Below are 57671 nucleotides of genomic sequence, written 5' to 3' on the forward strand. Positions count from 1 at the left end.
GGGATGCCATTGGCGATAAAAATATCCTGCTCAGAGTCGGCATTAAAATCGGCGAAAAGAGCACTCCAACTCCAGTCTGTTGCCGCGATACCACTCAGGAGGGCTGTTTCCTGAAAGCCGTGTCCGGGGCGGTTGACATGCAACATATTTCTTGTAAACTGATAGTGATAACCGTATTGCCTGACCCTCATATTCTGGATCTGTATATCGTCATCGCCTTCAGAGGACTTAAGAACCGTTTCGTCTTCCGGGAGCATATCCAGGGAGAGGATATCGGGCCATCCATCGTGATTGATATCGGCCACATCATTTCCCATTGAAAATCTCGTGGTATGCCCGAAGTACTTCTTAAGGTTTTCGGTAAAAGTCCCGTCCCCATTGTTGAGGTAATAGTAATCATCTTCATGAAAATCATTTCCCACATAGATATCGGGATAACCATCCTGATTGAAATCGCTGATTGTGACTCCAAGTCCATAGCCATTGATACCTCCAAATATTCCGGCTTCCTCGCTTACTTCAACAAAAGTATTTCCGTCATTCCGCAGTAATTTATCTCCGGTTTGAAAATCCCTTTTATACCTCAGATCGGCTTTGCCGAAGGATTCCTGGGTATGTACAGCATGGTTCAGCAGATAAATATCCAGATCCCCGTCGAGGTCGTAGTCCAGAAAGGCCGCATTAGAACTAAAAGTGTCAAAATCGAGATCGTACTCTGCTGCACTTTCGGTAAAAGTAAGGTCGCCATTATTGATATAAAGTTCATTATAACCGTTAAAACCATTTATACCCACTACAGCGCAGACATATATATCCAGTAAGCCGTCCCCGTTTACATCACCCATAACAGCCCCTGTATTCCAGCTGCTGTTTCCACCTATACCGGCATTGTCTGAAATATCCTCAAAAGTAAGATCACCCTTGTTGAGGTATAATTTGTTTTTTACCTGGTTGCCGGAAAAAAAGATGTCAGGAAGGTCATCTCCATTGACGTCCCCGATAGCAACCCCGCCACCATTATAGAAATACAGATAATCAAGAATATTTAAGTCGTCTGTCTCAGTGAGGCTATTGTTAAAAGAAATACCTGTATCTCCTTCCTGAGGATTTTTAAAAAGATCACCCCCATTTCGGTTACACCCGAACATGATTACTACCAGACTGTAAAGAACTGCTTTTTTAATCATTGAGGCTGTAAATCTTGGGTTTAGTGTCATTCAATGCTGCAATTACAAAAGCACGGCCATTGCGATCTTTAAATTGTTTGATATGTTTGATTTCATCCCTGATAAAGAATCCACTTTTGTTGTATTCTTCCCACTTGAAATCCAGCTCTTTGTTTCCCAGGAGAACGTTGCCGTAATTAGCATCAAGACGCGAAAACTGCGGTTTAAACTCAAAATTATTTCCTCCCATGATAAGGTCGAGGTAACCGTCATTATTTACATCTGCACATGAGATGCCACAAACGCATGACAACTGCACCCTGGAGGGTAAGGTTTTAATTTTAAACTTGCCATTTCCTTCGTTGATGGCAATGACAGACTCTGAGGTTCCGGATTTTTTCATAATCGAATTCTCAAAAACCGATTTTGGCCATAATTCACCTATGGTTTTACGGGCGTATTCTGATGCCTTCAGATTCTGTTTTTTAAGGGATACGATCTGGTTGGTAAGCTCTTTTTTCTGATGCAGCGGATAGTCTTTCCCATTTTCGCTTAAGGTGACGATCTGCTCTATGGTTCCATTCCCATCAAAATCATTGATCCACATCTTCATCGGGCTCTCTGATGTAGGTTTATAATGCAGGTTGGCTCCCTGATTTCCAAGGACAAGATCCTGATCCCCGTCATTATCCAGGTCAGCGGCTTCCACCACATTCCAAAGGCCGTCGAGACTATCGAGGGAAGAGGCCATTTTGGCCAGTCGCCTCCCAGAATTCCGGAAAATTCTCGGCGTCCCCCATTCTGAAACGGTCACGAGATCTTTACGGGAATCCCCATCCATATCCGCCCAAATGGCATTTGTGACCATACCGGCATCTTTGAGGTCATAGGCCAGACGTTCTGTGGCATCTTTGAACTCAGCATTACCGAGATTTTCAAGGAATAGATGATCAGGGTCAACTCCATAGGTGCCTACCACACTTCGTGAGCCGATAAAAACATCCATATCCCCATCCTCGTCGAAATCAAAAGGAGCAATAGTGGAGATATTCTTAAAGGTGGAAGGTAATAGTTGTTCCGACTTACTAAATCTTCCTTTCCCGTCGTTCAGGTATAACCTTGCCCGATATGTCCGTTCATCTCCAACCTGATTTCCTCCGGCACCTACCATAAGGTCCATATCTCCGTCTCCGTCTGCATCAAAAATAGCCGCAGCGGTATCTTCATAAGAGCGGTCTTCAATGAAAACGCTTTGCCTCATAGGTCGGATATTTCCATTACCCGTATGTTCATAAAGCACAGCTTCCTGTCCGGCAGCCCCCCCGAGAAAGACATCTTCATTGCCGTCACCATTGATATCTCCAATGGCCAGGGCAGGTCCTTCCTGAGAAAGCAGTTTGTATATCAGTCCCTCATAGTCGAAATCATTGTAGTTATTTTCTTCGTGAGCCAGTAAGTTTGAGTTTTCCACCTCTTTTAACAGAGGTTTGATGGCATCCGGCTTAGCGGGCGTATATACTTCCCGGGCCTCGGAATAGCTGAGATTTAAAGTCTGGTCTGCCTCGAGGTTTTCCATTTTCTGGGTTTTGTCATCGGGCCAGATCACTCTGAGCGAGTCAACGGAGGTGGATGTCCCAAGACCAATGGTCATCTCATAGTCCATTGAGGATTGAAACCCTCTTGAAGGGATCAGTTCCTGGTATACCACATTGTTGTCATAGTAGAGATTTACGGCCGTACCGACTGCAAATTTATTTTTCTCAGGACCTTCAAACCTGAGTTTGAGATAGTGATTCTCTGTTAAGCTATTCGTCTGGTTTTCGTAAATAAAGGAAACCATATTTACATTGTTAATAACCAGGTCGAGGTCTCCATCGTTGTCGAGGTCTCCGTAAGCCGCTCCATTCGACATGGTTGGTAATTCGAAGCCCCATTCCTTGTTGGCATTGGCAAAGGTGAGATCCTTATTGTTCCTGTACGCGTAATTAGGCTGTGGCCTGATCGGCATCTTATTGATGATTGAATCGATAGACTCTTTCTTTCCTGTCAGGGCCATTTTCTGGATGATCTCATTTGCAAAGAAATCTACAAAATCGAGATCTGTAAGGTCGTGATTGATACCATTTGTGATAAAGATATCCCTGAAGCCATCGTTATCCATGTCGAATATGAGTCCGGCCCAACTCCAGTCCGTGGCGTCTACCCCACTGAAATAGGCAATCTCGGAAAAAGAACCATTGCCATTATTGAGTTGCAGTGTGTTCTGAATGTATTGCTGGTAAAAGTCTTTGTCCTGTTTGAGCCTGAAGACATCATAGCCGTCAAACTCCATTACTGATTTAACCCGCTCATCGGCTTCAGGAAGCATATCGGTAATAAAGATTTCGGCATGGCCATCATTATTGATATCGGCCATATCAATTCCCATTGCCGAGAGGGACAGATGGGAGGTCCAGTCTTTGATCTCTTCGGAAAATGTGCCGTCCTGATTATTGATATATAGATAATCGCGTTCGTAAAAATCGTTAGAGACATAGATATCGGGATAGAGGTCCTTGTTGATATCTGTGATCATCACCCCGAGTCCAAAACCGATCAGACTACCATAAATACCGGCAGCTTCACTCACATCCACAAACTTCCCATTGTCGTTGCGGAGGAGCATATCACCAACTCCTTTAAATATATCGGGAACACCTTCCCAGTCCTGAGCCCTCACTTCCCGTTGTCCGGCGTATCCAAGGCTGCTTACAGGGATATTACTGTTGTTGAGGATATAGGCATCAAGATCCCCGTCTTTATCGTAATCAAAAAAGGAGGCGTGGGTAGAGAATCCTGTTTTTGCCAGATTGTATTCGGCTGCCTTTTCCGTAAAGGTAAGATCTCCGTTGTTGATATAGAGGTCATTATCGTGATTATTGCCCTCCATATTTCCGGCATTACTGACATAAATGTCGAGCAATCCATCCTGATTGATATCCACCATAACTACTCCGGTAGACCAGGGTTTACTTCCCTGTACACCAGCTTTTAAAGTGATATCTTCAAATTTAAGGTCACCTTTGTTGAGATAGAGCTTGTTCTCCACCATATTCCCGGTCAGGTAGATATCCGGAAGGCCATCGTTATTGACATCCCCTATTGCTACCCCTCCGCCGTTGTAGAAATTCCTGTATTTGAAGATGTTGAAGTTCTTTTGATTTTCTACTTTATTTACAAAATCAACACCGCTTTCTTCGGGAGAAAGTAAGTTGAAAAGTGTTGGCTTAGTTTCGGTTTCAGCCATTTGATCTTTTTTTTCGGAGGTACAACTCATCAATAGAAGTGTACAGCAAAGAAAATATGGCAGAATTGATCTTAGTGCTCTCATTGGATTTATTCCTTGTATTTAAACATAAGCGGGAGGCCATTATTGATCCCGACTATTATAAAGTCCTGTTCCTTAATTCTGATTCGCTCAATTGCTCTCGCAGGACCTGAAATATTGATCATGGGGGATTGGATCCAATTGAAATTCCCCTTTTTATCATTTAGCAAAATTATGCCATGTGATGCATCCAACCTACCCAATTGAGTACTTATTTCATAGGTATTCCCCACGAGTAACAGATCCTGAAAATCATCTCCGTCAAAGTCGTCAACAAATATGTCTTGTGTAATGGTGGCCTGTGCTATACGAGGAATTTCTCGAGAGGTAAAGTTCCCTTTGCCATCATTCACAAGGTAGATGCTCCTAAGCTCATATAGTTGCTTTTTATCAGCTTTATCCAGGGAGGATTTCGAAAACAAATCCTCCAGATCTGCTCTGGCGAAACTTTTATACGACAGAAATTCCTTGTTCAGAAAAGGCATCTGCTTCACCAACTCGTCTTTTGAGGCAAAAGGGGTTTCTTTTCCTCCTTCAAAGTAGGTTACAAGGGGATCAGTGGTGCCGTTCTCATCAAAATCGGCCCTGTAAAGGGTGATCGGGAACTCCTTGCTCGCTTTTAATCTACTGTTTAAACCCCAGTTTCCAGCGATGAGGTCGAGATCTCCATCCTGGTCAAAATCTGCTGTATCAAGAGTATTCCACCAACCGTTGGTACTTTCCAGACCATTGTTTTCCATCAGCCTGAGTACTCCATCGACACTTTTTAAAACATTTATGGGCGCCCAGTATCCGGAAACGATCAGATCTTCTTCTCCGTCTTTGTCAATATCGGCCCATAAAAAGTCTTTTACACTTGGCAATTGAATAAATTCCCTGTAGGCATCAGAAGTATCTGCTTTAAAATTTCCTTTCCCGTCATTTAAATAGACATATTGCCTGCTGGAAGAGCCAAATTCTAACGGTAACTGATCAGAAGCAATTAGTACGTCCAAATCCCCGTCATTCTGCAGATCCCATACCTTAACCTTGGAAGCATTTATCTCCAGGCCAGAAAACTGAAGTGAATCTTTTACAAACCGGCCTTTCTGATTGATATATAGCCTGGGTTGAAGTCTTTTACCTTCCCTGAACTCATTTCCACCGCTCACAACCAGGAGATCGGGCCATGAATCGCCATTGGCATCGAACACAACGTGGGAAACGTCCTCGTTCATCTCATCAATTTTAAAAAGATCTTGCTGTGAGGAAATCAAACTGCCGTCTTCCTGCTGAATGAATAGCCGGGAGGCCTGCGCTTTGGCCCCGCTAATAAACAAGTCCTCCAGTCCATCCTTGTTTATATCAGCCACAGTTATTTCCGGACCCTCATTGGTATTGGCAAATGGAACCATGGGATCCCGGTCAAATTCAAGAGTGGCAGGTTCTTTGTGTCTGAAGGGTATTACGGATTGGGAAGCTGTTAAACGTAACTCCCGGGCATCTTTTCGATTGAGGACTCTTACAGAATCGTTTGCTTCGATTTCACTTAGGGAGATTCTTGTGTTGATGGCAGGGGAGGGTAGTACCTGACTCATACCATTGGGCCAAATAACCTTTACGGAATCAATTTTATTGACATCCCCTAAACCAAAATGAAGTTCAGGCGGAACCGCTGACAAAAATCCTCTGGAGACGAACTGTTCCTGCAATTGTTTGGAGCCACCGGCATAAACCATTACTCTTGCACCAACACCAAAGGTGTTTTTCGGCCCACCCCGAAGCGATATTTTAAGGAAGTTGGTGTTCAGATTCCCTGAACTCAGATTATTAAGTATCAGGGCTTCTTCGTCTACGTTATTAACGACAACATCGAGATCTCCGTCATTGTCCAGATCGGCGTAAACTGCCCCATTTGAAAAAGAAGGTGATTTCTCATACCAGGAAGTAGTAACATCTTCAAAAGTAAGATGTCCTGTATTTTTCATAAAATAGTTAGGAGTTTTTTTCTGGGGTATTTCTTCGATAAAGGCCATGTCTTCGAGAGACATTCCCGTGGCTAATCGCTTTTGTATGGCTTCATTAGAAATAAAATTGATAAAGTCCATGTCATTTGTGGCCCTTTTTATGCCATTGGAAATAAAAGCATCTTTATGACCGTCATTGTCATAGTCGGCCAGCAGAACACTCCAGGACCATTCTGTTGCCGAAATTCCGGCAAGTTGTCCTATTTCGCTAAACGACTCATTTCCAAGATTGAGATGCAGTGTATTTTGCATATACTGAGGCGCATATCCATTTTTTAAATAGTATTGATAGGACGGAAACGGATATTCAAGTCCGGAAGTCTTATAGGTTTCCAGATCTTCGGGCAGCATATCGAGGGAAATGATATCTGTTAATCCGTCATTATTGATATCGGCGAGATCATTGCCCATTGAAAAGTGTGTGGTATGTCCTATGGCCCTTTCGTCCTCCGAAATGATTTCTTTAAAAGTTCCATCTTTTTGATTGATATAGAGATAGTCGTTCTCAAAGAAATCGTTGCCGATATAGATATCGGGATATCCATCTTCATTCAGGTCACTAATGCCTATTCCCAATCCATAACCTATTCTTCCCTGGTAAATCCCCGCTTTTTCTGAGATATCGTGAAAAAAGCCATTGTCATTTCTGAATAGTCGGTCACCGGAGGTTGGATCGGATTGTAATCGTTGGGAACCTTTTCCATAAGTCATATTCGGATGTACGGAATGATTGAGGAGGAACATATCAAGATCTCCGTCAAGGTCATAGTCGAGAAAGGCAGCCTGAGTAGAAAATCCACTAAAGTCGAGGCCATATGACGCGGCATCTTCCTTAAAAGTAGGAATACCGTCTTTGTTGGCCCCCTGGTTGACAAACAGCAAGTTCTTTCCCCGGATTTTTCTAAAATTCCCCACCTTACAGACATAAATATCCAGCAAACCATCATTGTTGATATCGACGTGAGTTACTCCCGTTGTCCAGTTTCCCAAATTGTCAATTCCAGCAGCTTCGGTAATGTCAAGGAAGTTGAAATTACCCTGATTTAGATAGAGTCGATCTGCCTCCTGGTTGGAAGTAAAATAGAGATCTATGAGCTTGTCGTTATTGAAATCAGCAGCCGCTACTCCGGCCCCGTTAAAGAAATACAGATAGTTGAGGATATTGAGTTCAGGAGTTTCCGTAAGGGTATTGCTAAATTGAATACCAGTCCGGGATGCACTCAGTTTTTCGAAACGTTTATTATGGGATTTCTGGCATCCGGAGAAAACAATCGAAAGCAATACTGTATACCTTAAAATCCGTTTCATCATGCTTTAGAAAGAGGGATGCAAGATACTCAATCCGGCACGAAGTTGGAAATATGCTGTGTCCTACTTGGCCTTTAGACATCAAATGAATTGGCCTTGATCTGAATATTGAGCTATTCAGGGAGTCGTTTGCAAATAAACTAATATATTTAGACGAACAAACTAACTAACTTCCTGTAAGCATGATTGGTATCATCTCTTTTATAGGCTTCACATCTCTGGTAGCCATAATCTCGTATTTTGCAACCCGAACCACCGATGAAACATCTTCCGACGGCTATTTTCTCGGGGGACGTAGTTTAACTGCCGGGGTCATTGCAGGTTCACTTCTCCTGACCAATTTATCAACAGAGCAGATTGTCGGCCTTAACGGTAGTGCTTATAAGGATGGGTTGTCTGTGATGGCCTGGGAAACCCTAGCGGCTATTGCCATAGTGGTAACTGCGGTTTTTCTTTTGCCGAGATACTTGAAAGGCGGACTCACAACAGTGCCTCAATTTCTGGCCAAACGATTTGATGTAACCACTAAGACGATTACTTCCGGACTTTTCCTTACAGGCTATGTGGTGGTTCTACTTCCAGTGATCCTTTATTCCGGTTCTGTAGCCATCAGCGGGATGTTCAATGTGCCTGAACTCTTAAATGTTTCGGATAAAACAGCCCTTGTAGTCTGTATATGGGGAATAGGGATCATTGGGTCGATCTATGCCGTATTCGGGGGATTAAAAGCCGTTGCTGTTTCGGATAGTATCAACGCAATTGGATTGATAGTAGGGGGTATTCTGATTCCGATTTTCGGACTGATGGCTATAGGGGATGGGAGTGTATATAACGGTTTGGAAGCTCTTATGGCCACCAATCCTGAACGCTTCGATTCAACAGGAGAACCCGGACAGGAAGTTCCATTCTCCACCATATTTACCGGGATGATGCTGGTGCAGCTCTTTTACTGGGGCACAAATCAGCAGATCATACAAAGGGCATTGGCAGCCAAGAACCTGGCAGAAGGACAGAAAGGCTTGTTGCTGGCTTCTTTTTTAAAGATACTGGGACCACTGATTTTGGTTTTGCCGGGAATGATTGCCTACCACTATTTTGAAGGCGGATTGGCATCGAGCGACCTGGCATATCCGGAACTGGTTCGCGCAGTTTTACCCAAACCCCTGATTGGATTTTTTGCTGCTGTACTTTTTGGAGCCATTTTAAGTTCCTTCAACAGTGTACTCAACAGTTCTGTCACCTTATTTGGGATTGATATTTACAAACAACACATCAATAAAGAAGCTCCGGAAAAAACGGTAGTTAAGTATGGGAAAATTTTCGGGGTGTGTCTTGCATTGGCGGCAATGTTTATAGCTCCGATGATTGCCAACGCCGGAAGTTTATTTAACTACCTGCAGGAAATCAATGGGATTTACAGCATTCCTATATTGACGATCATCGTTATTGGTTACCTCACCAAGAGGGTTCCAGCCATAGCGGCTAAAATTGGAATTATTTCAGGATCGGTACTTTACATTATTTCCCAGTTCTGGTTACAGCCGAAATTTGTAGCGTCTGCCCTGGAAACCGCGAAGGCAAATGGTGTGACGGATCCGGCTGAATTAGCCCTTGTTGAAGCAGATGCCTACCCACATTATTTACACGTGATGGCCATATTGTTTATCGCCAACATTGCGATCATGTTGCTGATAGGTAAATTTAAACCGCGGGCCACGCCTTATGTACAGCAATATACCGAACAGGTGGAGATCACTCCTTTTAAATACGTCAGGCAAATGGGTTTGATTATCGTGGCAATAGTGATTGGAATTTATATTTATTTCGCAAAATAGGCCTCCATCAGGTGGAATGATTAAAGATATTGATTAAGGATGTTTTCCAGCATCTCCTGTTTGCCGCTGCGAAGTGGAGGTTCCCCGGATTGATTAGCTATCTGATAGAGATTTTCCAGGCTTAGATTTCCAGATTCGAAAGCTTTACCATCTCCTGAATCAAATGAACCGTATCGCTCTCGAAGGAAGGACTTATAGGAAGAGTTTGTCAAAACGCGATCTGCAGCGATCAGGGCTTTAGCAAAAGTATCCACACCTCCAATATGTGCGTGGAAGATGTCATCCATATCCGTGGAATTCCTTCTGATCTTAGCATCAAAATTGATGCCTCCACCTTGTAAGCCACCTTCCATCAGGAAGATGAGCATGGCTTCGGTAATTTCATAGAGGTTGTTAGGGAATTGATCTGTATCCCAGCCATTCTGGTAGTCTCCTCTGTTAGCATCCAGGCTTCCCAGCATGTTGTGCGATGCAGCAACGGCCATTTCGTGTTGCATAGTATGATTAGCCAGAGTAGCGTGGTTGAATTCTAAGTTCAGTTTAAAATCGTCCTGCAGATCATAGTGATTTAAAAACCCAATCACTGTAGCGGCATCAAAATCGTACTGATGTTTCATAGGCTCCATGGGTTTTGGTTCAACAAAGAAATTCCCTTTAAATCCCTGCTTCCGGGCATAGTCGCGTGCCATTCCTAGGAATCTTCCCATATGGTCTTGTTCGCGTTTCAGATCTGTGTTTAATAGTGACATATAGCCTTCCCGTCCACCCCAAAAGACATAGTTCTCCCCTCCTAGTTCCCCCGTTATATCCAGAGCCAGTTTAATTTGTGCCCCGGCTCTGGCCACGACCCTGAAATCAGGATTTGTAGCTGCCCCATTCATATACCTGGGGTGAGAGAAACAATTGGCGGTTCCCCAGAGTACCTTAACATTGGATGCTTTTTGTTTCGCCTTCAAGTAGGATGTTATTTTTCCCAGTCTTTTTTCTGATTCCGCAAGGCTATCTCCTTCCTGAATAAGGTCATAATCGTGAAAACAATAATAGTCGAACCCCAATTTGGTGATAAATTCAAAAGCGGCATCTGCTTTGGCCTTTGCTGCCTCAACAGGGTCCGGGGGTAAGTCCCATGGAAAGGATTGTGTACCGGCTCCAAAGGGATCGGCCCCCTGGCCACAAAAGGAATGCCAGTAGGCTACAGCAAATTTAAAATGATCTTTCATCAGCTTTCCGGCAACCACTTGTTCCGGGTTGTAGTACTTATATGCCAAGGGGTTATCTGATTCGGGCCCCTCATACTGAATTGGCTGAATTCCTTTAAAAAATTCCTGATCTCCGAGTAGTGCCATAATGCTATTGATTTAATTGTGAGTCCAGTTTCTCTTTCCACTGCTGATAGGCCTGAGAAATTGGTTTATTGTCTTTTTTTGGAGTATAAGTTTCAACAAGGTCATTTTTCATAACGGTTTTGCTAAAAGCCTTAAATCCGTATTGGTGTATTATACAAGCTCTGGCTGCACCAACAGCTCCAGTAGTGTTGTATATTTCTATTGGATGCCCTATCAGGTTACACATGGTTTGGGCAAAGACAGCCGATTTAAAGAGATTGTCATTTCCGGCCCTGGCTACTTTGGGCTTCAGTCCTTCCGAAATCAGTATATCGATGCCATACATGAGAGAAAAGGCAATCCCTTCGAGAGTTGCTCGGCAAAGGTGGGCAGTAGAATGCCGATTTAAGTCGAGATGTAAGATAGAAGCCCCGGGATTTTTGTTGTAGAGGATTCGTTCGGCTCCATTGCCAAAAGGATAAACCAATAAGCCATCAGATCCTGCATTAATCTCATTGGCCAGATCATTCATTTCATCATAGGAATTGATTTTCAGGTGTTCTTTTAACCACCTGTATTGAATTCCTGCACCATTAATACACAACAGCTTTCCAAGGGAAGGCCTGGCAGGTGAATAATTTACATGGGCAAAGGTATTTATCCGGTGTATCTCCTTTGTTTTGAGTTGATCACTAATAGTATATGCTACTGCTGAGGTCCCACCTGTCATAGCAATTTCGCCCGGAGAAAACACATTCAGGGAAAGGGCATTATTGGGCTGGTCACCTGCGCGATACAGGACGGGAATTCCTTCTGCTAAACCTGTTTCCCCGGCCCCCTGGGCTGAAACAGTTCCCTGTATGCCAAAGGTTGGAACGATAGGGGGGAAGATTTCTTTTTGAATGCCATAATAGTCCAGAAGCGTAGAGGCTAGTTTTTCTTCCCTGAAATCCCAGAAGATTCCTTCTGTCAGTCCGGATATTGTTGTGGAAGGACTATTGGTAAATTTACCTGCAATATAGTCGCCGGGTAGCATGAAATAATTGATTTGGCTATAAATATCAGGTTCATTTTCTTTGACCCATTTTAGTTTTGAAGCCGTAAAATTTCCCGGGGTATTAAGCAGCTGAGAAGTGCAGAATTCTCCTCCCAGATCCGCTGCTGCCTGCTCCCCGATTTCCACAGCACGACTATCACACCAGATAATGGCATTTCGCAATGGATTTCCTTCCTTGTCTACTAATACAAGGCCGTGCATCTGATACGCTATGCCTATGCCGGTGATTTCGTTTTTATCAACAGCACATTTTTTAAGGAGCTTTTGAGTGCCGATACAAACGTAGTTCCACCAGACATTCGGATCCTGTTCTGCCCATCCTTTCCGGGGTGATTCTATGGGCATTTCCATGGCGGGTTCCTTGTGGATGTCAATGGTCTTACCGCTGTCTGCTTCAATCAAAGCCACTTTTATAGAAGAGCTGCCAATGTCGTATCCCAGGTAGTACATATTATATCAGGAAGAAGGATAAGAAAGGTAGGAGATTCTATTGTAAAGGGCAAGGAAGAAAACAGGGATTATGATGCACTATTACGGAAAATAAAAAACCCCGGCCGAAGCCAGGGTTTTCATTAGTATAATTTCAGGAATTAGTATCCTGGGTTTTGCACTAAATTAGGGTTCGCCAACAATTGAGTTGGAGGAATTGGGAATACGTGGCGACTTGCATTTCCAATTTCAGAAGATTCTTTGAATAACCAATCTCTTGTGAATTGTCCGAAACGGATAAGGTCATTTCTTCTCCATACTTCCTGATACAACTCACGACCTCTTTCATCGATCAGTTGCTGTTCTCCTACAGTTCCTAGTGGAGTTGCACCTCTAAGTACGCGAAGTTCATTTACCATGGCGGTAGCATCACCTCCAGAGCGTAGCATGGCTTCAGCTTTCATCAGGTGTGCATCAGCGTATCTGAATATAACTTCATGACCAGCAAATCCTCCTCCGTATCTCGGGTTGTATTTCATAACTCGGATACCTGTAGTCTCGTCATTATTGATAAAACTTGAAGCACCTGTTCCGTCAACAAAATCTCTTTTGAAGGTCAATGGCGCACCGGCTCTGTCTGTCAAAGCAGTACCATCTAAAGCGTATTGTTGCCCGATGAGATATCCGAAGCCTACATTGGATCCGTCAACCAGTCCACCATTATCCGTTGTACCTGGTTCTCCTGTAAATGCTGTACCTGCTAGTGGCACACCACCTCTACGCTCTTCCTGTCCGTCTGCTGGATTTCCCAATGCGTCAAGTTCGTTGCTATTTGGATCTCCCTCATACAGATCATAGTATTCAGCAAGAGTACTAAATCCATTCCAACCTCCTCCACCAATAGCAGTTGAGTTGTAGTGAAGACCGTTAAAAATTCTGTTTCCGGTAGCCAAGGCTGATAGAGACCAGATAGTTTCAGTATTTCCGCCAGTATCAGCAGGATCCCTGAAAAGATCAAAGTAACCAGCTTGTAAGGCGAATCCATCAGCTGCAATTTGGTCAACGAGCGATATCACTTCATTCATGTCGCCTGAGTCAGGACTTCCACCGAGGTAGATATGCTTGTTAAGAAGTACTTTAGCTTTTAAATGACGTGCAGCAGCTTTGCTGGCACGATTTAAAGTAGCACCACTTCCGGCAGAAACTGTCGGTAAGTTAGCAATCGCCTGATCTAGATCAGCTAGGATAAAGTCGACAGCAGCCTGTCCTGTAAGTACTTCAGGTAAAGCTGAAGAAGGAAGCTGTGTGTCTCTAAAAGGCACCTGTCCGTAATTATCTAAAATCACCCACATACTGAAAGCTCTCAGGAAACTCGCATCTCCGATATTTTGTGCAGATGGGTTACTTCTAGAGTCTAAAATTTGTGAAGCCTGCAGCTGGTTCGCATTGAACTGATTCCAAACAGTACCGATAAAGGCGTGTTCTGAATTCCATGCATGGTTATGTAATACTCTCCATAAACCATTATCTCCCCAGTCGGTTCCTCTTGTTGGAACTAAGGCTGCGTCTGTAGTTACTTCCTGTAGGGCAAAGAAATTTGCCTGGTCGCCATACTGGCCACCTACGCTACTGTATAGTCCGTCAATTGCGGAGGAAGGATCAGCAAGACCCTGGAATCCTTCACTGATAATAGAATCAGTTTCTTCGATCTCCAGATTGGTACAGGCTGTAAGTCCTACCACAGAAGCGAGTGTGAGTAAATAAATTTTGATTTGAATTCTTTTCATGATTTTCAACTTTTTTTTAATTAAAATGATGCATTAAGACCAAAAGTTATTGTCCTTGGATTTGGGAACGCTGCCCAGTCGATTCCTCTTGTAGGAACTCCGGAACCAAGGTCACCAGTAGGAACAGTAACTTCAGGATCCAGACCAGAGTAATCAGTAATAAGGAATAAGTTCTGACCTGTTAATGACAATCTTAAGGTTTTGAAGAGTCCGTCACCTGTTAGAGGCACATTGTAGCCAAGGGTTGCGTTCTGAAGACGTACAAAATCACCTTTTTCAAGGAACCTTGTTGATACATCAGCAGATGCACCACCGTTCTCTCCGGATGCAACAACATCCTGAGTTACGTTACGTGCGTTATTAATAGCACCCCCGGTGAAGAAACCGTTACGGGTGTTGTTGTATACAGAGAATCCAAACTGACCTGAGAAATAAGCTGAAGCATCCCAGTTACCAGTACTGAAGTTCAATGATAAACCAGAAGTAATATCTGGTAAAGCATCTTCTCCTACGAACGTTTGATCAGCGATAGGATCACCAACTCCGTTTCCGTCTACATCCTGGTAAACAGGGAAGCCGTTGCTGTCAAAGCCTTCAAAAATGGCCATGTAATAAGAGAACAATGATCTTCCGGCTTCAAATCGCTGAGCGAATGCACCAGAAAGGCCCTGTCCGTTAATTTCACCTGTGTTGATGGCACTGGCAAAATCCTGAACCTCATTCTCGTTATAAGCAATATTGAATGCGGCAGAGAATGTTGTGTTCTCAGACTGGATAAAATCATATGCCAATGCAAATTCAATACCCTGGTTAAGGATAGTGGCATCCACATTACCAAACTGGAATGGATCCACAGCAGGAGCTGCAGGAGGAGTTCTCAGTAATAGATCGTTTGTTTCATTGCGATAGACATCGATACTACCTGATAAACGGTCATTGGAGAATCCAAAGTCGAAACCAACGTTAAGGTTTAATGTCTCTTCCCATTTCAGGTCGGGAACATCTGTTGCAACGATTGCTAAACCACTTGGGTTTACTGTAAGGTTTGTCTGAGTTCCAATTTCACCAAATCGCTGTCTTGCGACGAAGTTTCCATATCCTAAACCTTCCTGGTTACCTACAAGTCCACCACTTAAACGAAGTTTTAAAGTAGATACATTTTCACCTACAAAATCTTCTTCATTAATTTTCCAGGCAAAGGCTCCGGAAGGGAAGTAACCGTATTGGTTTTCAGGACCGAATCGTGAAGAGCCATCAGCTCTCAATGTTGCGGTGAATAAATACTTATTAGACAGCGAATAGTTCACACGGGCAAAGAACGACTGTAATTCATCCGTATTATTAAAAGTGTCTGCGGTCATTGCTCTAACCAACTTGTTAAAACCAAAGCCTACATCTTCACCGGCAACTACGATAGGCTGTAGTCTGTTAACAATAAGGCCCGATGTATTTTCACCGTAATAATATTGTTGGTATGAACCATCTATAGTTCTGCCGGCACCATTAACTGTCTCTCTAAGATCAGCTCCCATTTGATTGAGCTCAGTAGTTCCGAATCCGCGGCCTTGAGAATTTCTTCCACTTACATTAAAATCCTGGAAGGAATAACCTACAAGAGCATCAATATTTGAGTTACCAAAATCTTTCTTGAAATTCAGAGTGGCTTCTAATAGGTGATTTTCTCTAAAAAGCGTATTGTAGAAACCTAAACCAAGACCTGAAATACCGTCAAAGTTTAACAAGTTTCCGGTTAGCACTGAGGTATTTTCACCTTCAGATTTGTCATAACCAACGTTGATTTTACCAGTAAGTTCTGGTGTGAACTTATAATCTAAGGAACCGTTGATAAGAATCCTGTCTGTATTGGTTTCATTTTGTGCATTAGCTAAATAATTAGCTGGCTTGATCTGAGTTCCACCATCGGTAAAAGAAGAAGATGAACCCCATGTTGGATTTGCAGAGTAACTAGCACCAAGGATATCTCCACGGAAACCAGCGCTACCACTCAAGGGAGCAGTCTCATCATTAACTCGTGAGATAGTGGTTTGTAATCCCAAGGTGAGTTTATCATCGAGGAAACGATGTGTCAGGTTCAGTCTTCCAGTGATCCTTTCCAAACTTGTTTTCTCAATTACACCAAATTGCTTCTGATAACCAAAAGTAGCACGGATATTCCCTTTTCCATAGTTGTTGGAATAGGAAACATTCTGGTTTTGAGAAGCTACCGTCCTGGTAATGAAATCCTGCCAGTTTGTATTGTTGCCAAAATCAACTGCAGATGCATTCCCTCCATACTGGGTTACAGCATCAAGAAATTCATTTCTATTAAGAAGATCATAGCTATTAGCAGGAGTTGCAATACTCAGGGAAGATGCAAATTCAACTTTTCCGCCTGAGCTTCCTTTTCCACTTTTAGTAGTAATAATTACAACCCCGTTGGCACCCCTGGAACCGTAAATTGCGGTTGCTGAGGCATCTTTAAGGATACTGATACTTTCAATATCCGATGGGTTTAAGAAGTTCAATGGATTTCTTACGGCACTCCCACCGCTTCCGGTATCACCTCCCGGTGAGCTATTTCCAGCAGCCAACGGAACACCATCTACAACAAAGAGTGGATTATTGTCACCCCTTACAGAATTTGAACCTCGAATGTTTACCGAGATGCCTGCACCTGGTTCCCCACTGGTTTGCTGAATGTTAACCCCGGCTGTTTTACCCTGGATTAATTGTTCGGGAGATGAAATTACCCCTCCGTTAAAATCCTCAGAGGTTACAGCAGTAACTGATCCCGTTGCATCCTTGACAGTTGTGGTACCATATCCGATGATTACCACTTCGTCTAATGCCTGAGCATCTTCTTCCAGTACAACATTAATGGTAGAGCGCCCGTTGACAGCAACTTCCTGCGTTTTGTAGCCGATGTAGCTTATAACAAGAACTGCATTACTGTCTACATCACTCAAACTGTAATTACCATCAAAGTCTGTCTGTGTACCATTCGTAGTACCCTGTACTACAACACTAGCCCCGGGAAGAGGGCCACTAGCATCAGAAACAGTACCTGATACATCTTGCGCCTTAACTAATCCGAAGCTTAAGATCGCTCCAACCAGCATAAGACTTTTTAGTAGTGTAATCTTCATAAAAAGTTAATTTTAAGTTTAGTTAATTTAATTCAAGCGTTAAACATATATAAAATAATTGTTAATTTCCTAAAACAGGCACAATGGCTGTTTACGAAAACGGTTTCGTGTTAATAACTTTTAAAACATGGGGATTTAATAATTTAGGCATCCATGTTTCGGCTTATCATTAAATATGGGATGTGTTTATTGTCGAATTCGAAACAAATATAGCAATTTTTCCTTGTCACACCCTATTTTAACTGAATTTCAGAAGAAAGTTTTCACTATTTGAATGTTAAAAAAACCCTTTTTTTAACATCGCTTTATGTACCTTTAAATATCAGGGAAGAAGTAAAGTAGCTCTTTTTGAAACGGAAAATCACTCTTAAACACATTGCCAGGGAATTGGATGTATCCATTTCTACGGTATCAAAGGCTCTGAAAAATAGCGAAGAGATTGGGCAGGATACCAAGGACAAAATACAGGCTTTTGCCAAACTCTACAACTACAGGCCCAATAATATCGCGATCAGCCTCAAGAACAAGAAGACCAAGAATATAGGAGTTATTATCCCAGATATTGTCCACCATTTTTTTACTACGGTTTTCAGGGGTATTGAACATTACGCTAACAAGAGGGGATATAATGTTATCGTTTGCGTTTCTGATGAATCCTTTGACAAAGAAGTGATCAATATGGAAATGCTGGCCAACGGCAGCATCGATGGCTTTATCATGGCACTTTCCGGGGAGACCCAATTGAAGAATGATTACAATCACCTTAAAGAAGTCACGGAACAAGGTATCCCACTGGTGTTATTCGACAGGGTAACAGATGAGATTCAATGTGATAAGGTCATCATCAATGATGAGGAAGCCGCCTATAATGCAGTAAAGAAACTCATCTCATCCGGACGCAAGAAAATTGCGCTTGTAACCACTGAAAATTATCTTAACGTGAGCGCAAAAAGAGCCGAAGGATATAACAGGGCTTTAAAAGAGGCAGGGATTCCTGTTGATGAAAGCCTGATCCTTCAATTACCCTATCAGCAGCAGGACGAAAGGATGAGTGAAGATTTCTTTCGAAAGCGCGAAATGGATGCTGTCTTATGTGTCAATGAAATTTTTGCAGTTAAATGCATGGGAATCGCTCAGAAATTTGGCAAGCGTGTTCCTGAAGACATTGCATTTATCGGATTCACAGACGGCATATTATCAAGATACTCAACACCTTCTTTAACATCTGTTGATCAACACGGAGAGCGCATGGGGGAAATTGCAGCACAAATGCTTATCGATAAAATTGAAAGTGATCATGGGGAACAGGACGAAGAGCATTATGAAACAAAGGTCATAAGTGCAACCCTGATTGAAAGAGGGTCCACTCTATCTGAAAGTTGATTAGGACATTTGAAAGCGAAACCTTGTCACGCCTGCTTAATTCTTATTACAACTTTGTATCTTGGCAGCTGTTTAAAACTAAACCTTCTGAGTACCCAGGCTCTCTAATAAAGATCATATACCAAGCTCCAAATGCATAACAAAGGATTTATATTCGACCTGGATGGTGTCATAGTTGATACCGCCAAGTATCATTATCTGGCATGGAAGCACCTCGCTGATGAATTGGGGATTCCCTTTACCAAAGAACAAAATGAGCAATTTAAAGGTGTGAGCCGCAAACGATGCCTAGAAATTCTGCTCGATTGGGGAAATCTAAAGGTCTCTCAGGAACAATTTAACAACTGGCTGGCTGAAAAAAATGAAGATTACCTCAGTTACATTGACACAATGACCGAGGAGGAAATTCTTCCGGATGTAATCAAAGTACTCCAATATCTCCAAAAACACCGGGTGCCAATGGCATTGGGATCGGCTAGTAAAAATGCACGCGCAATATTAAAAAAAGTGGGACTTATTCCTTATTTTAACACCATTGTTGATGGCACCCAGGTCACAAAGGCAAAACCAGACCCGGAAGTATTCCTGATCGCCGCGAAAGAGTTGAATATCACACCGGGGAACTGTGTGGTGTTTGAGGATGCTATCGCGGGAATACAAGCGGCGAATGCCGCCGGCATGACCAGTGTTGGCATCGGACATAAGAATACATTATCTGAAGCTCAGTATGTCTTTAAAGATTTCACTGAGATCGAACTCAACTTTATAAAGGAACTAGCACAACTATAACATATGAATCAGGATTATATTAAACCGGACCTTTGGTCAATTATAGAAGAAGGATTTGATAAGGAAAATGTAAAATCTTCCGAAAGCATCTTTAGTCTTGGTAACGGGGCCATGGGACAACGCGCCAATTTTGAAGAACAATACAGCGGTCCAACCTTTCAGGGCAGCTATATCGGAGGGGTATATTATCCCGATAAGACCAGGGTAGGATGGTGGAAGAACGGTTATCCTGAATATTTTGCCAAGGTGATCAACGCCCCCAGCTGGATTGGCATAGATGTACTGATCGATGGAGAGCCCCTCGATCTCCATGCCTGTACCAGTGTAGATCATTTCCGCCGTGAATTGAATATGAAGGAAGGCATTTACTACAGGAGCTTTACTGCCACCCTCCAAAATAATAAGACAATTGAAGTAAAAGTAACCCGATTCCTCAGCCTCGACCTCGATGAAGTAGGTGCCATACGTTATGAGGTGACAGCGGCAAAAGAGGACCTTACTATAACGTTTTTACCCTATCTGGATAGTGGTATAACTAATGAAGACAGTAATTGGGATGATAAATTCTGGAATACGACCAAGGTTTCCTCAGAAGGAAATCAGGCTTTTATCGAAGCCCATACCATGAAAACCAATTTCGAGACCTGCACTTTCATGGAATGTCAGCTGGAATACGATGGAACTATCCAAAACAAGGCAAAAAGTAGTGATAAAAAAGAGCTTTGGGTAGGGCATAGCTATGAACAGCGAGTTACCAAAGGCACCACCGTTTCATTTTATAAATTCGGAGGATATACCGTATCCCGAAACCACAAAGGGGGAAATCTTGTCGATGCCGCTAAGCAGGTGCTGGAAAAGGCTAGTAAACAGGGATTTGAAACCCTTTTGGAGGCACAGAAAAAAGCCTGGGCAGGAATATGGGAAATGAGCGATATTACCATTGAGGGCGATACTAAGGCGCAACAGGGAATTCGATTTAATATCTTTCAGCTTAATCAGACATATCTCGGCAAAGATTCGAGACTTAACATTGGGCCAAAAGGATTTACAGGCGAGAAATACGGAGGAAGTACCTACTGGGATACAGAAGCCTATTGTATCCCTTTTTATATGTCGACAAAAGATCATCACGTAGCCAGAAACCTGTTGAAATACCGGTATAATCATTTAGAAAAGGCCATCGCAAATGCCAGGAAATTAGGATTTTCTAATGGAGCAGCACTATACCCAATGGTTACTATGAACGGGGAGGAGTGTCATAACGAATGGGAAATTACATTTGAAGAGATCCACAGAAATGGTGCTATTGCGTTCGCCATTTATAATTATTTCAGATATACAGGAGATTATTCGTACATCCCGGAAATGGGGTTAGAAGTACTTATTGGTATTTCGCGTTTCTGGCATCAGAGGGCTACCTTTTCCAAGCAGAAAAATAAATATGTCATTCTGGGGGTAACAGGACCCAACGAATATGAGAACAACGTAAATAACAACTGGTATACCAATTACATTGCCCGTTGGTGTATCCAATATACCCTTGAGCAACTCGAAAAAGTAAAAGCAGGGTATAAAGAAGATTACGACAGGATTGTAGGCTATACCAAGCTGAACAAAGCAGAAACTGATGAATGGAAAGAAGTGGCTGATGCCATGTATTTCCCTTTCTCCGAAGAACTGGGGATTTATCTTCAGCAAGACGGTTTTCTCGATAAGGAATTAGTAACAGTGGCGGACTTACCTAAGTCTCAAAGACCCATCAATCAGAAATGGAGTTGGGATCGCATCCTGAGATCACCCTACATTAAACAAGCCGATGTGCTGCAGGGATTTTACTTCTTTGAAGATCACTTCTCTGAGGAAGATCTGGAAAAACATTTTGATTTCTACGAGCCATTTACCGTCCATGAATCGTCGCTTTCACCTTGCGTCCATAGTATTCAGGCTGCTAAACTCGACAGAATGGAACAAGCCTATCAGTTTTACCTGAGGACGTCGCGCTTAGATCTCGATGATTACAACAAGGAAGTTGAAGAAGGATTGCATATCACATCCATGGCCGGGACCTGGATGAGTATTGTAGAAGGTTTTGGCGGCATGCGGATAAAGAATGATAAATTATCCTTTACCCCCAGAATTCCAAAAGAGTGGGATTCCTACTCTTTTAAGATCAATTTCAGAAATCGAATCCTGAAAATTCTCGTTGATAAATCCGGAGCTCATTTCGAATTAGAAGGTGATCATGAGATGTCGATCCGGCTAAATGGGGAACGACTGGTTTTACAACCTGTCGCTAAAAATCCCGTGCAGTAAAATGACAGCTAGGGGGAATAATAATAATGAGGATCATTGCAACATGCCTCCCGTCTTTTATTTTTTCCTGCTTACCTTTTCAATGGCAATTACCATGGCAAATGCCCAGATTGAACGAGTAGAGCCCCCGCATTGGTGGGTTGGATTTAAGGATACCTCCTTGCAGTTGCTGGTGAAGGCCCCGGGCATCGGGGAGTACGATGCCCTGATCAAGAACAGCCTGGTAAAAATCAAAAAGGTGCACCAGGCTGACAGTCCCAACTATCTTTTTATCGATCTAGATATTCCTCCGGATATTACACCCGGCGAGATAGTAATTGAATTCCACAAAGAAGGAAAACCCAGGATCAATTACTCTTATGAGCTGAAACCAAGGGTTCAACAGCCCGAGGATTTTATCGGTTTTTCAAGCAAGGACGCAATCTATCTTATTACCCCTGACAGGTTTGCCAATGGAAACCCTGCCAACGATATCGACCTTAGTTTAAAAGAGAAGACGATTGACAGGACGAATGATTATTCCAGACACGGGGGCGACATCAGGGGAATGATTGAGCATCTCGACTATATCCGAGAAATGGGCTTTACGGCTATTTGGCCAAGCCCTTTGCTGATCAATGACATGCCCAGGCAATCATACCATGGGTATGCCATAACCGATTTTTATAAAGTCGACCCCAGATTTGGCGACCTCAATGATTATGAAGAGCTATCGCAAGAAGCTAAGGCGAAGGGGATTAAACTTATAATGGACCAGGTAAATAATCACTGTGGCCTTTATCATTGGTGGATGGAAGACCTGCCGTTTGCCGATTGGATTAATTACCAGCAAGGATTTGAGGATGGGGAAAACATCACAGTGACTAACCACAGGCGTACTGTAAATCAAGATATTTACGCTTCAGATTGGGACAGGGATCTTATGGATAATGGCTGGTTCGTACCTTCTATGCCCGACCTTAATCAGGACAATCCATTTTTAGCGAATTACATCATTCAAAATAGTCTTTGGTGGATAGAAACCCTTGAATTGGGTGGAATAAGGCAGGATACATATCCTTATCCGGACAAAAACTTTATGGCCAGATGGGCAAAGCGAATCATGACCGAATATCCTGAGTTTTCCATTGTGGGGGAAGAATGGAGTTATAACCCATTGGTGGTTGGCTATTGGCAACAGGGTGCGAAGAATCGCGATGGATATAAATCGCATCTGCGATCTACCATGGATTTTCCGCTGCAAAAAACCCTTGTTGAGGCCCTTAAAGAGGAGGAAAACTGGGATACTGGCCTTATCAAACTTTACGAAGGGCTTGCAAATGATTTTTATTACGCTTCCCCTGAGGATATGATGTTTTTCGGAGATAACCACGATATGGACCGACTCTACACACAGTTGGGGGAGGATATCGATCTTACTAAAATGGCCCTCGCCTTTATAATGGTGGCTCCCAGAATTCCTCAGTTGTACTACGGAACCGAAATTCTGATGGAGAATAGTGAGAAACCGGGTGATCATGGGCTTATCAGGACAGATTTCCCGGGTGGCTGGCCCGGCGATAAGGTGAATGCGTTTACAGGGGTCGGTCTGGATGACCGGGCTGCCGGGATGCAGGAATTTGTAAAATCCCTGCTAAACTTCAGGAAAGAAGCCAGGATAATTCACGAGGGTAAAACAAAGCATTTTAGTCCCGAACAAGGAGTGTACGTCCTGTTTCGTTACCTGGGCGAAAAAAGAGTTATGTTGATTTTGAATAAAAATGAAAAGCCGGTAACGCTCAATGCTGATAGGTTTGAGGAGATGGGCATACGGAATATGGTCTTGCGGGATGTATTCTCCAAAGATACTGTGGTAATCAAAGACCAGTTGAAAATCGGCAACAAGGGAGTATTATTACTCACAAATTAAAATACGATGATAAAAAAATATGTCTTTGCATTAGTAGTGTGCGGTGCGGTTCTATGCTGTAATGAGGATAAGACCAAAAGCAAGGACGTAAATAATGAAATTCAAATGAAAGAGGAAGGAAAGAAAGTCATTTACCAGGTTTTTACAAGGCTGTTCGGGAATACAAACACCAATAATAAGCCATGGGGTACCATAGAAGAAAACGGAGTAGGAAAGTTTGATGATTTTACACCTAAAGCGCTGAAGGAGATCAGGGAATTAGGGATTACACATATCTGGTATACAGGGGTGCCTCATCATGCTTTGGCAACTGATTACTCGGAATATGGAATTACCAATGATGATCCGGATGTGATCAAAGGAAGGGCTGGTTCTCCTTATGCTGTAAAGGATTACTACAATGTAAACCCAGACCTTGCCAACAATCCAGACAAAAGGCTGGAAGAGTTTAAAGAACTCGTGGATAGAACCCACAAGGAGGGAATGAAAGTCATTATAGATATTGTGCCCAACCACGTCGCCAGGCATTATGAGGGAGCTTCCACACCCAGTGGGAAAGAGGCCTTTGGTGTATCAGATGATACTACTGTAGACTATCAGAGAGATAATAATTTCTACTATATACCGGGAACACCATTTAAGGTTCCGGAATGGACCAATGGATACCGGCCTTTAGGAGGGAACCCACATCCCCTGTCTGATAATAAATTTGTGGAAAATCCTGCCAAGTGGACGGGGAATGGATCAAGGCGTCCACAGCCTGATATGAACGATTGGTATGAAACCGTAAAAATCAATTACGGGGTAAAACCTGATGGTACACTCGACTTTGATCAATTACCAGCTGACTACAGTTTGAAATCGGTCGAAGAACATCTGGTTTTTTGGAAAGACAGGTCGGTACCCGATTCCTGGATAAAGTTCAGGGATATTGCCCTTTATTGGCTCGATTTTGGAGTAGATGGATTTCGTTTTGATATGGCCGAAATGGTACCTGTAGAATTCTGGAGTTATCTCAATTCACATATTAAAGAAAAAAATTCTGACGCCTTATTACTGGCTGAAGTCTATAATCCATCCCTTTACAGGGACTATATCCACAGAGGAAAAATGGACTACCTCTATGACAAGGTTGAACTTTATGACAGTCTCAAGCATATTATGCAGGGCCATGGCTGGACAGATCATATTCCGGTAGTTCAAAAAGGTCTGCTGGATATAGAGCATCACATGCTCCATTTTTTGGAAAATCATGATGAACAGCGAATTGCAAGTCCTGAATTTGCAGGAGATGCCATGAGGGGAAAGCCGGCAATGGTTGTCTCGGCAACTTTAAGTACTTCCCCAACCATGATCTATTTTGGGCAGGAAGTGGGAGAACCGGGTGCAGAAGATGCCGGATTTGGCAGTCCATCAAGAACTTCAATCTTTGACTATATAGGTGTTCCCCATCATCAGCGATGGATGAATAACAAGAAATTCGACGGAGGGCAACTCTCTGAAGAGGAAGAAAGTCTCAGAGACTTCTATAAGAGGCTTTTGAATTTGACCATCAGCAGTAAGGCCCTGATGGGTTCTTATGAAGATATTCATTACTACAACAGGGATAATACGGAAGGGTACAATTACAGGGTGTATTCATATGTGAGATGGCAGGACGATGAGCGACTTCTGATCCTGGCCAACTTCGATGCTGTGGAATCATATCAGTTTGAGTTAAAAATACCCCCTGCAGTTGTCTCAGCCTGGGGCCTGGAAGAAGGCTCTGTATATGAATTATCTGACCAATTGTACGATGATACCCGAGTTAAGCTCAGGATAGAAAAAGGGCAAGGACTTTTTGAAATTAGTCTTGCCCCTCTACAATCTTATATTTTTAAGTTACAGGATTAAGCATTCTTAATAAGTCGATCTGATTCTGACTCAGGCTTGATCCCCTTTAGGTTCAGTGGCCTTGTACATCAGGCCTATGATCGCACCTATTATTCCATAGTAGACAATATCCAACACTGCTTGCACTAGTTGACCGGTAAGATCCATTAATTCGGATGTAGCATACCAAAGCAGGCCCATGCCTAATCCCATAAAAATTCCAATCCAGACGCCAAATTGGAATCCGCCTCCCAGACTGTTGTTCCCATTGGCCCATTTCCCGTAAATTGTACTAAGGGCGAAGGCGGCAATAAGGTTAGATAGTACGAGAATTGGAAAATCCGGAGGGTCCTTCATTACTTTGGTCAGGGTGTGCCCCTCAAAAAAATCAACAGTCGCCACGCCCCAGATCAGGAAGCCCAGTACAAACATGGCAATAGTAGCTACTACCGTTGCCAGAAGATTTTGTTTTGAAAACATAGTTATAGTTGTTAATTGGTTGTTGTACTGTCAAAAATATTAAATAAAAATTGCGAATAATGAAAAATATTATCATTATAAAAATGAAATTAATATTAAAATCCTTAATTGAATAGTAATATTATGATGCGGAATATTCCTTTAGGTTTTTAGTCTTCAAATTGTATTTTTGAAAGACCAATGAAATATCCGCAATGAAAAGAATTATAGTCCTTTGTTTAATCGTACTAATATCAGCTTGTACAGAGATGAGCCATAATATTAAAGTAATAGGACATAGAGGAGCCATGGGCCATGAAACAGAGAATACACTGGCTTCTATAGAGAAGGCAATGGAGCTTGGCGTAGATATGATCGAGATCGATGTTTTCAGGATTAAAAGTGGCGAGATCATGGTCTTTCACGATAAAAGATTAAATCGTCTTAGCAACGCTGGCGGCCTTATTGAGGATTACGATTTTTTTACACTGAAGAAGGTGATCTTGGAGGGAAATCATAAGATTCCCACTTTGCAGGATGTACTAAAATTGATTGATGGGAAGGTGCCACTTAACATCGAACTTAAAGGGGCTAATACGGCTGAACGAGTCAATTTCATTCTGGATTATTACATCAGGGAAAAAGGATGGAAACCAGAAGATTTTCTGATTTCCAGTTTCAATTGGGAAGAACTGAAAAGTATGAGATCGATTAATCCTGATATTTCCATAGCCATACTCACTGAAAAAGACCCCCTTCAGGCGCTACCAATCGCAAAAGAGCTGGGCGCGGTGGCAATAAATCCGTATTACAAAAATGTGAATTCTGAAATTGTAAAGGCCATTCATGATGAGGGATATAAGGTGTACGTCTGGACGGTTAATGAGAAGGAAGATATTGGCAATATGAGAAAGATTCGTGTTGACGGGATCTTCACCAACTTTCCCGAAAGGGCAAACTGATGTATGACTTAATAGTTATCGGAGGAGGAGCTGCCGGATTTTATGGTGCGATCCATGTGGCGGAGTCGAGACCTGATATGAAAATCCTGATTCTGGAGCAGGGGAAACAGGTCCTTGGAAAAGTGAAAGTATCCGGGGGAGGAAGGTGCAATGTTACCCATGCGCAGTTCAATCCTGCACTGTTGGTTCAGGCCTATCCAAGAGGAGAAAAGGAATTACGAGGCCCTTTTAATTCATACCACCCAAAGCATACGGTAGAGTTTTTTAGTCGGCGGGGGATCGCTCTGAAGGTAGAAGAAGATGGCAGGATGTTTCCTGAGAGTAATTCATCCCAGACAATTATCGATTGTTTTATGGATGCCGTATCCTCTTCGGCCATCGAGTTAAAAAGGAATTCGGGCGTTGTCAATATTATCCCTGCTGAAGAAAAATCTATAAAAGACTGGCGTTGGGAAGTACAGACTAAAACCCAGGCCTATCACACAAAAAATCTGCTGTTGGCCACAGGCAGTAGCATGAAGATGTGGAATGTACTCCGCAGGCTGGGGCATCATATTATCGACCCTGTACCATCTCTTTTTACTTTTAATATTAAGGACCCTCGTATTGACGGGATACCAGGACTAAGCCTTCATGCCCGGGTAGAATTAATTTCCAGGGATATTCCAGGAAAGAACATTACTGATGCCATAAAAACGAAGTCATTAAAGTCGGAGACCCTGGTGACTGAAGGACCATTATTGATAACCCATTGGGGACTGAGCGGACCTGCAGTTTTAAAGTTGTCTTCCTGGGGAGCTCGAATTTTAAACGATTACAAATACAGGTTCAGGATACGGGTTAACTGGATGCCAGACTACCACCAGCAGGGCATGTACTCATTTTTAATGGAAGTGAAGAATATAGAAGCGAAGAAAACAGCATATAGGACATGCCCGGTTGATATACCTCGCAGGCTTTGGGGAAAACTTGTAATAGCAGCTAATATATTACCCGAACAGAAATGGGCGGATATCTCAAAGAAGCAGTTACAGGCCCTTGCCGCTCAACTTACTGCATCAGAATTTCTGGTGGAAGGCAAGAGTACTTTTAAAGAAGAGTTTGTTACCGCCGGGGGGATCGATCTTAAGGAAATCAACTTTAAAACATTCGGTAGCAGAATCCACGAAGGCTTGTATTTTGCCGGGGAGGTTTTAAACATCGATGCCCTTACCGGAGGATATAATTTTCAAAGCGCATGGTCAGGGGCATATCTTGCAGCTATGGCTATTTCTGAAAACTAAGGCCGCTTCAACTCATTAAAATGATGTATAAAGCGGCTGCTGCTGATCCCCCAAGAAAGGGACCCACCACCGGCACCCAGGAATACGCCCAGTCACTTCCTCCCTTGTTTTTGATAGGAAAAAGTGCATGTACAAGTCTCGGACCCAGATCACGGGCAGGATTAATAGCATATCCCGTGGTGCCACCAAGGCTAAGGCCTATGCTCCATACCAGCAAGGCAACAGGCAGAGCGCCTAGAGAACCAAGGCCAATCACTTCTTCGGTGGCCAGTACGGAAGCATCCGAAAAGAACAAAACAGTAAAGACCAGAATAAAGGTTCCTATTATTTCACTAAAAAGGTTGGAGCTGTAATTGCGTATTGCAGGTACCGTCGAAAAAACAACGAGTTTCAGGCTTTTATCTTCAGTAATGTCAAAATGATCCTTATAGGTGATCCAGACAACGGCAGCGCCTAGCATTGCACCGAGAAGCTGAGCGAGTAGGTAAGCAGGCACCTCGGCCCAATCAAAAGATCCTGCCAGGGCCAGTCCCAGGGTCACTGCCGGATTAATATGGGCACCGCTGTAAGGTCCGGCTACCACAACTCCTACGAAAACTGCAAAGGCCCATGCGGTTGTAATTACAATCCAGCCTCCGCCTTGTCCCTTTGTTTTATCCAAAACAACATTAGCCACTACGCCGCACCCAAGTGCAATAAGTAGTGCGGTTCCGATCAATTCTGCTAAAAATGGCGTCATAAAAGTGATTTAGTTTTCTCTCGTCCAGTATTCAAGGGCATTGATTGCTTTGTACCACCCTTTGATTCCTTTATCAATAGCCGTTCTGTCCTGAACAGGTTCAAATCTTCGTTCACTTTCCCAGATTTCTTCAATCTCACTGATATCAGACCAAAATCCGACAGCAAGGCCTGCGAGGAAGGCTGCACCCATTACTGTCGTTTCTATTACCTTGGGACGAACAGCAACCGTATTCAATACATCTGCCTGGAACTGCATCAGCAGATTATTGACAGTAGCTCCACCATCTACCCTGAGTTCCCTAATTGATATATCAGCGTCGGCTTCCATTGCTTTAAGGACGTCCATGGTTTGATAGGCAATCGATTCTATAGCGGCCCTTGCTATATGAGCATAGGTACTACCTCTGGTAAGACCAAAAATAGTGCCTTTGGCATGCTGATTCCAATGGGGCGCCCCCAGGCCTGCAAATGCAGGGACGAAATAAACCCCATCCGAATGTTCTACTGTACAGGCAAGTTTTTCAACCTCTCCCGAAGAATCGATAATCTTCAGGCTGTCCCTTAGCCATTGTACCACTGCTCCGGCAATAAAAATACTTCCCTCAAGGATATAATGTGTCTTCCCATTGATCTGCCAGCCAATAGAGGTAAGTAGGTTATTTTGAGAAATTATAGGTTTCTCCCCTATATTCATAAGCATAAAACATCCAGTACCATAGGTGTTTTTCACCATTCCCGGTTGGGTACACATCTGCCCAAACAAAGCGGCTTGCTGATCACCCGCTATGCCCGAAATTGGAATTTCCCTCCCAAGTATTTCGGACGTAGTATTGCCATAAATTTCACTTGAGGCCTTAACCTCCGGGAGCATAGAGATTGGAATGTTAAACATGGTTAGCAACTCCCGGTCCCATTCCAGTGTATGAATATTAAAGAACATGGTGCGCGACGCATTGGTCACATCGGTTATGTGCAGTTCACCCCCGGTTAATTTCCATATCAGCCAGCTATCAATGGTGCCCATCAGCAAATCGCCTGCCTCTGCTTTTTCCCTGGCGCCTTCTACCTGGTCTAGTATCCATTTAACCTTGGTACCGGAGAAATACGCATCGATCACCAGTCCGGTTCTCTCCCTGATTAAAGGAGAAAGACCTTTTTCCTTTAATTCATCACAATAATCTGCGGTCCTTTTATCCTGCCAGACAATCGCATTATAGATAGGCTCACCGGAATTTTTATCCCAAACAACGACGGTTTCCCTCTGATTAGTAATTCCTATCGCTGAGATGACCTCTGCAGATATATTTTTGGAGCTTAGTGCTTGCTTCATCATCTCAGCCTGTGTCTCCCAGATTTGCTGAGCATCGTGTTCTACCCAACCCGATTTTGGAAAGTGCTGATCAAATTCCTTTTGCGCTGATGAGATAATTTCTCCTTTTTTATTAAAAACTAAGGCCCTGCAACTGGTAGTTCCCTGATCGAGTGCGAGTATGTATTTTTCCATTGTAGCAGGCGTTTTTAATAATTCAATATTCAAAACTTCTAAATGTAACCGTTTTTTTTAAATTCCCATATCATGAGGTTAGCTCCTGATTTTTAAAGGGTAAACCCACATCATCCGGATGATGTGGACGAATGTCTTTTTCAATTCAATATCCAGATATTGAAATTTAGGACAGTGGCAAAACAAACCCATAAGAAATACGGGACGAGTAAATACGCTGCCGGCTTACTTACTATTTTAAACCATTTAATGGTGGCCAGGATCAGAATAAGGAGCATAACGATGACAACAAGAGCCCAGAAGGGTTGTTGAAAGCCAAAAAACACAATACTCCAGAAGGCATTAAAAAGTAACTGAAAACCAAAATAATAAAGGGCTGTCTTAACCCAGACATGATAAAAACCCTTAGCCCAGACGAGTCCGGCTGCGATCCCCATCAGGATGTACAAAAGTGTCCAGACCGGGGCAAAAATCCAATCAGGGGGATTAAAGCTGGGTTTATTCAGGGTGGTGTACCAGGTACTCACAGAACTCTGAGTAGCAAAACTTGATAAAAACCCAATGAGCAAGCAGATGATAATGGCAATACTGATATATGCTATTTTCTTTTTCATTCGACCTTTCTCAATACCCTAAAATAGGAATTTATTTTAATTGAGACTTCGCGTAAACGCCCTAAGGACTATCTTTGTGGGAAATTGTATTTTCATGAATGAACAGGAATTTATTCCTGCCGAATTAAAAAATCTGGCTGGCAGTGGGGAAACCACCTGGAGGGCACCCAGCAATATAGCACTGGTAAAATATTGGGGGAAATACCCCGGACAGATACCCGCAAACCCCTCCATCAGCTTTACCCTTTCAACTTCTTCCACAACAACCGGGATAAAATTTAACAAGGAAGGAAAGGGGCAAGAAAAACCTTCGTTTGATCTTCTTTTTGAAGGAAGCCCGAACAGGGCATTTGAGCCTAAAATCAATAAATTTATTGAGCGTATCCTGCCCTATGTTCCTTGGTTGCCTTTCTATCACCTCCATATAAATACCTCTAACAGTTTTCCACATAGTAGCGGTATTGCCTCTTCAGCCAGTGGGATGGCTGCCTTATCGCTTTGCATTGCGGACATGGAAAGAGGAATGAATCCCGGAATGAGTGATGAACACTTCTATCGAAAAGCATCCTTTCTCGCGCGTCTGGGATCGGGTAGTGCCTGCAGAAGTATAGAAGGACCTATAGTGAGTTGGGGAAAGCATGATAAAATCAAAGGAGGTTCTGATTTGTATGGGACTTCATTTACCGATCCTGTACACAAAATCTTTCAAAACTATCAGGATACCATTTTACTGGTGCACAAAGGAGCGAAGACAGTGAGCAGTACTGCCGGGCACGCATTAATGGATGGTCACGCTTTTGCGGCACAAAGGTTTGCCCAGGCGAATAAAAACCTTACCTCAATGACAGAGGTGCTGGCCAAGGGGGATATGGATCAGTTTATTGAGCTGGTAGAGAGTGAGGCCCTGAGCCTCCATGCCATGATGATGACAAGTGTTCCTTACTACCTCCTTATGAAGCCAAACACCATAGCAATTATTGAAAAAGTATGGGAATACAGGAAGGAAACAGGAGAAGCATTGTGCTTTACACTTGATGCAGGCGCCAATGTTCATCTCCTTTATCCGGAAGAAAATTCTGAAAAAGTTTTGCAATTTATTAAGAATGAGCTTGTTGTGTATTGTGAAAAGGGGCAGTATATTTGCGACCAGATAGGTCTGGGTGCCAAAAAAATATAATCCCGGAGCCTGTTATCCGGAATTTAGGATTAACTTTAACTAGCGGAATCGCTATTTCAATATGAAGGGACCACTTTTTTATTCAAAAATTCTCTTGTTTGGTGAATATGGTATCATCAAAGATTCCAAAGGACTTTCAATTCCTTATAATTTCTTTAAAGGGGCTCTTAAAACGGAATTTCCTTTATCTGAGGGGGCTAAAAAATCTAATGACAGCCTGATAAAATTTGCGGCTTATCTGGAAGAATTGCAAAAAAAGGATCCCGCTCTGGTGCAATTTGACACCGACTCTTTAAAAAGCGATCTGGAAAAAGGAATGTATTTTGACAGTTCCATTCCACAGGGATATGGAATTGGAAGTAGTGGAGCTCTTGTAGCCGCCATCTATGATAAATATGCCCTTCAAAAAATTACCGTACTGGAAAACCTCACCCGCGAAAAATTATTACATCTGAAAGCCATTTTTGGCAAGATGGAGTCGTTTTTCCATGGGAAGTCGTCCGGCCTGGATCCGCTAAACAGCTATCTGAGCCTGCCTATTCTTATCAATTCTCAGGACAATATTGAGTCTACCAGTATCCCATCACAGAATTTAAACGGCAAAGGGGCAGTCTTTCTTCTGGATAGCGGAATGACGGGCGAAACAGCGCCTATGGTACAGATCTTTATGGAGAAGATGAAAAATGAAGGATTCAGAACCGTCCTGAAAGATCAGTTTATCAAGCATACCGATGCCTGTGTTGAAGACTTCCTTTCCGGGAATGTAAAGTCCCTCTTCGGAAATCTAAAGCAATTATCCCACGTAGTATTAGATCACTTCAAGCCTATGATCCCAAAGCAATTTCATCAGCTGTGGAAAAAAGGGATCGAATCAAATGACTATTATTTAAAACTTTGTGGCTCCGGGGGAGGCGGGTATATACTAGGTTTTACTCAGGACATCGACAAAGCTAAAAAAGCCCTGCAAGGACACCGACTGGAAGTGGTTTACAACTTCTAAAACAACTTCAATGCTTAGTAGAAAGAACAAACTCCTGCTTTTAAAGCTGTTGAGTTTGTTTTCAATAGTGAGAGGCTACAATGTGCTTATGATTGTATTAGCCCAATACCTGGCGGCTATTTATATCATGGCACCCGATCTCCCTTTACGGGAAGTAGTGTTTGATTTACGCCTTTTTGTTCTGGTTCTGGCATCAGCATTGGTTATAGCTGCGGGGTATATCATCAACAGTTTTTACGACTCTGAAAAGGATCTGATCAACAAACCGCGTAAATCCATGCTCGACAGGTTGGTAAGTCAGCAAACCAAGCTCAGCACTTATTTCATTCTGAATTTCCTCTCCGTTTTGTTTGCCAGCTATGTTTCTTTTAAAGCCGTTCTGTTCTTTGCGGCATATATTTTTGGAATCTGGATTTATTCACACAAATTGAAACGCCTCCCCTTACTTGGGAATTTGGTTTCGGCAACTCTGGCAATTACACCTTTTTTTGCTGTATTCGTCTATTACAGGAATTTTGAAACCGTCATTTTTGTCCATGCTATCTTCCTCTTCCTTCTTATTCTTTCCAGAGAATTTATTAAAGACATGGAAAATATAGCAGGGGATATAGCTTTAAATTACAAAACCATACCCATACTGTTCGGAACGAAATACTCCAAAATCTCTATAACCCTCCTGGCAGGATTATCTTTACTTCCCGCTTTTTTACTGATTGAAATATTTGATGTGGGTTATATGTACCTGTATTTTATACTTGCCATGGCGCTGTTGATCATTTTTATCTTGCTCCTATGGAGGGCATCCACGAAGAAGGACTACGTTTGGCTGCACAACATCTTAAAATTCATTATCATCGCGGGCGTATTTAGTATTCTTCTGATTGACGTAGACCTGGTTTTAAACCGAATCCTATAGATTGCTTTCCGGCCCCGGGCAATTTGCTACCTTTGGAGAAAATTTAACAATGAGCAGGTCTGATTATAAAGGAGAGGGAAAGTCTTCCGGAAGAGGAGCAGGTAATTTCAGGAAGAAAAGTCACGCACGTGGAAATGCACCCATTAAGAAAAAGAGGGAAAATGCACCGACCTCCAATCCTGGCCTCATCAGGCTGAACAAATATGTTGCCAATGCCGGAGTTTGTTCCCGGAGGGAGGCAGATACTTATATCGCTGCCGGTAGTGTTACAGTTAATGGAAAGACTGTTACCGAAATGGGATTTAAAGTGAATCGTACTGATGAAGTTCGATTCGATGGCCGACTCCTGAACCCTGAGAAAAAGGAATACATACTGCTGAACAAGCCAAAGAATTTTATTACCACCACCCGGGATGAGAAGGGGAGGAGAACCGTGATGGAGCTAATCAGCAATGCATCTAATGCGCGTCTCGTTCCTGTGGGGCGGTTAGACCGGAACACTACAGGTTTGCTCTTGTTCACAAACGATGGTGACCTGGCCAAGAAATTAACCCATCCCAGATATGGGATCAGAAAGATCTATCACGTAGAACTGAATAAAAATCTCAAGGCAGATGATCTCCGGAAAATTCAGGAGGGCCTTATGCTGGAGGATGGCCTGATTAAGGTGGATGACGTAAGTTACCTAAACAATGCCCCCAAAAAAGAGGTAGGTATTGAGATTCACAGTGGCAGAAACAGGATCGTCAGACGGATTTTTGAATATTTGGGCTATGACGTGATAAGGTTAGACCGGGTAATATTTGCTGGTCTGACTAAAAAGGATCTCCCCAGAGGGCACTGGCGCCATTTAACTCAACAGGAAGTCATCAATTTAGGGATGACGCAGTAGACTAATTACCAGAGGAGGTTTTGGAGTAAAGTATAGAACCCACATGTTCCCAGAAAACATTTTTGGTAGGATTGTTTGCGGGTACTTCCGTTATTTGAGAAAGGTATTCCCCTACCAGCAGTCTTAGATGTGTTATCTGGGGGTTTTCACCGAAAAAATTCTCATAGGCCATGTCCCAATTCTCAAAAGCCCTCCCTTCCCGTTCTTCATAGCTCAGTAACTCTACATTTTTATGCCGGGGATCTACTTTTATCTTATCGAACAGGGTTAAGACTTTGTACTGGTTGCCTTCAAGATATTGAATAAACTCGCCCTGGTAATAGAGCAGGCATCCGGTAATGCCCTGTTCATGGTTAAAATTTTGTGCCTTTATAAGCATATCCTGTATCTGATCCAGGCTAAATCCAGGCCTTGCAACGGACCGATAGACTAAACTGAACATGGTCTGTAGTAATTTGGTTTTGGTTGTTGTCCGTAAAGATAATAAGTCGGAGTGTTCTCAGGAATCCTTCAACTGATATTTATCCATTTTTTGTCTGATTTCCTCAAGGCAGAGATTGCCAATACTTCCCAAATGCGTATGTCGGGCTTCTTTTGGGGTTTTAAAACTTCCACTCTCTACTTCCTCCGCTATTTGTCGATATGCGTCACGGAAAGGAACTCCTTTTTTAACGAGATCATTGAGGGCGTCTACTGTAAAAAGCAGGTCGTATTTCGGATTGTCCAGAATATCATTTCGCACCTTTATTTTTCTAAGGCTGAAGGCGGTGATATCCAGACAGGCTTTTAATTCCTGGATCGCGGGAATAAGACTGTTCTTTGTAACCTGCAAATCCCTGTGGTAGCCGCTGGGAAGATTGGTAAGCAATATAGACAATTCATTGGGCAGGGCCTGAATGACATTACACTTAGCTCTGATCAACTCAAAGACATCAGGGTTCTTTTTGTGTGGCATGATACTGCTACCGGTAGTGAGATCGTCGGGAAAAGAAATGAAGTCGAAATTCTGACTCATATACAGGCATATGTCCATTGCGAGTTTCGCCAGGGTAGCTCCAACCCCGGCAAGGGCTGTAGCGGTTACCCTTTCTACCTTTCCCCGCCCCATCTGGGCTGCAATCACATTGTACTTCAGAGTTTTAAATCCTAATTCCTCGGTGGTCATGGCGCGATCTATAGGAAATGAACTGCCGTATCCGGCAGCGCTTCCCAATGGATTCTGATCTGCAACATTGTAGGCGGCATTAACAAGGATCATATCGTCAACCAAACTCTCCGCATAGGCAGAGAACCACAGGCCGAAAGAAGAAGGCATTGCCACCTGCAGATGGGTGTAGCCGGGGAGAAGTACATTCTGATAAGTGCCTGCCAGTTCCAGAAGTAAATCAAATAACTCATTTATTTGCTGACTGATAAGCTGCAATTCATCTTTGATATAGAGTTGGATAGCAACCAGCACCTGATCATTTCGCGATCGGGCAGTATGAATTTTTTTCCCAGTATCCCCCAACCGTTCTATCAGAAGAAATTCGATCTTGGAATGCATGTCCTCAAAAGAATCCTCAATGGTAAATTCCCCTTTTTCCACAGACTTGCCAATAGATTCTAATTCGGCTAATAATGCCCGATTTTCTTCCTCCTTCAGCAAACCGATAGAATGCAACATTTTGCAATGGGCCATTGAAGCTTTCACATCGTAAGCAGCCAGGAAAAGATCCAATTCTCTGTCATTGCCAACAGTAAATCGATCTATTTTCTCATCAGTTTTCAATCCTTTGTCCCAAAGTTTCATAACTCAGATTTTTTCAAGAGGTTGTTTATTGCAAAAAACCAATTAGTAAATTAATATATAACTCAATTCCTTCCTCAATTTCGGCCACGTAAATATATTCATCTGCACTGTGGGAGCGAGTACTGTCTCCTGGTCCCATTTTCAGAGATGGGCAACTTAGGGCAGCCTGATCTGAAAGGGTGGGCGAACCGTAGGTGCTTCTTCCCAATGCGATGCCACTTTTTACCAGTGGATGATCTTTAGGGATAGCAGAGGAATTCAGGTTAAGAGACCTGGGAGTTAGCTTGCAAGGGGCCTGGTCTTTGAGTATTTGGGCTACTTCTTTATTAGTATAGCAATCGTTCACCCTTACATCAACTACAAGATCCACGCTGCCAGGCACTACATTGTGCTGATTCCCGCCTTTGATCTGTGTGACCGTCAGTTTTACTTCCCCCAGAACTTCGGATACCTTCGGAAAATTGAAATTTTTAAACCAGCAAAGGGCGTCAATACAATTGTAAATAGCGTTATTCTGGTTAGGATGAGCAGCATGGGAAGGAGTTCCACTGACCTCCGCATCAAATACAACCAGGCCTTTTTCAGCAATTGCCAGTTGCATCAGGGTAGGCTCCCCTACTATGGCTACATCTATCTCAGGAAGTATCTCAAGCATGGAATTTAACCCTTTTGATCCTGAGCTTTCTTCTTCTGCAGAGGCAACAATGATCAGATTGTGAGAGAGATCCTTTTTTTTATAAAAATAAGTAAAAGCTGCCAGTAGCGATACCAAAGCTCCTCCCGCATCATTACTTCCCAGCCCGTATAATTTGCCGTCTTTTACTTCTGCCTTAAAAGGATCACGGGTATAGCCCGAATTAGGCTTTACCGTATCGTGATGCGAATTGAGAAGTAAGTGGGGTTTGTTCTGATCATAGTGCTTATTAAAAGCATATACATTATTATTATCTCTCTGGAATGTAATATCATGATCTCTGAACCATTGCTCCAGAAGAAGAGCCGTTTCGTTTTCCTCAGAGGAAAAAGAGGGGGTCCCGATCAATTCTTTTAAAAGGGTAATGGCTTCACCGCTGAGGTTTGAGATTTCTAGCGTCATAGGGTTAATGTTGTAAAAGTGGATGGGTTAGGCCGTAGCATATTGATATTTCCAATACAAACTTTGTGAACCGAATGGTCTAATGCATGGAAGCAATTTTCCATCTTGGGAAGCATGCCTTCAACAATGACCTTTTCATTGACCAAACTGAAATAGGTTTGTTTGTTAATATGTTGAATTACGGAACTGTCATTTTCGATGTCTGCCAAGACTCCAGGTTTCTCAAAACAATAGAAGAGGGTAGTAGTGTATTCTGAACTCAGGGCTATGGCGAGCTCAGAAGCAATTGTATCGGCATTGGTGTTTAGTAATTGGCCGCCATCGTCATATGTGAGGGCACAAAAAACAGGAACCAACCCGGATTGTAATAAATTATGAAGGGCTTTAGTTCGTATGGAAACAATATCCCCTACAAAGCCAAAATCGATTGATTCCACCGGCCTTTTAACTGCTTTTATAAGCCCTGCATCCGCTCCGCTTAGCCCAAGGGCATTGCATTCCAGAGCTTGAAGTTCACTTACGATCGACTTGTTGATGAGGCCGGCGTAGACCATAACAGCAATTTCCAGGGCCTGCTTATCTGTCACACGTCGCCCATTGACCATCCTTGTTTCGACACCTAATTTTTCACTGAGGTCAGTGGCTTTTTTTCCTCCTCCATGAACCAGTATTTTAGGTCCGGAAACTTGCTTAAAGAAAGTTAGGAATCGGGATAGTTCTGTGCTGTCTCCAATGATATTACCCCCAATTTTAATTATGGACAACGTAGGTTTCATAGAGATTCCAGAATTTTAAGTAAAGCTACCTGGGCAGCGTATGTTCTGTTGTTGGCCTGTTGTATTACGAGTGAATTTTCCCCATCTAGTACCGAGTCTTCTACAATCACATTCCGCCTTACGGGAAGACAATGCATAAAGCTGGCATCTCCTAGTTTATCCTTAGTGATCATCCAATGAGGATCATTATTGAGCACCTCACCATAAGGTTTATAGGCACTCCAATTTTTGACGTAGACAAAGTCGGCATCTTTCAGGGCCTTGTTCTGATCGTATGAAACCGGTACATCTTTCACGATCTCCGGGTTGAGTTCATATCCTGGAGGATGGGTAATACTAAAATCGAATTGAGGATTTTGCCTCATGATGCCGATAAAGGAGTTAGCTACCGCATGAGGCAATGCCCTGGGGTGCGGAGCCCATGAGAGGACTACTTTCGGGTTCTTTTTCTTTGTATGCTCCGAGATGGTGATCAGATCTGCCAGGGCCTGTAGGGGGTGCCCGGTAGCACTTTCCATATTTAATATTGGGATAGATGCGTACTTCCTGAAACCGTTCAGGACCATTTCGGCTTCATCCTGTTCCTTTTCAGTAAGAGAGGCAAAGGCCCGAACACCCAGCACATCGCAATACTGTGAAACTACTTGTGCAGCTTCCCGTATATGCTCTGCCTTTCCCTGATCCATAATAGTTCCGTCCTCAAATTCTAGGGCCCAGCCTTCGCTGCCAAAATTCATCGTCATACAATGCATCCCTAAGTGATAAGCAGCTTTCTGGGTACTCAGACGGGTACGCAGACTGTTGTTAAAGAACAAAAGTCCCAGAACCTTTCCTTCACCCAGCTTTTTATATTTAAAAGGCTCCTTTTTGCATTCCGCAGCAAGTTGCAGCCACGAGGGCATAGAATCGATATCATCAATGTTGAGGTAATGCTTCATTCCAGTTCCTGTTTTAATGCCGTAAAAAATGTATCCAGATGGGCCCTGTTGATATTCAGCGCAGGGAGAATACGCAAAACCTTTTTATTTTTCGCGCTTCCGGTAAAAATATGATGCTTGAGAATGAGATTTTTACGCAGCTCAGCTACCTCGAAATCGAATTCGAGTCCGAGCATAAGTCCTTTGCCTTTAACTCTTTTCAGCTGTGGGATTTGCCTTGCACATTTTTCAAAGTACAATCCCAGATCGGCGGTATTTGCTATCAGGTTCTCTTTTTCTAAAACCTCCAGTACCGCCAGGGTAGCCGCACAGGCCAGGTGGTTACCACCAAAAGTAGTTCCCAGTAGTCCGTACTTTGCCTTAATCTCCGGATGGATCAAAATTCCGCCTACCGGAAATCCGTTGCCCATTCCTTTTGCGATCGAAATGATATCGGGAGTAATGTCGTGATGTTGAAAAGCAAAAAATTTTCCACTTCTCCCAAATCCCGACTGTACTTCATCTGCAATTAAAACCACTCCGTTTTGTTTGCATAAGTGGGCTACTTCCTTGCAGAAAAGAAGAGAAGGTTCATCGAGGCCACCAACTCCCTGAATGGTTTCCAGTATCACCGCACAGACGTCACCTTTCGATAATTCTTCTGCCAGCGTATCCCTGTCTTCAAAAGGCAGAAATGTCACCTGCTGTTGTTTGTTTATAGGAGCATTAATGGCCGGATTATCGGTAGTGGCTACGGCAGCAGAAGTCCGGCCGTGGAAGCTGTTTTTAAAAGCAATCACCCGGCTTTTTCCAGTGTGAAAAGAAGCGAGTTTTAAGGCATTTTCATTGGCTTCAGCCCCTGAGTTGCAAAGAAAAAGGTGATAGTCGTCACAATTTGACAAGGCGCCTAGTTTTTCAGCAAGTTCGCGTTGCAAGGGATTTTGAACAGCATTGCTGTAAAACCCGATTTTGTCTAACTGATCCTTTAACCTTTTGACGTAATGGGGATGACCGTGTCCGATGGAAATTACGGCATGTCCACCGTACAGGTCGAGGTATTCCTGCCCCTTGTCATCTGTTAAAATTACCCCCCTGGCCGAGACCGGGGTAATATCGTAAAGGGGATATACATCAAATAGTACCATACTACCCTTTTCTTATCTGACTAATTTTTTCAAATGAAGCTACGATTCCCCTGATCAGAGAAGAACTAAGACCCTGATGTTCCATTTCATTAAGGCCTTCAATAGTACAGCCCATAGGCGTAGTCACCCTGTCTATCTCTTCCTCGGGGTGATTTCCTGATTCTATCAGGAGAGAGGCCGCACCATTGCAGGTATGCATGGCCAGCTCCTGGGCTTCCCTGGCATCGAAGCCCAATTGAATGGCTCCCTGGGTCGTCGCTCTGATCAGCCTCATCCAGAAAGCAATTCCACTGGCGCAGATCACGGTTGCGGCCTGCATCTGCGATTCTGGTATTTCCATGGAATGCCCCATACGATTAAAAATGGCCTTGGCCAGCTCAATTCGTTTGGCCCCTGCATCATTGCTGCATAGACAGGTCATGGACTTCCCCACTGAGATAGCTGTATTGGGCATGCTTCTTATGATATAAGCTTCTTTCCCTATGATAGATTCGATCTTTTCAATACTGAATCCTGTAATGGTTGAAATGATGACATGCTTTTCAGTAAGGTATTCCTTTACTTCCTGCAGTATGGCCTCAAAATGTCCGGGCTGTACTGCAAATACCAGTATATCCGATTCCTTTACTGCAAGTATATTGTCTGTAGTAACTGTTACATTGCCATACTTTTCGTATTCTTTAATGCTTTCTATATGTCTTTTGGTAAGATACATGGTGGTAGCACCATTAGAATGAAGAATCCCTTTTGCTATGGATACTCCGAGGTTACCTGCCCCTATAATTGCGATTTTCATTGTTTTTTGTTCTGGTTAGATAAAGTAATTTAAAATATACTCGACTTCAGGCTTAATCCTTCTCCTTCCGGTAAACCGAGCATCAGATTCATGTTTTGTACAGCCTGTCCACTGGCCCCTTTTAATAAATTGTCAATGGCAGAGGCAATTAATAGAACCCCTTCGTGTTCCATAAGGTGTAAATGACAATTGTTGGTATTGATGACGGGTTTTAGGGCAATAGGATTCTCGGAAACATGTGTAAAAGGAGCTTCCTTGTAATAGGCCTTATATAATTCCTGAGCATCTTCCAGGGATCCCTCAAATTTGGTGTATGCGGTTACCCATATACCTCTGGTAAAGTTGCCCCTGTTGGGAATAAACCATAGTGGCCCCTTCCCATGCTGATGGTGCTCGAGGCTTTCATTGATCTCCCCAAGATGTTGATGGGTAAAAGCCTTGTAATGTGACATATTGTTTTCGCGCCAGCTGAAGTGTGTAGTTGGGGATAGACTCACCCCTGCGCCTGTACTTCCGGTGGTGGCATTGATATGCACTTCCTGATTGAGTAATTGTGCCTTGGCCAGAGGCAGGAGAGCCAGCTGAATGGCTGTGGCAAAACAACCGGGATTGGCTACGTTTTGCGCCTTTGTAATATGCTCCCTGTAAAGTTCGGGCAGACCGTAAACAAAACTCCTGTCTTTAAAGGTGTTTTGATCCTTTAGCCTGAAATCATTACTCAGATCAATAATTTTTGTTTTTATTGAAAAGGAATGTTCCTCAAGGAAGCGGGTTGAATTTCCATGTCCCAGGCAGAGGAAAATAACATCTGCTTCAGGGTTAATCATGCCGGTGAACGTCAAATCAGTCTTTCCCAGGAGATCGGTGTGTGTATCTGATATTCTGGTTTCCGCCCTTGTAGTACTGAATACAAAATCAATATCCACCCCCGGATGATGTAGTAACAACCTGATGAGTTCGCCCCCGGTATAGCCCGAGCCTCCTATGACACCTGCTTTAATCATGGCTCTTATTTATCTGACTGGCAATTTTGCCGGGGTTGGACAATATTTTAATAAACCCTTTGGCATCTTCTGCAGTCCAGGCCTTGTTTATTTCTCCATAGCTGCCAAATTTAGCAGCCATCAGATCATGCTCAGACCGGATACCGTTTAATTCAAATCGATAGGGATATAAGGTAATAAATACATCACCACTGACATTCTTTTGAGAATCAAGAAGAAAGGCTTCGATATTCCTCATTACTTCATCGAGGTAATTTCCTTCATGCAATAACATCCCGTAAAAATTGGCCAGTTGTTCTTTTTGAAATTGCTGCCATTTACTAAGGGTATGTTTCTCCAACAAATGATGAGCCTTAATGATCAACAAAGGAGCTGCTGCTTCAAAACCGACCCGACCTTTTATACCAATAATGGTATCACCAACATGTATGTCTCGGCCTATAGCATAAGACGAGGCTATTTTTTCTAGTTTTTCAATATTAAGGACCGGGTCATCGGTTACCCCGTCAATTGCAGTCAGTTCTCCTTTTGTAAAACTCAGCGTTACTTCCTGTGGTTCTTCCTTTTTTAGCTGACTGGGAAAGGCTTCCTGGGGGAGGCCTTTATCTGATGTCAGCGTCTCTGCACCTCCAACAGAAGTACCCCATAAACCCTGATTAATAGAGTACTTGGCTTTTTCCCAGGAATAATTTACACCTCTTTCCTTTAGGTAGTTGATCTCTTCTTCCCTGGATAGTTGCCCATCGCGTATGGGCGTAATAATTTCTATTTCAGGAGCGATGATCTGAAAGATCATATCAAATCGTACCTGATCATTTCCGGCCCCTGTACTTCCGTGGGCAATGGCTGACGCGCCAGTTTTTTTGGCATAGCGTACAATTTCGATAGCCTGGACAATTCGTTCAGCACTTACACTTAAGGGATACGTATTGTTTCGAAGTACATTTCCAAAAATTAGGTATTTTACCACCTTGTTATAAAAGCTTTGAACAGCATCTATGGAGGTATAAGAATGGGCTCCAAGGCTTAATGCCTTTTTTCTGATTTCTTCCAATTCCTCCTGAGAAAATCCTCCCGTATTTACACTTACGGCGTGTACTTCATATCCCAGGTCCTGTGACAGGTGCATGGCACAATAGGAGGTATCGAGTCCCCCTGAATACGCGAGCACCAATTTTTTTGATTTGATGTTTTTAGTATTCATCTTATCCTTTTTTCTTTTTAAGCAATAATTGCTCTTTAATACTTTTAAGTCGGCTGAAGGTCTTATTGTTGAGCTTCCTGCTTTCATATTTTTTTGAATGCGCAGGGTCATACAGCATTCCTGTGCAGAGACACATTTTTTGTTCCGTTCGCGTCAGGATATCAAAATTCTTACAGGTCTGACATCCTTTCCAGAAGTCGGGGTCATCAGTAAGTTCTGAGAAAGTCACAGGTTTGTACCCCAGTTCGTAATTCATTTTCATCACCGCCAGCCCTGTAGTAATTCCAAAGATCTTGGCTTCAGGGAATTTCTTCCTTGAGAGCTCAAAGATGGATTTCTTGATTTTTTTTGCCAATCCCTGGTTGCGATAATCCGGATGTACAATTAGTCCGGAATTCGCCACAAATTTCTGATGGCCCCATACCTCGATATAGCAAAAGCCGGCAAATTTATCGCCGTCTAATGCAATCACGGCATTCCCATTTACCAGCCTTTTGATGATGTAATCCGGCGTTCTTTTGGCAATACCGGTGCCTCTCACCTTGGCTGAATCCGAAATGGTTTCGCTGATGACAGTAGCGTATTTTATATGAGATTCGTTAGCAATTACAATATCCATTGCTGTAAAGATTATTCAAATATGTATTGGACTGAAAGATCGATGCGGAAATGGACTCACCTATTTCCATGAGAGAAGTACACCCTTACGGGCGGCGACGAGATGGCACACAAAATCGGGCCTGAGCAGGCTTAATATTCAGTGTAATAATGTGATCTATCGCATTCATGAGAGTCAAATGTACAAATTAAATTGGATTAACACCCTTGCCCCTATATTTTTTGGGAATTAGTGATTTAAAACTGCCATGCTTAAATATTTCGTAGATCAAAAACCCATATACCGATAAATATTCAATAATGAGAAAACCCATGGACTCTTCTGTGCCCGGGTCCCTGTATGCGGTATAGCTGAAAATAATTGTCGCTGACCAGACCAGTGGGAATCGGTAATCGGTGAATATGCACAAAGCAACCAGTGTGATAATATACCAGGGGTGTACCGTGGGCGTTAGAAAAAAATACAGGGCCAGGATAAAGAGCATTGACTGGATTAGAATGTGCTGTGAACTATTTTTTCGCAAAAGGCTCAGTATTCCCACCCATACAATGACAATTAATGGGATCAGTTTTCCATAGCTTTTAATAAGCTCCCAGGGTTTCAGATCAAGACTTTCGCCCAGACTTTTAACCACATTGTAGATACTGGCATTAAACTCAAAATTTGAGAACCACAGGGATAGGGTTGCCATATAATTTTCTGCGAATGCAGGATTGTAAAAAGGTAACAAAGTAGCAGCAAGGATCAAGAAAACTAATGTGTTGAAAATAAGTCCTTTTTTAAGGCCAAGAGCTTTGAAGAAAAGGGGTAAAAACATCAATGGGATTAGCTTAACAGATATTGACAGGGCCATGGGCAGTGCAGCTAACATCCATTTATTTATAGCTATGAGATAAAGTGTAATGAGAAGAAAAAACAGCATTACTCCTTCAAAGTGAAGATTACCCCCCAACTCTATTATAATCAGTGGATTTAAAAAGTACCAGAAGATAAGGTGAGGAGATTTATTGACAAACTTCAGCAGTTTTCGTCCGAAATAAAAAATCCCCAGATCGGCAAGGAGTAAAATCAATCTGATGGCTATTACTGATCCAAGAATCTTTCCACCCCCTAGCCATACCGATAAACCAAACAATAGCTGGCTTAGCGGAGGATAATTACTAAAGTTGGATGCACTGAGCGATTCCATCCCTTCAACCAGATATCCGGCTTGCGGGATAATGATTTCTGAACTTCCAACCAGGTCAACTGGAAGATACAAATACGGATTTTCCCCTAGTAATACCAGATGTCCATCCCAAATAAAGCGGTAGAAGTCCTGTGACAGGTTGGGGATGGCAAAGAGAAAAACCAATCGAAATACAACTCCCAGAAAAAGCAGGAATTTATAGTTCCATTTTTCAAATTGAATCAGTTTGTAACACAGAATAAAAAGTCCCAGATATAAACCAAACATTCTGGCGAAGTCTGAGCGTTGCAGATGGTAAGCAAAGGTGTAATAAAGCAGCCCGCAGAGGATGGAAAGTAAGATGGGAACTTTGTGGAGTTTCCAATACGTCAGAACCGCGTTGGGCATGGTTGGTAAGGCAATTGGTTTTTACAAATAACCGAAAAAAAAGGGGAATTCCGACAAAAAAACAAGGAGCCTTCATAGGTTGACGAAGACTCCTGTTTGCTAATTAATTGGTGGCTAATATTAAAATTTTAATTCTACTATACCTTTGCAGTTAGTGACTTAAAGAATACGAAGCCAAACCCTAGGAAAAGCATAAAATGGAATGGGAATAATCCAAAATCATTAAGTGGGATAGCACTGTACATACCGAATAAAAAGTAAACCATAAGGGCAAACTCCAGGATCATATTCGGAGAGAGCTTTGTTGCCAGGTATTTATTTCCTTTCCAGCTATCAGTAAGATTATTGATATTGAATTTCGGTGTTCTCACGAATTCGCTTCGCTTTCCCATATGTCCTTCCAGAACGGCCACTGTATTGTGCAGGGAGAAGCCAAGAGCTACCGAGAAAAAGGTAAAAAACAATTTGATATAGTCGATAAAATTATCAAAACTGCTTCCCTGAATACTTTTGTAGGTAAACCAGTAACAGATAAAAAGGATGATTGTTGAAACGATAAAAAAGCTGGTCGCTTCAAAAATCCAGTCCAGATGCCCATAAGTGTTTTTAATGTACAACATCGGAATACTTAATATAGCAACCAGAAATACAAACAGGAACATGGAACTGTTCAAAAGGTGCATTACCCCGTGGAACTTTGTTTTAAAAGGAATATTCTTTGCCGTAATCACATTGAGAACTGTTTTCCTGAAATTCTCAGCTCCACCTTTATTCCAGCGAAATTGTTGAGAACGGGCTGCGCTGATTACCACAGGAAGTTCGGCCGGAGTTTCTACATCTTCGAGATACTTGAATTTCCAGTTTTTCAGTTGTGCCCTGTAACTTAGATCGAGGTCTTCGGTTAGGGTATCTCCCTCCCAGTTACCCGCATCCAGGATGCATTCTTTTCTCCAGATCCCGGCAGTTCCGTTAAAATTGATAAAATGACCTTTGGCATTACGTCCTACCTGCTCAAGGGTAAAGTGAGCATCCAGGGCAAAGGCCTGTATACGGGTTAGAATGGAGTAATCGCGGTTGATATGTCCCCATCGCGTTTGTACTACCCCAATTTCTTCGTCCTTAAAATAGACGACTGTCTTTTTAAGCCAGTCTGAATCAGGAAGGAAGTCGGCATCAAAAATAGCGATGAAATCGCCTTTCGCAATTTTCAGACCCTCCTTCAGGGCGCCAGCTTTAAATCCCTGACGGTTTTCCCTTCTGATATGCTTGATGTCGAGACCGCTTTCCCGCAGTTCCTCAATTCGTTTTGCTGTTTGATGAACTGAATCATCGGTAGAATCATCGAGTACCTGGATTTCCAACTTGCTTTTTGGATAAGCAATTTTGGAAATGTTGTCTAGTAATCGTTCAATAACGTACTCTTCATTGTAAATGGGCAATTGAATTGTAACCGAAGGTATTTCTTTGGGATCTAACAGGTTGAATTTTGGGGCCAGCTTCTGGGTTTTCTTGTATCCCAGGTAGTTGAGCAACAAATTGAGCTGGGCAAGACTGTAGAAGAATATCAGGAGTAGTGCAAGGCTGTAAATTCCGATAATGATGTAAGCAATAGTTAGTCCCATTTTATTTTAAACTGTATTTAAATATCCAAGCCAGGATTTTTATGCCGGCAAATATAGTGCCTTTTACCGTACCTGACACTTTTGATATACCAATTCTTTTTTTGTAACGAACTGGTACTTCGGTATATGCTATTTTTTTCTTTAAGACTTTTAACTGCATTTCAACCGTCCAGCCATAGGTCTTATCTTCCATTTTTAAGGCCATGAGCTGTTCGTAACGAATGGCTCTGAATGGCCCCAGATCTGTAAAATCAGATCTGAAAAACAACCTCATCAGGAAAGTGGCCAAGCCGTTACCAAACCTTTGCTGAGGGGTCATGGAACCTTTTTCCTGTAATGCCTTTGAGCGTGCACCGATCACAAAATCTACCTCGCCATCCAAAATCGGCTTTACAACTTTATGGAGGTCTTCCGGGTAATCGGAATAATCTCCGTCCATAAATACGACAATACCAGGGGGTTTGGATCGATTCTGTAAATATTTTATCCCTTTGAGGCATGCATACCCGTATCCCATGTTCTCTTCAAATAGTACGGTAGCGCCTGCAGCTTCTGCTACTGAGGCCGTATTATCATTTGAATTATTATTAACAACGATGATTTCTGAAACAGAGCTGGGAATCTCGGAGATTACATGGCCAATAGACCGGGCTTCATTAAAGGCAGGAATGATAACTACGATTTCCATTAGCAGCGACTGCGCCATACGAGGGTTAGGAGTTATGACCAATCGGGTGCAAAAATAGCGGAATGCTTTTATTTATCATTAACAAGGTGCATTAAATCCACATCATTCCCCAGCAGGACCTGTGTGGGATTGATCCTTCCTTTTTCAGGACCATTTTCCAGTTTAAGCACTCCCCTGGGACAAACTGCAGAACAGATTCCACACCCAACACAGCTCGAACGGATGATGTTCTCCCCCTTCTGCGCATATGCTCTCACATCAATCCCCTGCTCACAATAGGTGGAGCAATTGCCACAGGAAATACATTGCCCGCCGTTTGTAGTGATCCGGAATCTCGACTTAAATCGCTGGACAAATCCGAGATATGCAGCAAGTGGACAACCAAATCTGCACCAAACCCGATTTCCAAAAATGGGATAAAATCCGGTACCGATCACACCCGCGAAAATAGAACCAATAAGAAGGCTGTAGGTGTTTTGGACGCTGGAAGTTTTAATTCCCAGTACCGTTCCGGTTTCCGAAAAAAAGCTGTAGAGTGTCATCAGGGTCATCCCCACGGCAAAGACCAGTACTCCATGGACTAACCACCTTTCCACCCTCCAGGATAAAAGTGTTTTGCTTGAATGTTGCCTGTATGGGTCCCCCAGCGTTTCTGCAAGTCCGCCACAACCACACACCCAGGAGCAATACCATCGCTTCCCGAAAAAATAAACCATTACAGGAACAATAATGAGGGTTAGTACCGTTCCCCAGACCAATATAAAGATCCCAATTCCTCCGCTGTTTATTAGAGAACGTAAATTCCACTGGAAAAAGAAGTCGTAATCCAGGGGGAAGGCATTTTTAAAATCGTAGTAGGGCATTTGCAGGCGAACCATAATCTCAGGGATCAGAAAGGCAAAGACGATCTGAAAAAACAATACTGAGGTGGTTCTGATCATCTGATAACGATTATGCCTGTACTTGATATACATCCTTACTCCCATTACGGTCATAACGGTACAGTACATAAAGCCATAAACAAACCAATGTCCGGCAGGATTACCACTGAGGGATTCACTGATCGGATCAACCAGGTAGGTCCAGTTCACCGCATATTCCGGCCTGAAATACAATAAGAGGTAGAAAGTGATCAGATAAAAGAAAACCAACCAGGCTATCCATCCACGGTTAGTTGCATTCGCATAATAAATCCCGTTATTTTTTATCCCTTTCTGCCCCAGCAAAATTACGTTTGGGAGGATAAACAATAGAGCGCCGACAATTCCTAATCCAAAGGTTAACCACCACATCAGGCCTTTGTTTTCCGGGATAAATCCAGTCCCGGCCCTTTTTCCTAAATCGGCAGAAATATCATGAGCTTTGGTATAAATTATCTTCTTGTATTCCTTGTTCTTTCGGTGCGTGCTATTGGCTTTGTCCAGTGCTGCTGCAATGATTGGGGAAAGATTGTGCATTCCGGAAAAACGCTGTCCTACCACCTCTTTGTCCATGGCTTCAAGGAACAATTCACTTTTAATGCCCTTCTCCTCAACCCACTCTCTTAAATCTGAATCCTTAAGCGAATAGGTGCCGATAAATGGAAGTATCGTAAAGATACCCAGGCCTGCTAGGAAAAGAATCAACCCGATAAGTTTTGCTTTTTTCATTCTGGGTTCAGCGTTTAGGCGGATTTAAATATGCGTTTCCAGCTTTTCTTTTTGGGCGTGATATTTGTTCCGAAGTTACTGTTGTAACTGTCAACTATTTCCTTCTCATATTGACTATAAAACTCTGGATCGAAGTTGGCATCCCTGAAGTGTTCCATCACATAATCGATAGTGCGACCCTCGGTGAGCCATCGATCAAATATTTCGTGTCTCATCCGTATACCGAAGGTGTTGATTCCCAGGAATTTTTTATCGGAAGAGTGGAAGGCCATAGTTATACATATCATTTCCTTATCATGTCTCCAATGGAAGTGCTCTTCAAATTCCTGCCGATTTCGGCCACTGAATACCCATCCGTAGGTCTGGTATTCAATATCCAGGAATTTGGCTGAATTAAACCAATGTCCGGGATTGTATTTTCTTCGCTGTCCGCAAATGGTATGCGCGACTGTTTCCCCCATCATTCTGCCTGTATACCAGACTGCCTCCACCGTACGTCTGTTCCCAATTGCCTTTTCCTGTTCGGCACAGTCACCTATGGCGTATATATCAGGTATATTCGTTTCCAGATATCGATTTACCCTTACCCCTTTTCCCAGTTCAATTCCTGAATTCTCCAGAAAAGCTATGTTAGGTGTAACCCCGGCAGTTAGGCCAACCAGATTACAGGCAATAGTCTCTCCCCTGTCTGTAACAACTGCCCGCGCTCTCCCTTCCTCGTCAGAGAGGATCTCAACCAGGTTGGTACTCAGGCGTAAATCTATATGGTGATCGCGGATGTGTTCATTGATCATCGCAGACTCACCCTCGGGTAGAACTCCATTCCAGAAACTACTTTCCCGAACCAGGAATGTCACCGGGATATCCCTGCTCCTCAGCATTTCGGCCAGTTCAATGCCAATCAGCCCACCACCTACGATTACCGCCCTGTTGCAAGTTTCCTTATCCGGCGCATCAATTTCCAATTGTTCCAGTTCCTGTTTTGAATACAGACCCTGTACCCCTTTAAGATCCTGACCAGGCCAGCCAAATCTGTTAGGTTTGGAACCGGTGGCTATGATAAGTTTGTCATAACTAATGGGATCATTGTCATTTAGGATCAACTGTTTATTCTCATGGTCTACTTTGTTTACATATCCCTGCACCAGTTCAATGCGGTTTTTCTTCCAGAACCAGTTTTCATAGGGTTGGGTATGCTCAAACTTCATATGTCCCATATAGACGTACATCAGAGCAGTACGGGAAAAGAAGTACTCGCTCTCGGCTGAAACGATTATAATTCGTTTATCAGATAATTTTCTGATATGTCGTGCGGCGGTTACCCCAGAAATACCATTTCCAATAATTACAACGGTTTCCATGAATGCGGACAGATTTTCAACTTGAGTCGGTTTAAATATAAGAACTTAACAGCCCATTAGGATTCTGCCGACTTTAAAAAATTGTATTTTAGAGTATGTAAAGCCAATTCTATATGAAAAGATCTTGTTTCCTTCTTTTATGTCTTCTACAAATTTCCTGTAGCAGCCAGTTTGTAGGGAAGATCAATGGGGTGAGTTTTGTTGCTTCGCGCGATGAAGTAAAACAGGAGCATATCAAGCCTGTTAAGCAATTGTATGCAGACCATGCCGCCGTGATGCCATTTGGATTTATTCGTGAAGTCAATTCTCCCGAGATAATCTTTGATACCGAACGTCAATGGTTTGGGGAGACTCGTGTAGGTGCCAAACAGTACATTGAACTGCTTCACAGGAACAAAATTAAGGTAATGCTTAAGCCTCAGATCTGGATTTGGCGGGGTGTTTTTACCGGGGAACTGAAGATGCAAAGTGAGGCCGACTGGCAGAAGCTGGAACAATCCTACGAAGCATTTATCCTGACATATGCCAGCCTCGCAGAAGAGTCAAAAGCTGAGATATTTTGTATTGGCACTGAACTGGAGCAGTTTGTTAGTCAGCGACCTGAATTCTGGAAAAATCTGATTCTTAAAATAAAGGACCGCTACAATGGGAAACTCACATATGCTGCAAACTGGGATGAATTTGGGAGGACTCCTTTTTGGGCGGATCTTGATTACATAGGCATTGATGCTTATTTCCCCCTGTCTGAGTCGAAGACACCAACTGTAGAAGAATTAAAAGAGGGATGGAAACCGTGGAAGGATAAAATTACCACAGTATCCTCTTCGGCCAACCGACCTGTTCTCTTTACCGAGTTTGGTTACAGGAGTATGGATTTTACAGCTAAAAAACCCTGGCTGGTAGACAGAAATGAAGAAACTGTTAACCTGGCAGCTCAGGTCAATGCCAAAAAGGCCATTTTTGAATCCTTTTGGGATGAAGAATGGTTTGCAGGAGGTTTTGTTTGGAAATGGTTTATCAACCACGAAAAATCGGGTGGCCCTCAGGACAACCGATTTACCCCACAAAACAAACCTGCAGAGGAGGTCATAAAGACCTTCTACAAGACTTATAGATAACCCTATTTGTTGTTTTCAGTCTGTTAATTCGGTTTGATATGCCTGGCGTAGTAGGCGTAAAGTACTTCCGGACGATAGCCTCTGAAATACATTAAATGGATCCTTGCAAAATGATATTGTAGTTTTAAATAACCATTCGCCCTGTACTTACGTGCAGAGGTCTTTATTTTATACGGTAATACTTTGAATTTTGAGGCACGGTAGATTCTGCCAATAAATTCATTGTCCTCATAAACCCTGTATCTTTCATCAAAACCTCCTAGTGAATTGAATAATTCTCTGGTAATAAAAAGGGATTGATCACCTCCGCGGCAGAGCAGAAAATTAAAGCGGGAGAACCAGGCAAAAATACCGAGGAATCTACTAGAGTTGTCGAATTCGAGCCTGAAACAACCTGCTTCAGACTTTTGGGAATTGGCCTTACGGATCAATCGGTCGAATGCCTGAGGAGGAAAATTATCGGCATGCAGGAAATAGAGAATATCCCCTTTTGCTAATCGGGCCCCCTTGTTCAATTGAAATGCCCTTCCTTGAGGGGAATTCTCAACGACAGCGCCCAGGGAATTGGCGATCTCAACTGAACGATCTGTACTTCCCCCGTCCACAACTATGAATTCGATTTTTTCAGGGAACTCCGCTACGGTTTTCAAATACGGAATCAACCTTGAAAGGTTGTCTTCCTCATTGATCACCGGGATTACGATGCTTATGTCTGGGATTTCACTTTTTTTCATTCAGGCTCCAGTCGTAGGGAAGATAAGACAACTTTATATTTTCCTGAAGATCGATTTTTGTATAAGGTTGAATAAAGCTGATCAGACTTCTTTTTTGCATAAAATCTCCCCTATACCATTTAAATATGGGAGAGAGATTTAATTCATTCTTAGAAATTTGATTTTTTGTCTTATCGTTAATAAAACTCATGGTAGCCTGCTGTAATTGCAACTCCATGCCCTTAGAGGTGTAAGCTTTATTCATCAGTTTAGGACAGGAATAAGAAGCGCAATTTATCGCGAAATGTATTCGGGGTTCGTTCATCTTGCGTAAAATTCCTAATTCAATCTTGCTGAGGGAAACCATGTCGTTGCCAAGGCGAATGCGATTTTTACCCCAGGGGTTATCTATATCCTTGATGCTCTTTAAGGGATAATTTTCAAGGATCAGATGAACGGTTGCCGCATTGTAGAGGTTGATATAAAAAGCCAGTTTCTCATTCTTTGACTGCCTTGCGCTCGGCTCATTTTTACCCAGGTAGTTGAGATATTTTTCGAGCTCAGCTTTTCTCTTCATAAACCCGGGATAGTCTACAAAACCCTCTTCGGTAACATTTTCCTTTAGCAATACGGTCCATGCCGAATGGTCTAATCCTTCATTTTCTTGAGAAGTGATTGAATTTTGAGGCGCGCCAAAGAGGGTACTTATCCAAATTACAAATAGAGTGAAATTCATTTCTCGTATTTAACAGCATCCACCCCCGTCATAATGCCAGGTGCTTTCACTGATATGAATGGGCTCTTGTAAGGCTGCGAGAGCAGCAGCGGTCTTATCACAGACAGCTAAGGGCTGATTTTGCAGTAAAACATGACCATTTTTGTCGTCGAGATAGGGTTCACCCCCATAGTAAATTGCCGTTTTTCCTGTGAACACACATGGGCCATCTTCGGGCATAGGGTCTTTAATAGCAGCTATTTCGATAGATTCGATATGGACTAATTCCTCGGTGGGATAGTGGTTGGGGGAGAGTATTCGGTATGATTTTCGAGCCCGTATCTCAATGGTACCAAATCCGGCATCCGTTAATACTTTTACATAGTCTTTAATCGGAATACTTCCACTCAGGCAAAGTGCCCGGAGCCTATCGTCGTTACGCAGGGTTTGGTTCATAGGTTGTTCGCATACCGGATCGCTCATAACAAGTCTTCCATGTGGCTTTAAAACCCGGTACATTTCTGCAACCGCTTTTCTCAAATCTTCAAGCTTAAAGATATTAAACAGGCAATTCTGTGCTGCCACATCTATGCTTTCGCTTTCGATAGGCAAATTGAGGGCATCGCCTTTTAATAGGTTCACGAACTCACTCCTAAACCATGGATTTTCCTCTTCAGCAATTTTAAAATTACTTTTACATGCCGAAAGCATTTCATCCACTACATCCACACCGGTAACACCACCTTTTTGCCTTGAGAAATAAGCAAATTGAAGGAGTTCCATTCCTCCGCCTACACCAACATAAAGGACTTTCGGATCATTCACCAAATCTGAGGCCGAAACGGTACTGCCACAGCCGTAATTCATTTCCTGCATGATGGTCGGGATAGACAAGCCTGGAAGCTGCCATACCGGGTTGGTTGTACAGCATAGCCCCACATCGGGGGTTAATGCAGCCTGTTTGTAAAGATCATTGGTAGCCTCTAAATAACTCATAACAATTTTATTAGTTCGGTGAATAAAGTAATCATTTTTGGTTCAGTTTTCCCGGCCACTTCAATTATCTCGGCAACATTTACTGGTGCTAAGTTGTCAGGGTCGCATTCATCGGTCAGAACTGATACTGCTATAACAGGTAGTCGTAAATGATTAGCAATAATTACTTCAGGTACTGTACTCATCCCTACGGCGTCGGCCCCGAGAGTTTTTAGCATACGGTATTCGGCCTTGGTTTCAAGCTGAGGTCCTACGACTGCCGCATAAACTCCTTTTTGTAATGAGATATCGAGCTTCTGTGCAATGCTTTCTATTTTCTTCCGCATTTCCGGATCATAGGGCTCACTCATATCCACAAACCGGTCTCCGAATTCTGCAACATTTTTAAAAGCCAGGGGCGAACCTCCCTGCAGGTTTAAGTGATCTTCCACCAGCATGATATCTCCTTTTTTAAAATTAAGGTTGACCGCTCCTGCTGCATTGGAGATAAAAAGTTTCTTGATTCCGAGTTGTCTCATCACCCTGATAGGATAGGTGACATCAAAGAATTCATAGCCTTCGTATAAATGGAACCTTCCCTGCATCACGACCACCTTTTTGCCTTCCAGGGTTCCATAGACCAGTTTTCCCGAATGGAATTCAACAGTAGCCAGGGGAAAGAAAGGAATATTGTGGTAATGTGCTACCAGGGAATCTTCTATTTCATCCACCAATTTCCCCAATCCAGTGCCGAGTACGATACCAATTTTGGGATTGTCGAAGCCCTTGCTTTGAAGGTATTCAGTAGATTCGTTTAATTGTTTTTGTGTCATATTTTATTTTTTAAAAAGGGCTGGAAGGCAGGAATTTCTTCAATGTCTTCCAGTACATCCACATCGTTTTTCAATGGCATGAGGGTAAAATTTTTATCCTTCAGATCTGCCAGGGTGTCTTTTAGCACTGAGGGCGTACCCCATTTTTTCCCCTCGAATAGTTCCGGAACAAAGCGCGTCATACCCAGTAAATAATATCCGCCATCTTCGGCAGGGCCCAGAACGAAATCATGTGTACTTAAATTTTCAAATGCCTGTTGCAGATCATCAGTACTGAGGTCGTACAAGTCGCTCCCTATAACAACGATTCGTTTATAGCCGGCTTTAAATCCTGCCTTAAAGGCATTGGCCATACGCTCACCCAGATCATCTCCGGTTTGTAACCTCTTGTGAAATTTATCTTCATTCCACAGGTCGTTCACCCCAATTTTGTCTGAATAATATACCAATTTATGAACCTTCAGTGGTAACGTTACTGCAACGGTATGCTGTAAGAGGAAGTTATAGATGGCCAAAGCAGATTCATCCCCGATGGAGGTCGCCAGCCTGGTTTTACACTTCCCTAACTCGGGGTTTCGGGTAAAGATCAGGAGGAGGTTCTGCTGTTCACCCTTCATCGCTGTGATCGTTTTCAGGCTCGTAAACTTTTTCTCCTTTACTGAGGAGTAAACCCCAAAGCCTATTGTAGGCGTGAACCTTCCGGGTCAATTTCTCATCAGCATCCAAAACCGGGTGATCTTCTTCTATCCATTTAAAGATGCCCCCTGACATGTTCTTTACATCTTTATAGCCCATTTTCTGGAGTTCCTCCGCTATTTTTCCAGATCGGATTCCTACAGAACAATAAACCACATAGGTAGCATCCCTATCCGGAAATAAGGAATTAAATTTCCCGGCATCGAAATTTTTGTATCCAATATAATGGGCATTGGGCAAATGACTTACTTCAAATTCTTCTTTTTCCCTCGCATCCAATCGCGTATAGGAAGGATTAACAGCAACCTCAGTAACGGATGCCAGCGGGATGTCCTTGCTTGCAAGCTTTTCGATAATTTTCTCCATTGTCCTCTGGCTGAAAGAAGTAGTTGACATAAGTATGACTCCGGTAAAAAGGATCCCTTTTAGCATAAAGACAAAGATAGTATATTGAGAAGGACCCATAAATACACTCTCACTTTTCCTCCTGAAAAAATTAGTGTATTTTGAAACAAATAAAAATAATATGCGGAGATGTACTATACTACTCCTTTGTCTTATTCTAAGTACGAGCTTGGGGTGTAAGGATTCCGGAGCTGTAAAAAAGGAGGGGGAAGCGGAAGCTACTTTTTACACTGAACCATTTCGACCACAATATCACTATTCTCCTCCGGAGAAATGGATGAATGATCCCAATGGCCTGGTGTATTATAAAGGGATCTACCATTTGTTTTATCAGTATTACCCGGATGATATCGTATGGGGACCTATGCACTGGGGGCATGCCACCAGTACGGATATGTTACACTGGGAGAACAAACCAATCGCCTTGTATCCTGATAAAAACGGACTCATCTTTTCAGGAAGTGCGGTGATAGATCACGATAATACTTCAGGTCTGGGAACTGCTGATAATCCGCCGCTTGTTGCTGTTTTTACCTATCATGATATGGAGAAGGAAAAAGCAGGGGGAACCGACTTTCAAACACAGGGGGTTGCTTACAGTCTTGATAATGGGGAGAGTTTTGAAATGTTTGAAGGGAACCCGGTTATTCGCAATACGGAGTTCAGAGATTTCAGGGACCCAAAGGTGTTTTGGGATGAAGGTTCCGGAAAATGGGTGATGGCTTTGGTGG

46 protein-coding genes (2 of these 46 cut by a window edge) are annotated in these 57671 nt (G+C 42.8%); 14 read left to right on the top strand and 32 right to left on the bottom strand.

All coding sequences use genetic code 11. The annotated features are described in order from the left end of the window. The 3 genes from AB8P51_RS07950 to AB8P51_RS07960 all read right to left on the bottom strand — a co-directional run. A protein-coding gene (locus tag AB8P51_RS07950) for a VCBS repeat-containing protein (protein ID WP_369748268.1) crosses the window boundary here: on the bottom strand, positions 1-1187 show its 5' end (the start). The gene continues 2077 nt to the left of window position 1, outside the view; the window shows 1187 of its 3264 coding nt (coding positions 1-1187); it begins with the start codon at positions 1185-1187; its stop codon lies beyond the left edge, outside the window. Continuing rightward, entirely contained in the window at positions 1180-4452 is a 3273-nt protein-coding gene (locus AB8P51_RS07955) for a VCBS repeat-containing protein (protein WP_369748269.1), read from the bottom strand. Before AB8P51_RS07955 ends, AB8P51_RS07950 begins: the two co-directional genes overlap by 8 nt. Positions 4453-4541: 89 nt before the next feature. Continuing rightward, positions 4542-7850, bottom strand: coding sequence for a VCBS repeat-containing protein (locus tag AB8P51_RS07960; RefSeq protein ID WP_369748270.1), 3309 nt, complete (start codon positions 7848-7850; stop codon positions 4542-4544). A 179-nt stretch (positions 7851-8029) separates the two neighbouring features. On the opposite strand from AB8P51_RS07960, the gene AB8P51_RS07965 reads away from it, so the two are divergent. Beyond that, a complete protein-coding gene (locus AB8P51_RS07965; protein ID WP_369748271.1) occupies positions 8030-9682 on the top strand; it encodes a solute:sodium symporter family transporter in 1653 nt (550 codons plus the stop codon). A 20-nt stretch (positions 9683-9702) separates the two neighbouring features. Here AB8P51_RS07965 and xylA read toward each other — a convergent pair whose 3' ends face one another. The 4 genes from xylA to AB8P51_RS07985 form a co-directional block, all read right to left on the bottom strand. Beyond that, a complete protein-coding gene (gene xylA, locus AB8P51_RS07970) occupies positions 9703-11028 on the bottom strand; it encodes a xylose isomerase (RefSeq protein WP_369748272.1) in 1326 nt (441 codons plus the stop codon). 4 nt (positions 11029-11032) lie between these two features. Further along, on the bottom strand, positions 11033-12514 hold the full coding sequence (locus AB8P51_RS07975) for a xylulokinase (RefSeq protein WP_369748273.1): 1482 nt from the start codon (positions 12512-12514) through the stop codon (positions 11033-11035). Positions 12515-12654: 140 nt separating this feature from the next. Beyond that, positions 12655-14280, bottom strand: a complete 1626-nt coding sequence (locus tag AB8P51_RS07980) for a RagB/SusD family nutrient uptake outer membrane protein (protein ID WP_369748274.1) — start codon at positions 14278-14280, stop codon at positions 12655-12657. 20 nt (positions 14281-14300) lie between these two features. Further along, positions 14301-17426 (bottom strand): SusC/RagA family TonB-linked outer membrane protein, encoded by a 3126-nt coding sequence (locus AB8P51_RS07985; RefSeq protein ID WP_369748275.1) that lies wholly within the window; start codon positions 17424-17426, stop codon positions 14301-14303. 348 nt (positions 17427-17774) lie between these two features. On the opposite strand from AB8P51_RS07985, the gene AB8P51_RS07990 reads away from it, so the two are divergent. The 5 genes from AB8P51_RS07990 to AB8P51_RS08010 all read left to right on the top strand — a co-directional run bounded on the left by AB8P51_RS07990 (position 17775) and on the right by AB8P51_RS08010 (position 25713). Continuing rightward, positions 17775-18809, top strand: a complete 1035-nt coding sequence (locus tag AB8P51_RS07990; protein ID WP_369748276.1) for a LacI family DNA-binding transcriptional regulator — start codon at positions 17775-17777, stop codon at positions 18807-18809. Between the two features lie 132 nt (positions 18810-18941). Next, positions 18942-19598 (top strand): beta-phosphoglucomutase, encoded by a 657-nt coding sequence (gene pgmB, locus AB8P51_RS07995; protein WP_369748277.1) that lies wholly within the window; start codon positions 18942-18944, stop codon positions 19596-19598. 3 nt (positions 19599-19601) lie between these two features. Next, on the top strand, positions 19602-21911 hold the full coding sequence (locus tag AB8P51_RS08000) for a glycoside hydrolase family 65 protein (protein ID WP_369748278.1): 2310 nt from the start codon (positions 19602-19604) through the stop codon (positions 21909-21911). Between the two features lies 1 nt (position 21912). Beyond that, positions 21913-23820 (top strand): glycoside hydrolase family 13 protein, encoded by a 1908-nt coding sequence (locus tag AB8P51_RS08005; protein ID WP_369748279.1) that lies wholly within the window; start codon positions 21913-21915, stop codon positions 23818-23820. Positions 23821-23826: 6 nt separating this feature from the next. After that, positions 23827-25713 (top strand): alpha-amylase family protein, encoded by a 1887-nt coding sequence (locus AB8P51_RS08010; protein ID WP_369748280.1) that lies wholly within the window; start codon positions 23827-23829, stop codon positions 25711-25713. 30 nt (positions 25714-25743) lie between these two features. Here AB8P51_RS08010 and AB8P51_RS08015 read toward each other — a convergent pair whose 3' ends face one another. Further along, the gene (locus tag AB8P51_RS08015; RefSeq protein ID WP_369748281.1) at positions 25744-26172 is read right to left on the bottom strand and encodes a hypothetical protein; all 429 of its coding nucleotides are present in this window, start codon (positions 26170-26172) and stop codon (positions 25744-25746) included. Positions 26173-26366: 194 nt separating this feature from the next. Here AB8P51_RS08015 and AB8P51_RS08020 point away from each other — a divergent pair, with 194 nt between their 5' ends. Next, positions 26367-27113 carry a glycerophosphodiester phosphodiesterase gene (locus AB8P51_RS08020; protein WP_369748282.1) on the top strand — a complete coding sequence of 249 codons (747 nt, stop codon included), beginning with the start codon at positions 26367-26369 and terminating at the stop codon, positions 27111-27113. Then, positions 27113-28396, top strand: coding sequence for an NAD(P)/FAD-dependent oxidoreductase (locus AB8P51_RS08025; RefSeq protein WP_369748283.1), 1284 nt, complete (start codon positions 27113-27115; stop codon positions 28394-28396). Before AB8P51_RS08020 ends, AB8P51_RS08025 begins: the two co-directional genes overlap by 1 nt. A 7-nt stretch (positions 28397-28403) precedes the next feature. On the opposite strand, the gene AB8P51_RS08030 is transcribed toward AB8P51_RS08025, so the two are convergent. The 3 genes from AB8P51_RS08030 to AB8P51_RS08040 form a co-directional block, all read right to left on the bottom strand. Beyond that, the gene (locus tag AB8P51_RS08030; RefSeq protein ID WP_369748284.1) at positions 28404-29135 is read right to left on the bottom strand and encodes an MIP/aquaporin family protein; all 732 of its coding nucleotides are present in this window, start codon (positions 29133-29135) and stop codon (positions 28404-28406) included. Positions 29136-29144: 9 nt separating this feature from the next. Continuing rightward, positions 29145-30641, bottom strand: coding sequence for a glycerol kinase GlpK (gene glpK, locus AB8P51_RS08035; protein ID WP_369748285.1), 1497 nt, complete (start codon positions 30639-30641; stop codon positions 29145-29147). Between the two features lie 140 nt (positions 30642-30781). Then, entirely contained in the window at positions 30782-31255 is a 474-nt protein-coding gene (locus AB8P51_RS08040; protein WP_369748286.1) for a TspO/MBR family protein, read from the bottom strand. A gap of 94 nt (positions 31256-31349) precedes the next feature. On the opposite strand from AB8P51_RS08040, the gene AB8P51_RS08045 reads away from it, so the two are divergent. The 4 genes from AB8P51_RS08045 to AB8P51_RS08060 all read left to right on the top strand — a co-directional run bounded on the left by AB8P51_RS08045 (position 31350) and on the right by AB8P51_RS08060 (position 35240). After that, a complete protein-coding gene (locus tag AB8P51_RS08045; RefSeq protein WP_369748287.1) occupies positions 31350-32432 on the top strand; it encodes a diphosphomevalonate/mevalonate 3,5-bisphosphate decarboxylase family protein in 1083 nt (360 codons plus the stop codon). Between the two features lie 61 nt (positions 32433-32493). Next, positions 32494-33432 carry a mevalonate kinase gene (locus AB8P51_RS08050; protein ID WP_369748288.1) on the top strand — a complete coding sequence of 313 codons (939 nt, stop codon included), beginning with the start codon at positions 32494-32496 and terminating at the stop codon, positions 33430-33432. Positions 33433-33442: 10 nt separating this feature from the next. Continuing rightward, positions 33443-34348 carry a geranylgeranylglycerol-phosphate geranylgeranyltransferase gene (locus tag AB8P51_RS08055; RefSeq protein WP_369748289.1) on the top strand — a complete coding sequence of 302 codons (906 nt, stop codon included), beginning with the start codon at positions 33443-33445 and terminating at the stop codon, positions 34346-34348. A 49-nt stretch (positions 34349-34397) separates the two neighbouring features. Further along, positions 34398-35240 carry a pseudouridine synthase gene (locus AB8P51_RS08060; RefSeq protein WP_369748290.1) on the top strand — a complete coding sequence of 281 codons (843 nt, stop codon included), beginning with the start codon at positions 34398-34400 and terminating at the stop codon, positions 35238-35240. Between the two features lies 1 nt (position 35241). On the opposite strand, the gene AB8P51_RS08065 is transcribed toward AB8P51_RS08060, so the two are convergent. From AB8P51_RS08065 to AB8P51_RS08135, 15 genes are all read right to left on the bottom strand, one after another. After that, positions 35242-35682, bottom strand: coding sequence for a BLUF domain-containing protein (locus AB8P51_RS08065; RefSeq protein ID WP_369748291.1), 441 nt, complete (start codon positions 35680-35682; stop codon positions 35242-35244). 57 nt (positions 35683-35739) lie between these two features. Beyond that, positions 35740-37032, bottom strand: a complete 1293-nt coding sequence (gene argH, locus AB8P51_RS08070; protein WP_369748292.1) for an argininosuccinate lyase — start codon at positions 37030-37032, stop codon at positions 35740-35742. 25 nt (positions 37033-37057) lie between these two features. Next, a complete protein-coding gene (locus AB8P51_RS08075) occupies positions 37058-38128 on the bottom strand; it encodes a M20 family metallo-hydrolase (RefSeq protein ID WP_369748293.1) in 1071 nt (356 codons plus the stop codon). Next, positions 38125-38904 carry an acetylglutamate kinase gene (gene argB, locus AB8P51_RS08080; protein ID WP_369748294.1) on the bottom strand — a complete coding sequence of 260 codons (780 nt, stop codon included), beginning with the start codon at positions 38902-38904 and terminating at the stop codon, positions 38125-38127. The genes AB8P51_RS08075 and argB overlap by 4 nt, the downstream gene beginning before the upstream one ends. Continuing rightward, the gene (locus AB8P51_RS08085; RefSeq protein ID WP_369748296.1) at positions 38901-39842 is read right to left on the bottom strand and encodes an acetylornithine carbamoyltransferase; all 942 of its coding nucleotides are present in this window, start codon (positions 39840-39842) and stop codon (positions 38901-38903) included. Before AB8P51_RS08085 ends, argB begins: the two co-directional genes overlap by 4 nt. After that, complete coding sequence (locus tag AB8P51_RS08090; protein WP_369748297.1) at positions 39839-40966, bottom strand: aspartate aminotransferase family protein; 1128 nt, start codon at positions 40964-40966, stop codon at positions 39839-39841. Before AB8P51_RS08090 ends, AB8P51_RS08085 begins: the two co-directional genes overlap by 4 nt. A 1-nt stretch (position 40967) precedes the next feature. Further along, positions 40968-41762 carry a pyrroline-5-carboxylate reductase gene (proC, locus tag AB8P51_RS08095; RefSeq protein WP_369748298.1) on the bottom strand — a complete coding sequence of 265 codons (795 nt, stop codon included), beginning with the start codon at positions 41760-41762 and terminating at the stop codon, positions 40968-40970. 29 nt (positions 41763-41791) lie between these two features. Then, entirely contained in the window at positions 41792-42766 is a 975-nt protein-coding gene (gene argC / locus AB8P51_RS08100; RefSeq protein WP_369748299.1) for an N-acetyl-gamma-glutamyl-phosphate reductase, read from the bottom strand. Further along, complete coding sequence (locus AB8P51_RS08105; protein WP_369748300.1) at positions 42759-43970, bottom strand: argininosuccinate synthase; 1212 nt, start codon at positions 43968-43970, stop codon at positions 42759-42761. The genes argC and AB8P51_RS08105 overlap by 8 nt, the downstream gene beginning before the upstream one ends. Before the next feature lies 1 nt (position 43971). Further along, positions 43972-44589 carry a GNAT family N-acetyltransferase gene (locus tag AB8P51_RS08110; protein ID WP_369748301.1) on the bottom strand — a complete coding sequence of 206 codons (618 nt, stop codon included), beginning with the start codon at positions 44587-44589 and terminating at the stop codon, positions 43972-43974. Between the two features lie 187 nt (positions 44590-44776). Continuing rightward, complete coding sequence (locus AB8P51_RS08115; RefSeq protein WP_369748302.1) at positions 44777-46165, bottom strand: mannosyltransferase; 1389 nt, start codon at positions 46163-46165, stop codon at positions 44777-44779. Positions 46166-46302: 137 nt separating this feature from the next. Further along, complete coding sequence (locus tag AB8P51_RS08120) at positions 46303-47787, bottom strand: cellulose synthase family protein (RefSeq protein WP_369748303.1); 1485 nt, start codon at positions 47785-47787, stop codon at positions 46303-46305. A 1-nt stretch (position 47788) separates the two neighbouring features. After that, positions 47789-48493 carry a glycosyltransferase family 2 protein gene (locus AB8P51_RS08125; RefSeq protein WP_369748304.1) on the bottom strand — a complete coding sequence of 235 codons (705 nt, stop codon included), beginning with the start codon at positions 48491-48493 and terminating at the stop codon, positions 47789-47791. 50 nt (positions 48494-48543) lie between these two features. Continuing rightward, complete coding sequence (locus AB8P51_RS08130) at positions 48544-50124, bottom strand: 4Fe-4S binding protein (RefSeq protein ID WP_369748305.1); 1581 nt, start codon at positions 50122-50124, stop codon at positions 48544-48546. Positions 50125-50138: 14 nt separating this feature from the next. Then, entirely contained in the window at positions 50139-51485 is a 1347-nt protein-coding gene (locus AB8P51_RS08135) for an NAD(P)/FAD-dependent oxidoreductase (protein ID WP_369748306.1), read from the bottom strand. 113 nt (positions 51486-51598) lie between these two features. Between AB8P51_RS08135 and AB8P51_RS08140 the strand changes: the two genes are divergently transcribed. Continuing rightward, a complete protein-coding gene (locus AB8P51_RS08140; protein ID WP_369748307.1) occupies positions 51599-52603 on the top strand; it encodes a glycoside hydrolase in 1005 nt (334 codons plus the stop codon). Between the two features lie 23 nt (positions 52604-52626). On the opposite strand, the gene AB8P51_RS08145 is transcribed toward AB8P51_RS08140, so the two are convergent. Genes AB8P51_RS08145 through AB8P51_RS08170 form a run of 6 tightly spaced genes read right to left on the bottom strand, consistent with a single transcriptional unit; the run spans position 52627 to position 56901 of the window. Next, positions 52627-53337: a TIGR04283 family arsenosugar biosynthesis glycosyltransferase gene (locus AB8P51_RS08145; protein WP_369748308.1), complete on the bottom strand. Its 711-nt coding sequence runs from the start codon at positions 53335-53337 to the stop codon at positions 52627-52629. After that, complete coding sequence (locus AB8P51_RS08150; protein WP_369748309.1) at positions 53324-54052, bottom strand: DUF547 domain-containing protein; 729 nt, start codon at positions 54050-54052, stop codon at positions 53324-53326. Before AB8P51_RS08150 ends, AB8P51_RS08145 begins: the two co-directional genes overlap by 14 nt. 9 nt (positions 54053-54061) lie before the next feature. Continuing rightward, positions 54062-55027 (bottom strand): arsenosugar biosynthesis arsenite methyltransferase ArsM, encoded by a 966-nt coding sequence (arsM, locus tag AB8P51_RS08155; RefSeq protein WP_369748310.1) that lies wholly within the window; start codon positions 55025-55027, stop codon positions 54062-54064. Then, positions 55024-55839, bottom strand: a complete 816-nt coding sequence (locus tag AB8P51_RS08160; RefSeq protein WP_369748311.1) for a purine-nucleoside phosphorylase — start codon at positions 55837-55839, stop codon at positions 55024-55026. Before AB8P51_RS08160 ends, arsM begins: the two co-directional genes overlap by 4 nt. Then, positions 55836-56456: a TIGR04282 family arsenosugar biosynthesis glycosyltransferase gene (locus tag AB8P51_RS08165; RefSeq protein WP_369748312.1), complete on the bottom strand. Its 621-nt coding sequence runs from the start codon at positions 56454-56456 to the stop codon at positions 55836-55838. The genes AB8P51_RS08160 and AB8P51_RS08165 overlap by 4 nt, the downstream gene beginning before the upstream one ends. Next, a complete protein-coding gene (locus AB8P51_RS08170; RefSeq protein ID WP_369748313.1) occupies positions 56446-56901 on the bottom strand; it encodes a rhodanese-like domain-containing protein in 456 nt (151 codons plus the stop codon). The genes AB8P51_RS08165 and AB8P51_RS08170 overlap by 11 nt, the downstream gene beginning before the upstream one ends. 160 nt (positions 56902-57061) lie before the next feature. On the opposite strand from AB8P51_RS08170, the gene AB8P51_RS08175 reads away from it, so the two are divergent. Continuing rightward, positions 57062-57671, top strand: partial view of a glycoside hydrolase family 32 protein gene (locus AB8P51_RS08175; protein ID WP_369748314.1) — the 5' end (the start) only. The gene runs 956 nt beyond the window's last position; only the first 610 of its 1566 coding nucleotides appear in the window; it begins with the start codon at positions 57062-57064; the stop codon falls past the right edge of the window.

The organism is Muriicola sp. SD30 (genome assembly GCF_041205185.1).
Classification (GTDB): Bacteria; Bacteroidota; Bacteroidia; order Flavobacteriales; family Flavobacteriaceae; genus Muriicola.

Bases quoted from the DNA above. Each gene is read 5' to 3' on its own strand.
- AB8P51_RS07955 (WP_369748269.1), bottom strand. From the start codon at position 4,452: ATGGCTGAAACCGAAACTAAGCCAACACTTTTCAACTTACTTTCTCCC.
- AB8P51_RS07960 (WP_369748270.1), bottom strand. From the start codon at position 7,850: ATGATGAAACGGATTTTAAGGTATACAGTATTGCTTTCGATTGTTTTC.
- AB8P51_RS07965 (WP_369748271.1), top strand. From the start codon at position 8,030: ATGATTGGTATCATCTCTTTTATAGGCTTCACATCTCTGGTAGCCATA.
- xylA (WP_369748272.1), bottom strand. From the start codon at position 11,028: ATGGCACTACTCGGAGATCAGGAATTTTTTAAAGGAATTCAGCCAATT.
- AB8P51_RS07975 (WP_369748273.1), bottom strand. From the start codon at position 12,514: ATGTACTACCTGGGATACGACATTGGCAGCTCTTCTATAAAAGTGGCT.
- AB8P51_RS07980 (WP_369748274.1), bottom strand. From the start codon at position 14,280: ATGAAAAGAATTCAAATCAAAATTTATTTACTCACACTCGCTTCTGTG.
- AB8P51_RS07985 (WP_369748275.1), bottom strand. From the start codon at position 17,426: ATGAAGATTACACTACTAAAAAGTCTTATGCTGGTTGGAGCGATCTTA.
- pgmB (WP_369748277.1), top strand. From the start codon at position 18,942: ATGCATAACAAAGGATTTATATTCGACCTGGATGGTGTCATAGTTGAT.
- AB8P51_RS08000 (WP_369748278.1), top strand. From the start codon at position 19,602: ATGAATCAGGATTATATTAAACCGGACCTTTGGTCAATTATAGAAGAA.
- AB8P51_RS08005 (WP_369748279.1), top strand. From the start codon at position 21,913: ATGACAGCTAGGGGGAATAATAATAATGAGGATCATTGCAACATGCCT.
- AB8P51_RS08010 (WP_369748280.1), top strand. From the start codon at position 23,827: ATGATAAAAAAATATGTCTTTGCATTAGTAGTGTGCGGTGCGGTTCTA.
- AB8P51_RS08015 (WP_369748281.1), bottom strand. From the start codon at position 26,172: ATGTTTTCAAAACAAAATCTTCTGGCAACGGTAGTAGCTACTATTGCC.
- AB8P51_RS08020 (WP_369748282.1), top strand. From the start codon at position 26,367: ATGAAAAGAATTATAGTCCTTTGTTTAATCGTACTAATATCAGCTTGT.
- AB8P51_RS08025 (WP_369748283.1), top strand. From the start codon at position 27,113: ATGTATGACTTAATAGTTATCGGAGGAGGAGCTGCCGGATTTTATGGT.
- AB8P51_RS08030 (WP_369748284.1), bottom strand. From the start codon at position 29,135: ATGACGCCATTTTTAGCAGAATTGATCGGAACCGCACTACTTATTGCA.
- glpK (WP_369748285.1), bottom strand. From the start codon at position 30,641: ATGGAAAAATACATACTCGCACTCGATCAGGGAACTACCAGTTGCAGG.
- AB8P51_RS08040 (WP_369748286.1), bottom strand. From the start codon at position 31,255: ATGAAAAAGAAAATAGCATATATCAGTATTGCCATTATCATCTGCTTG.
- AB8P51_RS08045 (WP_369748287.1), top strand. From the start codon at position 31,350: ATGAATGAACAGGAATTTATTCCTGCCGAATTAAAAAATCTGGCTGGC.
- AB8P51_RS08050 (WP_369748288.1), top strand. From the start codon at position 32,494: ATGAAGGGACCACTTTTTTATTCAAAAATTCTCTTGTTTGGTGAATAT.
- AB8P51_RS08055 (WP_369748289.1), top strand. From the start codon at position 33,443: ATGCTTAGTAGAAAGAACAAACTCCTGCTTTTAAAGCTGTTGAGTTTG.
- AB8P51_RS08060 (WP_369748290.1), top strand. From the start codon at position 34,398: ATGAGCAGGTCTGATTATAAAGGAGAGGGAAAGTCTTCCGGAAGAGGA.
- AB8P51_RS08065 (WP_369748291.1), bottom strand. From the start codon at position 35,682: ATGTTCAGTTTAGTCTATCGGTCCGTTGCAAGGCCTGGATTTAGCCTG.
- argH (WP_369748292.1), bottom strand. From the start codon at position 37,032: ATGAAACTTTGGGACAAAGGATTGAAAACTGATGAGAAAATAGATCGA.
- AB8P51_RS08075 (WP_369748293.1), bottom strand. From the start codon at position 38,128: ATGACGCTAGAAATCTCAAACCTCAGCGGTGAAGCCATTACCCTTTTA.
- argB (WP_369748294.1), bottom strand. From the start codon at position 38,904: ATGAAACCTACGTTGTCCATAATTAAAATTGGGGGTAATATCATTGGA.
- AB8P51_RS08085 (WP_369748296.1), bottom strand. From the start codon at position 39,842: ATGAAGCATTACCTCAACATTGATGATATCGATTCTATGCCCTCGTGG.
- AB8P51_RS08090 (WP_369748297.1), bottom strand. From the start codon at position 40,966: ATGGTACTATTTGATGTATATCCCCTTTACGATATTACCCCGGTCTCG.
- proC (WP_369748298.1), bottom strand. From the start codon at position 41,762: ATGAAAATCGCAATTATAGGGGCAGGTAACCTCGGAGTATCCATAGCA.
- argC (WP_369748299.1), bottom strand. From the start codon at position 42,766: ATGATTAAAGCAGGTGTCATAGGAGGCTCGGGCTATACCGGGGGCGAA.
- AB8P51_RS08105 (WP_369748300.1), bottom strand. From the start codon at position 43,970: ATGAATACTAAAAACATCAAATCAAAAAAATTGGTGCTCGCGTATTCA.
- AB8P51_RS08110 (WP_369748301.1), bottom strand. From the start codon at position 44,589: ATGGATATTGTAATTGCTAACGAATCTCATATAAAATACGCTACTGTC.
- AB8P51_RS08115 (WP_369748302.1), bottom strand. From the start codon at position 46,165: ATGCCCAACGCGGTTCTGACGTATTGGAAACTCCACAAAGTTCCCATC.
- AB8P51_RS08120 (WP_369748303.1), bottom strand. From the start codon at position 47,787: ATGGGACTAACTATTGCTTACATCATTATCGGAATTTACAGCCTTGCA.
- AB8P51_RS08125 (WP_369748304.1), bottom strand. From the start codon at position 48,493: ATGGCGCAGTCGCTGCTAATGGAAATCGTAGTTATCATTCCTGCCTTT.
- AB8P51_RS08130 (WP_369748305.1), bottom strand. From the start codon at position 50,124: ATGAAAAAAGCAAAACTTATCGGGTTGATTCTTTTCCTAGCAGGCCTG.
- AB8P51_RS08135 (WP_369748306.1), bottom strand. From the start codon at position 51,485: ATGGAAACCGTTGTAATTATTGGAAATGGTATTTCTGGGGTAACCGCC.
- AB8P51_RS08140 (WP_369748307.1), top strand. From the start codon at position 51,599: ATGAAAAGATCTTGTTTCCTTCTTTTATGTCTTCTACAAATTTCCTGT.
- AB8P51_RS08145 (WP_369748308.1), bottom strand. From the start codon at position 53,337: ATGAAAAAAAGTGAAATCCCAGACATAAGCATCGTAATCCCGGTGATC.
- AB8P51_RS08150 (WP_369748309.1), bottom strand. From the start codon at position 54,052: ATGAATTTCACTCTATTTGTAATTTGGATAAGTACCCTCTTTGGCGCG.
- arsM (WP_369748310.1), bottom strand. From the start codon at position 55,027: ATGAGTTATTTAGAGGCTACCAATGATCTTTACAAACAGGCTGCATTA.
- AB8P51_RS08160 (WP_369748311.1), bottom strand. From the start codon at position 55,839: ATGACACAAAAACAATTAAACGAATCTACTGAATACCTTCAAAGCAAG.
- AB8P51_RS08165 (WP_369748312.1), bottom strand. From the start codon at position 56,456: ATGAAGGGTGAACAGCAGAACCTCCTCCTGATCTTTACCCGAAACCCC.
- AB8P51_RS08170 (WP_369748313.1), bottom strand. From the start codon at position 56,901: ATGGAGAAAATTATCGAAAAGCTTGCAAGCAAGGACATCCCGCTGGCA.